Source organism: Gemmatimonadota bacterium, assembly GCA_009838645.1.
GTDB lineage: Bacteria > JAAXHH01 > JAAXHH01 > JAAXHH01 > JAAXHH01 > JAAXHH01.
This window is the reverse complement of sequence record VXRC01000038.1, coordinates 1-57671: the sequence shown is the minus strand read 5'-3', so window position 1 is coordinate 57671 and position 57671 is coordinate 1. Positions and strand designations below refer to the sequence as shown.

Below are 57671 nucleotides of genomic sequence, written 5' to 3'. Positions count from 1 at the left end.
TGCGCGTGGGCGAGCAGCAGAGACCGCGAAGAGCCGGCGAGCCCCGACACCCGCGCGGTGCGGGCGTCATCGGCGGCCAGCGTGAGATACCGCTGTACGACGGGGGATGCTTCCGTGATGTCCAGGAGGGTTGGCAGGCGCATACGAGAGCGGTTCGGCTACATGGGGTTCCGCAGCCGGTGGGTGATCCGCTGCAACACATCCTCGTTCCGGGCTTCGAAAGCCCTGGCGGTGATCATCTCGTAGGCTGTAATGTAACGGCGGGCGGCTTCGATCCTGATCTCGTCCGGTATATGCGGTATGGGACCGTCGCCGCGAAAACCGCGGTCAGCGAGCCAACCACGGACGTATTCCTTGTCCATCTTCTCCGGTTCCTCGCCGCGGCGGAAACGATCTTCATACGTATCCCTGATCCAGAATCTGGAAGAGTCGGGGGTGTGAATCTCGTCGATCAACACGACCCGGTCCTCGAAGAGGCCGAATTCGTACTTGGTGTCCACCAGGATCAGGTTGTTGGCGGCCGCCCGTTCGGTCCCGAAGGCGAAAAGCGCCAGGGCCGCCCTTTCCATCTCCCGGTACGCGCCTTCGTCCACGAGGCCCCGGCGTAGCACTTCTTCCGCCGAGATGGACTCGTCGTGCGCGCCTTTTTCCGGTTTCGTCGAAGGGGTAATGATGGGCCGGTCGAAGGCCTGGTTCTTTATCATGCCGTCCGGCAGCGCGTTGCCGCAGAAGTCGCGGCTTCCCCGGGAATAGTGGTACCAGGCCGACGTCGTGGTCACGCCGGTCAGATACCCCCGGACGACCATCTCGACCGGAATCAGTTGGCACTCCCTGGCTACGAGCACGTTCGGATCGGGCACGTCGATCAGGTGGTTCTCAATGATATGCCGGGTCCGTTCGAACCAGTAGACCGCGGTCTGGTTGATGACTTGGCCCTTGAAGGGAAGGGCGCACAAGACCCGGTCGAAGGCGGAGATCCGATCGGTGGTCACGATGATCCGTTTCCCGTTGAGCCGGTAGTTGTCCCTGACCTTGCCTTCGAATTTCTCGCCCAGGTCGAAGCTGGTATCGTGCAGGACGAATTCCAACTGCTTCCTGAGGAGGTCTTCAGAAACCATGCTTCGCGTTGTTCCTTTCGGCGTATGGACGGCTCTCGAAACGGTCCGTCCATCGAGACGAAACCGCTTCCGAATCGAACCCTTCACACTAAGGTCGGCAGGCCGGGAAGTCAAGGGCAATCACGGCCCCGTTCACCCCTTCGGCGCACCCGGCAACCACGGACCCCGCCCACCGGATTCATTCCCCTGGCAGGCCATGTTTTTTGTGCCTGACGCCTTTTTTGCTGGACAGGTTTTCTAACCGTTCTATTATATTTGAGTTATACTGCTGAAGTATTGCCTTACCCGGTCAATTCGATACCGATTCGAGCGATCCGACATACATCATTTACCGGTTCGAACAGGAGGTTCTATCATGTCCAAGCAGGCCTATCTGACCGCGCTGAGCGTCGTCGCATGCCTCTTCATGGCCGCTGCATGCGCGGGACCGCCCACCGAGGCGATGAACGGGGCGGAGGATGCCATGGCCGCCGCCATGGAAGCCGAGGTCGACAAGTACGCGCCGGCTGAATACGAAGCGGCCGCGGCCGAGTTCGAAAAGGCCCGGACGCATATGGCCGCGGAGGAGTACGGCGACGCGAAAACCGCCGCCGAAAACACCATGGCGCTCGTCGAATCGGCCAGCCAGGAATCCGTGGTGCAGAAGGAGTTTACCAAACGCGAGGTCGATGAAGCCCTGCCGGCTTTCCTGGAACGATGGGGGGAGATTTCGGGCAGCATCGAGCAGGGACGCGGCCAGGCCGCCCGTGCGCTTGCCCAGGAAGCCTCGGCATTCGCCGACTCGCTGACGGTGCAATTGAATGAACTTAACGCGGCCGAGAAATGGCATGATCTCAAAATGCTTCTCGAGTCAGCCAACATGACGGCCGACAGTTTCGCGGAACGGGCCGGCGGCTGAACCGGCGCCTCGCCGAAGATTGCCGAAGATTGCCGAAGATTGCCAGGGAACAAGAAGCCGTCTGACGACGTGGTCAGGCGGCTTTTCTAATGTCCGCTTCACCGCCGGACCCGGAGGCCGTCCAAATCGTTATTGACAATTGCGGGGCGGGTACATAGAATCACACAGGTTTTTGAAGCGATTCCGTTTTTCAGGAAGGTTCGGGATACAGGAGCACGGCATGAGCTTGACGGAACTGTTGGACGAAAACGCTATCCTGGTCAACCTTAAGGCCACGCAGAAACAGGAAGTGATCGAGGAACTGGCCGCGGCACTGACCGCGTCCGGCCGGATCAGCGACAACAGGGAAGTGCTCCAGGCCGTCCTGGAACGCGAGAAGATCATGAGCACCGGGATCGGGAAGGGGGTCGCCATTCCCCACGGCAAGTGCAAGGCCGTCGACAGGCTGGTCGGGGTGCTCGGGATCAAGAAGGAGGGCGTGGATTTCCAGTCCCTCGACGAACAGCCGGTCTACCTCTTCTTCCTGCTCGTGTCCCCCCTGAATGTCTCCGGTCCCCATATCCGGGCGCTCGCCCACATTTCCCGCCTGCTTCGGCACGACAACCTGCGAAAACAGCTGATCGCCGCGGAAGACCCCCGCGACGCCCTCGCGCTTATCGCGGAAGAGGAAGAGAACATGTAGCGCGGTCTCCGTGCTGCGGTATCGTCCGATCGTCCATACAAAAGCATTTACGCAAAAGTAAAGGATGAAGCCGTGACGCCTGTGTCCAGGATCGATGGCCGGGAGACCGACGAGTTGCGTCCCGTCGAGATCCGGCGCAACTACCTTCGGCACGCGGAAGGATCCGCGCTGATTTCCATGGGCGCCACGACCGTGCTCTGTTCGGCGAGCGTGGACGAGAGCGTCCCGCCTTTTCTGAAAGGGAGCGGCAAGGGCTGGGTCACGGCGGAATATGGCATGCTGCCGCGAAGCACGAACACGCGGGTGTCCCGCGACGGCCGGCGCGGCAGCGTCTCCGGTCGCACGCAGGAGATCCAGCGGCTCATCGGGCGGTCGCTCCGCGCCGTATTCGACCTGGACAGCCTGGGTGAACGGTCCATCCTCATTGATTGCGACGTCATCGAAGCCGACGGGGGAACACGGACCGCGTCGATCACGGGCAGTTACGTGGCGCTTCGCGACGCGGTGTCCTGGCTTTCGCGGCAAGGGCTGATCGATCGCGACCCCGTCCGTGACGCGGTCGCCGCCATCAGCGTGGGCATCATCGGCGGCGTGCCCATGCTCGATCTGTGCTACGAAGAGGACTCCACGGCAGACGTCGACATGAACCTCGTCATGACCGGCGACGGCGACCTGGTGGAAATCCAGGGCACCGCCGAGCACCACCCTTTCTCAACGGATCAGCTGGCCGCCATGCTCGACCTCGGCAAACAGGGCGTAAACCGGCTGATCGACCTTCAGAAACAGGCGCTGGCCCGGGACTAGACCACGAACATGACCCTCGTCCTGGCCACGCGCAACCCGGGTAAGATCTCCGAGATCAAGGCTTTGCTCCCCGGCGTGCGGGTCGCGCCGGCCGCGTCTTTTACCGGCTGTCCCGAACCGGAAGAGACGGGCCGCACCTTCGAGGAGAACGCCCTCATCAAGGCGCGGGCCGTATCGCTGTACACAGGAAAGACCACGCTAGCGGACGATTCGGGCCTGGAAGTGGACGCCCTGGACGGGGCGCCCGGCGTCCACTCGGCACGGTACGCGGGCAGGGACCCCACCGACCAGGACAACATCCGGCGCCTGCTCGGCGCCCTGGACGGGATATCCGACGCCGAACGCACGGCCCGGTTTCGATGCGTTATGGCGGTCGTGGTACCCGACGGCCGCACCTGGACCGCGGAAGGGGCCTGCGAGGGCCGGATTCTGCAGGCGCCGCGGGGCGACGCGGGATTCGGCTACGATCCGCTGTTCGTGCCCGAGGGCTACGAAAACACCTTCGCCGAACTGGACGCGGGGGTGAAAAACCGGATCAGCCACCGGGCCCTGGCGCTTCAACGGATCGCGGATGTGCTGAAGTCCCTGGCAGACCATCCGGACTGAAGGCGCTGCCTGAAGTTCTTAAATAAACCTGAAAGGCATGTCATGACCAGATGGTCAACAGAAAAAGCCCACGCCTGGTACCGTGACATTGGCGTGATCCGCGGCTGCAACTACCTGCCGCGCACGGCCGTCAATATGACCGAAATGTGGCAGGCGCCCACTTTCGATCCGGAAACCATCGACCAGGAACTGGGCTGGGCCGCCGCGGCGGGCTACAACAGCGTGCGGGTCTTCGTGCAGTACCTGGTCTGGGAAGACGACCCCGAGGGCCTGAAGGAGCGGATGGACCGGTTCCTGTCTATCGCGTCGCGGCACGGCGTAAGCGCCATGGTCATCCTATTCTGCGACTGCTTCTTCGGGGGACGCGATCCCTACCTGGGACCCCAGGACGGCCCGGTGCCCGGCGTGCACAACAGCCAGTGGGTGCCGAGTCCGGGGTTCGAACGCCTGGCCGACCGGGACGCCTGGCCGGGTCTCGAGCGCTACGTGAAGGACATCGTCGGCAGCTTCGGATCGGACCCGCGCGTGCTGGTTTGGGACCTGTACAACGAACCGGACGACGACCTGCGGAGCCAGCCGCTCGTTAAGGACGCCTTCGCCTGGGCCCGTTCCGTCGACCCCGTGCAGCCGCTTACCACGGGACCATGGACGTGGAACGCCTTCGAAGACGACCTCTCCGCATTGCTGTTCGAACTGTCCGATATCGTTACCTTCCACTACTACGGGGCGGCCGAAGACATCGGTCCCAGCCTCGCCCGGTGCAATGCGCACGGCCGGCCCGTTATCTGCACCGAGTGGCTGCGTCGGCACCACGGCAACACCTTCGCGGACATGCTCCCCGTGTTCGCGGAAAATCGGATCGGGTGGTACAACTGGGGCTCGTGGCGGGGAGGACACAGACCTACCTGGCCTGGGAGTCGAAGCAGGGCGATCCCACCCCGGCGGTCTGGCAGCACGACATGATGCATCCCGACGGCACCCCGCTCGACCCTCGGGAACCGGACCTCATCCGGCGGTTCGAATTCACCGGATGACCGAAGACACGGCCGGTCAGGCGGTTTCGTACCGCGGCCGGTTGACGTAACGGGCCATCTCCAGGTCCAGTCGGATCCGGGTGGCCGGCGGCAGCACCACGAGCAGGCGTGAATCGTCGATCTGCAGCGACCGGCGGCATACCGAGGTCTTCGGCGCTGCGTAGGCCCCCGTGGCGCCGGGGTACGGCGTGTCGGTCGCATCATGAGAGGCGATGCGAAAGGTGTGCTCGGACAGGGCGCCGGCCTGCAGGACGACCCGCCTGGTTTCCGCGGGGTGCAGGTTGACCAGGTGCACGCCCACGCGGGACGGTTCGATCCGGTCGACGAGGGCCGCCGTGTCGGCCGGCAAGCCCGGGCGTTTGCGGTCGGCGTCGTAGTAGCGCAGCCTCGCGTTGGGGATGCCGCCGTAGTAGATGGCCTGGGGACATCCCATGGTCAGCTGCACGAGGGCCTCGGTGGTCACGGGCTGCAACTGCTGCCACAGATGAATGCTCGGCCCGGCTTCCAGGTCCGAATCGTCGGCGCGGATCTGTGCCAGTCGATGGCAGACCAGGGCGTGGGCGGCCCCCAGCATCCGTTCAGGATAGTCCGGATTCTCTCCCCGCAGGTAGAGCAGCCAGGGCTCGTCGTGATGCATGTCGCCCTTGTCCCTGAAGGGCACGACGGCCGACCAGTCATAGCCGCTGCGTTCGCGCAGGAAGTCCATGCGCGCCCGGTCCTCGTCGGCCTCCGACACGTTCCACACGTTCAGCGGATACGTCACGGGCATGGGCTGGTAGTCCATCCAACCCTGGTCGCCGTAGCGGTACGGCGTGAGGAAGGTTCGCCGGTCGGGACCGAGGCTGCGGTCGACGCCGATGTAGTGATCCCGTATGCTGATCTGGGCCGCCATTTCATCGAAATCCGCGTCGATGCCCTCCTCCAGCACACGGTCGATCATGCCCCTCGGCATGTCGAACCAGCCGGCGTCCCCTGACAGCAGGTAGGCGTTGTTGGCCGCGGTGATGGCGGCGTAACCCAGGTTGTAGAACCCGTGGGGCCACGTCCAGCCGTAGAGGCCGCCGTACCACTTGCCGTTGTGCAGGGCCCCCACGCGCCCGTCCAGCCCCACGTTGTCCGGCATGAGCCCGCCGTTCTCCCGGGCCCGTTCCAGCCAGGCCCCGGTATACTCCAGCAGCCAGTCCCGGTACTTCTCGTCGCCGGTCATCAGATAGGCGTTCATGATGAGTCCGTTGACGCTCAGGTTGTTCCCCACGTCGCCCTCGCGGAACCGCTCGGCCATGGCCCTGCCCATGACCCGCGCCTTCGCGGGGTCCTGGAGATCGTCCACGTGCGTGATCCCCGGGACGTCGCTCAGCGGCAGGCCGTAGACACGCATGCCGGGGCCGGGATTGTACGTCAGCCGGCTGTCGTCCTCGCTCATCCCCCAGGCGGGTCCGCCGCTGCCGTTGTGGGGCGCCCGGATGATGCGATGCACCGGATCGTAGTTCAGTGCGTCGGGGAATTCGTTCAGGTAGAAGCCGGCGAACCGCCGGGCGCGGTCGCGCAACTTGGGATTGTCGGGGTCGGCAAGGCAGAGATGGTAGAAGTAGATGTAGCTCTCGCTCTGGTGAAACTGGTCGTATCCCCGCTCATACTCCCGATGGATCCGCCCGAAGCAGGTCAGTTGCCGGGTGATAGCGTCCCAGTGCCGGTCCGCCGCCTCCAGCAGATGGTATCCGCCGCCCAGGCTGTAGTACTGGGCGAAATTGGTGAAGGCTTCGTAGAAATCATCCATCCCGTCCCGGCTTCCGGACCAGGTGTCCGCCCAGATCAGCGAGCCGTCCGGGCGAGTGTACTTCTCGATAAAGGGATGGACCGCTTCGTCCATCGTGTCGATGAGCTTGCGTTCGAGGATCGCCCACGGCGGCGTGATTTCGTAGTGGACGCTTGCCGTTACGGTGTGCATCGGTGGCTCAGTTCTTTCAGAGGAGGACATGCCGGCCGGCCGGTCTGCCCGAGCGAGCATTCGGCGACCGGATGGAACCCGCGCGGTCGATCAGGGCGCGGCCGAATCCGCCGGCGCCGCCACGCCTACCTGCACGATGCGCGCCTGGTCCACCCCGGGCGCGCCTACGTACTTGAAGACCATGCCGTCTAGTTCCCGGGGCATGAAATCCTGGTCGACGACCGCCTGACCGCCGGTCAGCAGCGCCGCGAACGGTGCCGCCTGGGATTCGTCGTCCGGGTCGGTGGGGAAAGCGAACTCCACTTCTGGAATATTCGTATACACCACCCGGCCGGTCTCGTCGCTTACCCAGAATTCACTGATGGCGGACCCATCGGCGACCGCGGCCAGTGCGCCGTTTATCTCCTCCGTGCTCATGCCTGCCTTTACCGCGGCCGCCACGAAGTGCGCCGTCAGCATGGCTTCGGCGGCCATGTGTTCCGACAGCAGACCATCCACCGCCGAGACGGACGCCGCGCCCGCATCCGGGGCCGTCGCGTCCGCATCCGAGGTGATCGCGCCCGCATCCGGGGCCGCCGCGCCCGCATCCGGGGCCGCCGCGCCCGCATCCGGGGCGGTCGCCGCTTCTTCCACGGGAGGGGTGTCTTCCGTGCAACCGGATACGAAGAGGACAACGCAAAGGGCCAGTGTCCAGGTCAGGGGAGATCGTCTCATTTTAAATACGCTCCTTGCAAAAATGGTTTATGTACAGGCGTCAAGACCGATGACCAGGTCCGACAATTCCCTGAGATCGGAAACGACCAGGTCACACAGGGCGTCATCGGGATCTTCCGCCTCTCCCTTCTTGATGTAGACCGTCATCATCCCGGCCTTTCGAGCGCCGGCTATATCGTGTTCCATGCTGTCCCCCACGAAAACGGACCGACCGGGCGCGGCGTTCAGCCGGGACAGCGCCTGCCGAAATATGCGGGGATCCGGCTTGGCGATGCCTACTTCCCCGGAAATGAGCACCGCTTCGAAATACCTCGACGCTTCCAGGGCTTCGATTTTGTCTCGCTGGGATTTAGAACCATTGGTGACCACGGCCAAGGGGTGCTTTCTGGCCTGAAGGCATCTCAACAGCGGCTCGGCTCCTTCCGACCAGGAGGTATAGCTGGCGATTTTGCTGCGCATCAACTCGACAAAGGCCGTAGCGGGCATGACCGGGCGGACCAGGCGGACCGGACGCTCACCGAAAAGATAGTCGTGGATCGCGGCCTTGCTGCCCCGGCCTGCCCGATCGAGGCCGCGCAGCGTGTCCATGCGCTCGGACCATGGAGTTCCTCCCCGCTTCAGCTCCGGGAAGTACGTGTCCAGCAGAAACGAAAAGAACCGGTCTCTCGCCCGGTCGCGGTCGGCCAGGGTGTCGTCGAGATCGAACAGGACCGCGTTGCCTGCTTTAAAAACCGAACCCGCCGGGCGCGCCATCCCTACCGGCCTTCCCGTCGCAGGCATTCCTCGACGGCCTCCCGCGCCTGCTCGGCCAACCCGCGCCGGTCCTTCGTCGTATAGCCTTCGGTCGCGATGGGTCTCCCGATGCGCACGGCGACCTGCGCGTCGGGCCGGATTCTCATACTGCCGCGCACGAGGATATCGAAGCTGCCGGAAATCCCCACGGGCACAACGGGCACGCCGGATTCTATGGCCAGCAGGAAGGCGCCGGCCTTGAAGGGCTGCAGTTCTCCGGTCCGCGTTCTCGTGCCTTCCGGGAAGACCACCGCGGGAAACCCTTCCCTGATCTGCCGGGCCGCCTTCTTGAGACTCCGCATGGCTTTCTTCGGATTGGTACGGTTGATGCTGATGTAGCCGGCCAGCCGCATGCACCATCCCAGGACCGGTATGTGGAACAGGGAATCCTTGGCGATGATCCTGAACTGGATGGGCAGCGAACCGAACAGGATGGGTATGTCCGCCGCGCTGGCATGATTGGAGACCAGCACGCACGGCTGCCCTCCTGGGATATTGTCCAGCCCTTCAAGTCGTACCGGCACGCGGCCCACCCACAACAGGGTTCGCGCCCACCAGCGGGCGAACCAGTGGACCAGGCGCCCCGAAGGATTGAATGGGGACAGCAACATGGCCGACAGCCCGAACAACAGGGTGAAGACCAGCACACTGATGATCTGCAGGATGGAATAGGCTGCGGTCACGCGGTCACCGGACTCGTGAGATTCGGATGGACGGGGGCGCCTTCCGGCTTTAAACCGGATTATAACCCAATCACCAGAAAAAACCAGTGTCAATTGCCTGATGTCCCGGACAACCGAAGGGCCGCGCATCGCCTTCGGACTGCGGCATGCGAGACTGATGATGTTCTTCCGACTATTGGGTTAGAGACCAGGCATGAAAGAACATGCTGAAACAGGTAATATGAACCAAATCGCCGATTCGGAAATCGCAGAAGCGCTCATCTGGCATCTGTGGCAGAAGGGGCTGGCGCGGGCGGGGCGGACCGGGCGGACCGGGCGGACCGGAAGGCTCCGGCTCACCGACGGCCGGACACTCAGGGTCCATCATCCCGGCACCTTGAATCCCGACAGCGGCCCCGATTTTCTCCAGGCGGTTCTGTCCTTCGGACCCGGGAAGCGCCTCAGGGGAGACGTGGAAATCCATATCAGACCCGCCGACTGGCGTCGGCGCGGCCATACGAGCGACCCGCTTTACAACAATGTCGTGCTGCACGTCGTCCTGTGGCATGACGAGAAGCTTCCGGCCGTCAGGAAACAGAATGGGCAGTTCGTCCCAACGCTGGTGTTATCCGAGCACCTCAGGCACGGCCTGGACCGGATACAAAAACAATACAGGCTAAAAACGGAGGACCCGGCCCCTGCCAGCTACCCCTGCCAGGACCTGATGAAACTGCTGTCGGTCGAGCGCGTTCACGCGTTGCTGGACCGGAAGGGATCCGACCGGTTTCGGAATAAGGCGGCGGAAATGTCCGGGAGGATGGAACAGGTTTCTGCGGAACAGACGCTCTATGAGTTCGCCATGCGGGCCGCGGGTTACACGAAGAATACCGATGCCTGCCAGTCGCTTGCCCGGCGCCTGCCCCTGGCGACGATCCGCGCTCTGATCGGCACAGGGGGCGGCCATCGCATCATCGATCTGCAGGCCTTGATTTTCGGGGCAGCCGGGCTGCTGCCCTCACAGCGGCTCTCCTACGGCGGCGAAATCCCGGACGACCCGTACGTCAGGGAAATAGAAACGCGCTGGGAAGCCTTCCGTCCGTCCATTCCCGCCCGTCCCATGCGGGAACATGACTGGTTGTTTTTCCGGTTAAGACCCTTTAACTTCCCCACGGTCCGGCTTGCCGCTATGAGTTATTTTATCGCGTCGGGCCTGCAGGATGGCCTGGACACGCTGATCGCCGGCCCGATGAACGCCGGCGCCGGCCGGGGACCCGTCGCTTTGCTGCGGCAGACCGCGCGGAAGCTCGAGGAAATGATCCGGCCGTTGCCCGGCGACTACTGGTTGAGACACACGGTGTTCGGGGAGACCTCGCGAACGGCGCGCAATGCGCTGATGGGCCGCGACCGCCAGCGAGGCATAATGGTCGACGTGGTCCTTCCATTCATCTACGCCCTCGCCGACCGGGACAGCCAGTCGGACCGGATGAACCTCGTCCGGGAAATGTACGCCGGTTACGGCCGGCAGGCGAACAACAGCGTGGTCCAGGCGATGACGAATCTGCTTTTCATCGATACGCCTGAGAAAAAGGCCTCCATCGACCGGGCCGTCCTTCAACAGGGCCTGTTGCAGATTGATCTCGAGACCTGCCGTAGCAAGGACTGCGGCCAATGCGTGATGAGCGGTTCGACGCACTTCACACGGAGTTGAAGCAACATGGCGAACCCGGAAGGCGTCGAATGCAGGACGGAATTCAAAGGCCATGAGATCAGGGCATTCAGCACCTGGACCCAGGACGCCCGGCTGTACGTCGACGGAGTCTGCAGGGATCGCAGCATCCGCCGCGTGTCGCTGCGGAAAACGCGCATATTGAGCACGAATCTGCGGATCGGCACCGACGAACACCGCGTGGAAGTGTTTGCCAAAGCGCTGTTGAGCGTTAGATTGCAATTGCGAATTGACGGCAGGCAGGTAGCCGGAGAGGTTTTCTAAGTAACGACGGATGAGCCGAACTCGAAAACGGGCCGGAACAAGGGCTTGCGGGCAGTACATTTACAAGCACGGGAGGAGAAGATGCCGGAGACGCAGTGGATGACCTTGAGGGAAACTGCGGACATGATGATGAGATTGCCCGACCAGGTGACGCAGATGTGCGAAGACGGCAAGCTGGAATACTACATGGAAGACGGCAGGTACTTCGTGTCCAGGGAATCCATCGACTTGTTCATGCATCCGCCGATCGGCCAATCAGCGCCGGCGATTCCTGATTCGAATGGTACAACGCGCCGCCAGTACGGCCGGGCGCCCCTGGATGTCGAGCTATCACCGGAGTCTTCCTCCGAATCGCAAGCCGGCATCGGTCCGGACGAGGTAGACGCCGCTGGCGGATCAGCGCCTGAAGACGACATGGAAGAAACGCCCGGACGCGGTGACGAAGGCGTGGAAGCGGCGGAAGACGCTGTAACGGCGGAAGTCGCGCAGCCAGCAGAAGATCGCGCGGACACGGAAGGCGCGGTGGACGCGGAAGACGCCCGGCCCGGGGACGACCCCGCGGTCACGGATCACGAGGAAACGGCGGAAGACCTGGTGGAAGCTGCAGAAGACCTGGTGGAAGCCGCGGAAGATGTGCAGCCCGAGGTAGCCGCGGAGGATCCCGGCGAACCCGATGTGAGGGCGGTGGAGATACTCGCCGACCTGCGCGCCGCGCTCTCCAGACACGCCCGGGAACACCAGGCATTTTGCGATGAGATCGCCGCCCTGGCGGACGCTCTTGAAAGCACGCTAACGCGCGACGGCGACAAGACGAGCGAACTGACCCGCGAGATCTCGAGTCTCCTGGCGCGGTACACCCGGCGGTAGCGGCCGCTTTAGCCGCAGGGAATGTCCAGGTTTTCGAGGGCTACTCGCAGCGCTTCCCGGTGGGCCTCGTCCCGCCTGAGGGGGTTGTCGGGCAGCACGTAGTCCGTGGGGTACCAGCCGCGCATCTTCTTCACCATGGCCGCGCTGTGCTTGTAGGCCGGCACGGGCGGCTGGAACGCGACCCGCCCCAGGAATTCCATCCGGTTCCCCAGGTCGTGGTACCGCGCAAGGTCGCCGTCCCGCAAGGCATCCGCGAGTTCCCGGAACTTGTCGGGCATAAAGGTCGCGATACCCAGCAGCGCGTCGCTTCCGTTGAAGATCATGGAGGCGAAATCGTAGTCGTTCCCCGTGTAGAGCTTCTTTCCGATTTGATGGACCTTCCGCAGCAGCACCCATTCCATGGATGGATCCAGGGACGAGTGTTTCGCGCCCGCCCACTTGTCGCCGGCCAGGATCTCGATCAGCGCGTCATCGGGAAACATCCAGCCGTTCGGTGCGAAGACCGGGCTTAGTTCGAATGCCTTCAGTCCGCCGCGGGAGGCTTCGGCCAGCCCCTCGTAGACGCGGACCACGGTGGCGGCGTCCGCATCTTTCAAGCGCTCGGTCTGGAATACGATCGGACTCGCGCCGTACCGGTTCTCCAGCTGCTCTATCTTGGCCTGGTACGCATGGATGATGTCCTCGATCCCGTCTCCCCGGATCTCGTCCTCCACGTACACGCCCGCCGTAAACGCCCGCCCGTTCATGACTTCCCGCGTCGTTTCCAACCCCCTGACCTGATCCTCCAACGTGCAGTGGTTGATCTGGTAGGTATCCATGAGCACCGCGGGTTCTATCCCGTACCCCGCGGTTCTTTCCAGGTCCCGGGCGAAGACTTCGAAGTCGATTTCACCCGCTTCGCTCACGGGTACGGACAACGCCGCGATGATATGAGGCGCGCGGCCGAGCCCCCTGGGCGTATTCAGTGATGCTTCCATTGATGCCTCTCCTTCATGAAACCGGATATGCGGACTGCGCCGTCACCTGTGTTTCACCACGCCGACCCGCTCGCAGTACGGCGACAGGCGGCAGCGGCTGCAGAAAGGCGAAACGGGCTTGCACAGGTTCTGGCCATACATGACGAGCAGGTCATTATACCGGATCCAGTATTCGGAAGGCAACTTCTCTCTCAAGGCACACTCCGACTGGTCCGGATTCCGGGTGTCGATATACCCCCAGCGGTTGGAGATGCGGTGTACGTGGGTGTCGACGCAGATGCCCGGCTTGCCGTAACCGATCGTGACCACGAGGTTTGCCGTCTTCCTGCCCACGCCGGGCAAAGTGACCAGCGTGTCGATCTCGTCCGGCACGATACCCCGGTACTCCTCCACGAGGATCTCGCAGATCTGCAGGATATTGCGCGCCTTCGTGGCATGGAAGCCCACGGGATAGATGGCGCGGTCCACGGTTTCCTCCGGCAGGGCCTGCATGGACTCGGGCGTGTCGGCCAGTCCGAAGAGCCGCTCGCAGGCCGCTGCGGTCGTCTCGTCCTTCGTCCGGAGGCTGAGCACGGTGCCGATCAATATGCGGAACGGATCGCGCCGGGTCTGCTCGGCCACTAGCGTCAACGCCGTTTCGGTCCACCTGGAAGTCTCGTCTTCCAGGATGGAGATCACCCGGTGAATATCCCGGTCTTTCATTCCGCGGACTCCCCTTCGCCGGATGGCGTGTCCCAGGGGGTAAAGAGGTTCTGTTCGATGCCGAGCAGGTTCAGCACCCGTCCTGCTATGAAGTCGGCCAGGTCGTCGAAACTGGAAGGCTTCTGGTAGAACGCCGGCATGGCCGGCACAATGCGGGCGCCCGCTTCGGCGGCGGCGAGCAGGTTGCGCAGGTGGATGACGTTCAACGGCGTTTCCCGGGGTACCAGCACGAGGGGCCGGGCTTCCTTGAGCGTGACGTCCGCGGCCCGTTCGATCAGGGAGGAAGAGGTACCATGGGCGATGGCGGACAGCGTCTTCATCGAGCACGGTATGACGACCATCCCGTCGGTGCGTACCGACCCGCTCGCGATCGAAGCCGCCAGGTCCCCGATCTTGAATTCCGCGAGCGTGCCCTTCTTCACCTGGTCGCCGTAGAGGTCGGCCAGCCCGTCCTGCAGGTCGCCGCCCGTCCCCAGGCCGGTTTCTTCCCTGAGTACGTACCGGCCGAAGCCGGACAGCACGACGCTGACCCGGTGGCCGCCGGCCAACAAAGCGCGCAGGAGCCTGAGCGCGTACAGTCCGCCGCTGGCGCCGGTGACGGCGACGATGACATGTTTCATGACCGCTTGTCCCCCCAGTAGACCGTGGCTACCCCCAGCGTAAGGTCACGCCAGCCCGTGTCCACGAAACCCGCGTCCTCCATGAGCGATCGGAAACGCTCCCGCTCCGGGAACGCTTCCACCGAAACCTGCAGGTACCGGTAAGCGTCCGCGTCTCCCGAGATCACGCCGCCGATCCAGGGTATGGCGTGTACGGCGTAGAGCCGGTACAACTGGCGGATCACCGGATAACGGGGAACGGAAAGCTCCAGCACCACCAGCCTGCCGCCGGGCTTCAATACGCGCCGGATGCACCGCAGACCCGCGGCGCGGTCGGTGAAGTTGCGCACGCCGAACGCCACCATCGCGCCGTCGAAGACCCCGGACCGCAGGGGTAGGGCTTCGGCGCTTCCCCCGACGAACCGGATGGTCCGCCCCGCGGGATGTGCCGACTTCTTCCGGCCGATCCGCATCATCCCCATCGCCGCGTCCACCCCCACGATCAACCGCGGCTTCCGCCGGCCCTTCAGCGCTTCCAGCGCCAGGTCGCCCGTGCCGATGCCCACATCGAGCAGCAGGTCGTCCGCCGACGTGTTCAGCGCGCGGACCGCGGCCCTGCGCCACCGGACATCGCCATATCCGCTCAGCAGGCGGTTGAGCAGGTCGTACCGGTGCCCGATGCGATCGAACATGCGCCGGATGTGCCGGGACTTTTCGTCTGCGGTACTCATATCGGCCACAGGATATCGCCCAGCAGGAAAACGAAAAAGACCACACTGACCAGGCCGTTCGTGTTGAAGAAGGCGACATCGATCTTCGAAAGGTCGTCCGGCTTGACCAGCGTGTGTTCGTAGACCAGCATCCCGGTTGCCAGTACGGTGCCGCACAGATAAAGCGCGTGCAGATCGAAAACCTGATGGACGGCCAGCAGGAACACGACCGTGGCCGCGTGGAGCACGCGGGCCGCCACCAAAGCCGGCCGGATCCCGAAGCGGCGCGGTATCGAGTGGACGCCCTGCGCGACGTCGAATTCGTAGTCCTGGCAGGCGTATATTATATCAAAGCCCGCCACCCAGGTCAACACGGCCGCCGCCAGCCAGAGCATCGCGGGATCGAAGGCGCCGGTCACGGCGATCCACGCCCCCACCGGCGCTATGGCGAGGGCGAGGCCCAGGACCAGGTGGGTGGCCCAGGTGAACCGTTTGAAATAGGAGTACGACAGGATCACCAGCAGGGCGATCGGCGACAGCTGGAAGCAAAGTTCGTTGAGCTGGTAGGCGGAAAAGACGAACAGCGCGCAGCACGCGCCCACGATAAGGGTAACGGCGCGGGGCGCGATCCGTCCCTTCGGCAAAGCCCGGTCCCACGTACGGGGGTTCTTCCCGTCCATCACACGGTCCGCGAGCCGGTTGAAGCCCATGGCCGCGCTCCGGGCGGACACCATGGCGATGACGATCCACACCAGTTGCAGCCCTTCGACCCCATGACTCCGGGCGGCCAGGGCCACGCCGGCCATAGCGAAGGGCAGCGCAAATACGCTGTGGGAGAGCTTGATCATCCTGCCGAATACGACCACCGATCCGATCGCGGACAGGGGCGATGGCGACTTCTGATTCATAACGTGAAACCTGTGTATACCGTGCAACCTAAGTGATGAATGAACCGCGTTCGACCCGGCGCTTCTCTCGTGCGCGGAACCAGTAGGTCACCCCCTCCACCAGGCCGTCCGCGTCGGGGTAGATCTCCGATCCCGCCGGTAGGGATTCCAGGAACAGGCGTCCGTACGCCGTACCGACGACGCGCTGGTCCAGTACAGTGACGACGCCGTAGTCCCGGGTGGAACGGATGAGCCGGCCGAAGCCCTGCCTGAACTTGATGACCGCCTCCGGTACCTGGTATTCGAAGAAACTGTTGCGCCCCGCGTCTTCCAGGCGTTCCACCTGCGCCTGGACCAACGGTTCGGTCGGCACCGCGAAAGGAAGCTTGACCAGAATGACCATTTCCAGCGCCTTTCCCGGCACATCGACCCCCTCCCAGAAGCTGTCGGTGCCCAGCAATACGGCGGTATCGGACCTGCGGAAACGATCCAGCAGCGCCGAGCGCGGTCCGGACGTGCCCTGCGCCAGTACGGCCACGCCGTGTTCCGCCAGGTCCGGTTCGATGTCCTGGAAGGTCCGGTTCAACTGGGTGTACGAGGTGAACAGGACCAGGGTGCTCCGCAAGGTGGAAACGACCAGGTCCAGGATGAGCCGGCTGACCGCGTCTTGGAAAGCATCGGATCTGGGCGTCGGAAAGGCGGCAGGCACACAGACCAGCACCTGGTCCGCGTAATCGAAGGGCGAACCGATGCCCCGCACCTGGAGCCGCCGGGGATCGATCCGGTCGAGCCCCAGCCGTTCGAGCTGATAGTCGAAACGGTCTCCGACCGTCAGCGTGGCCGACGTGAGCACGGCCGTACGCAAAGGGCGGAAAAGGTCGTCGTGCAGCCGGTCCGCCACCCGGAGCGGCGCGGCGGTCAGGACGCACGACAGGGGTTGGGACCTGGTGGCTTCGACCCAATAGACGCGTTCTCCCTCATTCGCCTCTGTCAGCACGAAAAGGGCCTCTTCCATTGCCGTGCAGAAGTCCATGGCGGCCACGATGGCGTTCCCCCGTGATTCCCGGTCGTCCAACCACGAATCGTGGACCTGGTCCAGCGTCGCATGGAGCAGGCCGAGGGACTCGCGCAGGCCGGCGAGCCCCTCGATGAGCACCCGCGCCGATGACCTCAGGATACCGGCATACTCGTCTTCGGCCCGGTACCTCAGTTTGGTCCGACGGGCCGACCCATCGTCCGACTGGCCGAACGCTTCGTCGCTGGCGATGCGGAAGAAGTCCTCGATCCGGCGGTTCACCTCCGTGATCCGGTCGATGGCCATACGGGTGCCCGCCTCCAGCGGAGCCTTCCAATCCAGGTTGTCCGCCGCTTTTTTGGCCAGTCTGTCCAGCCCTGCCAGCACGCCGGTCCCGCCCCATTCGGGCGCATGCATCCTGCCCAGTACGCGGCGCATGCGCCAGCCTCCCACTTCCAGGGTCAGGTGCTGCACGGCGGCGCGCTCCAGGTTGTGGGCCTCGTCGATGATGAGATGGCTGTACCGGGACAGCACGGCATGGTCGGACTGGAGATCGGCGAAGAGCAAAGCGTGGTTGATGATTACCACGTGGGAAGCCATGGCCGCCCTTCGGACACGGTTGACGAAACATGCTTCCTTGAGCACGCACCGTGGGCAGGCGGTCCCCTCGCCGTTGATTTTATCCCACAGGCCGGCTCCGGCGCTCCGGTTGAATCCCGCGTGCTCCGAGATGTCCCCCGTCTTCGTTTCTCGCGCCCACACGGCCAGAGGGATCGCGGCCTCCCGTTCTTCCGCGGTCAGATGGTCCGCGGGCCGCCGGGTGACCTGCTGCCACCGGTCCAGGCACAGGTAGTTGGACCGGCCCTTGAGCAGCGTGGCGCGGAAGTCCAGCCCCAGATTCTCCAGCAGGAAGGGCAGGTCCTTGTAGAACAGTTGTTCCTGCAGGTTCCTCGTGTTGGTGGATACGACGACCCGCTGATCGTTCCGCACCGCCCAGATCAGGGCCGGCGTCAGGTAGGAGAGCGATTTCCCCGTGCCCGTACCCGCTTCCACCAGCAACACCTCGCCTTCGTTGAACGCGCCGGCGACGCTGCGGACCATGGATACCTGCTGAGGCCGTTGCTCGTAACCTTCCATGCTGCTTTCGAACAGCCCGCCGGTCTCAAACAGGCGAGCCAGCTCCTCCGTGTCCATCGGATCGAGATCACCGTCCGCTTCGGCCGTGTCGCACGAGCCGTCGCCGATCGTGGGCGGACCGAGCGCGGTATGGGCGATCGGCGGTCTTTCCCCCGAGCGGGCCGAATGGTCCCCGCGGGACCCTGTATCACCGCGGCTGGCGGTCCGGGCTGTCCGGGCCGTCATCCGGGCAAGGAGGCGCTCCAGCCCTGTTCCGGTGCCCTCCGCGAGTAGGATCAGCGTTTCCATGGTGTCGGGATCCTGGGAGGCCAGCAAATCCAGCAGTGACCGGCACAGCATGGCCGTCTTCAGGGCGTCCTCGGTCCCCGCCGCTGACTCCACCGGCCCAGTGTCATCAGCCTCGGCCGCGGTCTCTGCAGGTTCCGCGACGTTGTCCACCGTCTCTTCAGGTCCCGCGGCCACGTACTCAGTCTCCTCGGATCCCCAGTCGATGTATCGTTCGACCGTTGCGCGTTCGTAGTCCCTCAATCCGGGCAGCAGGATCCGGGCGAGCAGGCGCACGTCCAGCACAACGGCGTCGATGCCGGCTGCGATCCGCCAGAGACGCTCGGTCAGGTGGTCTTCAGGTCCATAGGCGGCGAGCAGGGATCCGGGGGCGTGCGCAGCGGCCAGGCCCCCGATCGCTTCCAGATCCAGACCGGAACGTACCTCCGGTTTTTCGCCGTGCCCGTAGTGCGCCAACGTATAGGACGCGTCCTGCAGCGAGGTAAGGTCATCCGGTTGGATCGCCAGAATGGTATACGGGAGGGGAAAACCGCTGGCAGGGATGTTGTTGGGCGTTCGTGCAGACATGAAACCGCGCAGTTCGCTGGAAGGCCATGTATAACGAAAGGGTTGAGCAATCAGAAGATAGGCGGAGGGGTGGCAATTGTCAAAGCAACGGGACGCCTGGAACCCGGGTCACGTCAACTTTCCGGAATGACGAAGAAGCCGAAGGAATCCAGGGAGGCCGAACCGAATACGCCGATCCCGCCGTCGAGATTGAAAACCGGTCTTTCGAAGGTATCGCCCGCCAGGCTGCCGAAGCCGAAGGCGTTCTGTCCGGAGGCCTCCACGCTTCTGAGGAAATCGAACAGGTTCCGGTCCAGCGCGTACACTTCGACTTTGTGTTCTCCGGACGAGCCGATGGCGAACCAGGGCAGCAGCAGCCGGCCGTCCCGTGCTTCCAGGGGAGGAGAACCTCCGTCTTCGAAACCGGGTTCCAGGACGATCACCTGGTAGGCTTCCACGTCGAGCGGATCGAAACGGACCTCGATCAGCCCCTCCCGATACGTGATCCTGTTCTCTTCGGCTGAATCGGGATCCAGACGGCGGATAACCTCCATGGACGGCTCTTCGAGGACGGCGATCTCATCGATGACCAGGGGATCCGGTGTGCTCGTGACCCCGCGGACTTCTCCGCCCAGCGCACGCACGCGAAGCCGGTACTCGGTATTGGGAAGTACCCTCGGCGCACCGGGCGGCGGGAGGTAGCGGCCCCGGTGACCGACACTCGCGTACCTGTACTCCGCAAGGCCTTGTATGACGGTGACTTCGGCATCATTCACCGAGGTGGCGTCCCCGGTCGCCACCGCATCGGCCGTGCGGGTCCGGGTGACGATGATTTCCGGCAACATGCGATCGACATACAGCACAGCGTCCACGACGATGGTTTCACGCTCGGCCGGACCGAAGAGCGTCGCCGGATCCCGCTCCGCCGAACAACCCGGATGGGCGGCGATACCGGCGAGCAGGACGGCCATCAGAACCGGCGTAATGCTGCGGGGCGGCCTGGTCGTTTTACTCATGGTCAGAAGTTGTAGTTCAGCCCGATGGTGGGCACGATGGGCAGCATCTTCACGACTTCAGCGGTAGTCACCTCTTCGTCTTCCGTATCATACTGGACAAACCACTCGTTGCGATGGTTGTACGCGTTGAACACCTGCAGATACCACTGAAAGTCCCGGTCGAACAGGCGGAAATCCTGCTTGACGCTCAGGTCCATTCTGTGGTACGGCAGCAGCCGCGAGGTGTTGCGGTCCGCGGGCAGGAAGTAGTCCTCCCGTATGCCGGTCCGGGCCGTTTCCCGCAATTCGTAACGGGCGGAGGCGGGTGTGAAGGCCTGGCCGGTAGCGAAGATCACATTACCGCCGAATGACCAGCGGCCGGTCCGGTAGTTGGCCGAGACCACAAGATCGTGGCGGCGGTCGTATTTCGGAGGATACCATTTGCCCTGGTTCACTTCCGGGAATTGCCTTCGCGTCCACCCGAGCGTGTAGCCGATCCATCCGGTCAACCTGCCCGACATGCGCTCCACGAACGCCTCCACGCCCGTGGCATAGCCTTTTCCACCGGTGATGAACACATCCTCCGACCGGGTTTCGTCGCCGCCCACCGCCCGCGTGTTGTCCACGACCACCAGGTTGCCCAGCCGCTGATAGTAGGACTCGAGCGAGAGCCGGTATCTCGGCGCAGGATCCCAGCTTGCCCCGATAACGTAGTGCCACGCCTGTCCGGGGGACACGCTCCCGTCGAGCGGCACCCAGAAATCACCGCCGCTGAAGCCCTCCGTCGTGATGAGCTGCAGATACTGGTGGTACCGCCCGCCGCCGGCCTTTAGGCGCAGTCCTTCGGAAAGCCGGTGGCTGATGGACAGGCGAGGTTCCAGGTCGATCGTTTCGCGTTCACTGTAATAGTTTGCGCGCAACCCGAGGCGTACCGAGGTGGAAGCCCGGGCCTGCCACTGATCCTGGGCATATACCGAGATCACATAGGGCTGCTGCCGGAGGTCGAGCTGGACATCCTGGTTGAAGCTTCTGATGAAACTGAACCGGTATGCCGAAGCGCGGAAGCCTCCCTTCAACGCGTGCGCCCCATCGGCGACATAGTCCAGGTCGCCCTTGACGCTGATGTCTCGAATGCTGTTCCTGAACAGGATCTCCGTGCCGTCGAAATTCGCCGAAAGCCGGCTCGTGTAGTCACTGCCGGATACCATGAAATTCCCGAAGAGCGTCGGCGAGAACAGGTGCGTCCATTTGCCGGTGACCGCCGAGTTGCCCCAGCGAACGTTGAAGAGATCGTTCTCGCTGGTTTCGAGGTTGAGATCGTCCCGGCCGAAGTATCCGCTCAGGACCAGATTGTCGGAGTAGGATAGATTCTGGTTGATTTTCGCGTTTACATCATAGAAATAGTATCCAGGGATATCCTCCACGCGCGACCGGATATAGGCCAGGACCGGTTCCAGGTACGTTCGCCGTCCCGAGACCATGAACGAGCCGCTCGCAAGGGGGCCTTCGATCATGGTGCGCATCGAGATGAGGCTGATCCCGCCCGAACCGCCGAGTTTGTTTCGGTTGCCGTCGCGGTTGGTCACGTCGAGGACCGCGCCGAGATTGCCGCCGTAATTGGCGGGATAGGCGCTCTTGTGCAGGCGCATGTCCTTGATGGCTTCCGGGTTGAAGATGGAAAAGAAACCGAATGCGTGCGAAGGGTTATAGAGGGGGATCTGGTCGAGCAGGATCTGGGTCTGGTCGGGGCCGCCTCCCCGTATGTACAGGCCGCTGCTGATGTCCGATGAGGCCTGGATGCCCGGGAGGAGCTGAAGGCTGCGCAACAGATCGGTTTCGCCGATGGCGGGCAACTCCTTCAGCACCGCGGCCTGCAGGGCGACGAACCCGGGCTGCGCCAGCCGTTCGTCCCGGTATCTTTCCGCCTCTACGACGGCTTCGTCGCCGATCAGAACGGTCGGTACGAGTTCCACGTCCCGCTGGAGAAAGGCTTCGGGACCGAGACTCAGCGTGTCCCGGTACGTTTCGTATCCGATGTAGGACACGACGAGTTCGTAGGAACCCCCGGGAATCCCGGTAATCGCGTAGAAGCCGTTATCGTTGGTCAGAGCGCCGAGGGATGTGCCGCTCAGGAACACGTTGGCGGCAAGCAGGTACTCGCCGCTGCTGCGGTCCGTGACGAAACCGCTGATCGTGGCGGCTTGCGCCGAGGCGGGGATCACCAGCAGGGAAAACAGTACAGCAAAGCACTTCATAGATGCCGATCGGACCTGCACCAGGTTCGTCGATTCGGATATTCCAGGTAACCGGATTAGCCATGCCCCGGGAAGCATTCAAAAGAAACCTAAGCCATCTTCGTCTCGAAGTCAACGAAGGGAAGGGCTTCGAGGTCTACGCGGGCCGGACCGGCCAGGCGGACCGCCAGTTGCTGTGCCGATACAACGCCGCGACCGGCCACCTGCCCCGGGACGAGTCGCCCAAGCCCTGTTTTCATCCGGTTTACACCCATTCCGGCGGCTTGATCAGTGAATACCGCCCCGAGGACCACACTTGGCATACGGGGTTGTATTTCGGCTGGGTACACGTAAACGATACCAATTTCTGGGGCGGTTCCTGGTACCTTCCGGAGCAAGGCAAGTACGTTCCCGTTCCCGGCAGCCACGGCGTGCAGCGCCACGATGGATTCACGGAGGTATCCGACCCCGTGTCCGGCGGCGTCGCCGTCGGCGAGCGCCTAACCTGGGTAGACCGCAACGGCCGCCCGGTGATCAGGGAGGCGCGGCGGTTCGATTTCCTGGAGACCGCGGCGGTCAGCGACGCTGGCCGGGCTGACCGGGCTGGCCGGGCTGCCCGCTGCCTCTGGCTCATCGACTCGGTGATCACCCCCGTCGAGGGAGAAGTCACCCTGGGCGCGTCGCGCGCCGCCCGTTACAGCGGTCTGATCCTGCGCATGGGGCTGCCCTTCGCCGATGCGCACCATACCTGCGGCAGCGGCCTCATCGGTCACGAAGCCATCATGAGAACGCGGGACAGATGGGTCGCCGCCGCGGGCGCACAGGGCGGCATGGTGGTCATGATGGACCATCCGCGGAACCTTCGCCACCCGGTGCAATGGTTTACCCGGCGCAATCTCCTTGGCACCGGGCCGCTCATGGAAGAAGACCTTACAATCCCCGCATCGGACCGTCTTCATCTCCGTTACGGATTCCTGGTGCTTGACGAGGTAGCTGGTGCCGAAGAAATCGAAGAACTCTACCGTTCCTACGTGTCCGCATCCGACGAGCGTTCCCCGACGTAACGACCGTGCGCGCCTGTAGACCGACGCCTGTCGTCCGTGCGCGCCTGTCATCCGTGCGCGCCTGTCGTCCGGCGTCCGACCGGCGGCCAAATGTGCGCGTACCGTTCATTCTTGCTTGACATGCGGCCGGTAACGGCCGATTTTCGGAGTCACGACAGATTCACCTCACAGTCAATCGATTCAGGCAAGCGCTCGCGTGCCCGGCCACCGGATAATCTCACCGGTAATTGCCGTGTAACCTTACCGGCGTATGCCGTCGTTGGGCGGCCGACGATCCGCGGGAACGGGCACTATGGAAGCGGGCACTTCGGAAGCGGGCACTTCGGAACCTCTCGCGGCTTCGCCCTGGCGTGATCGGAGTATCATGAACAGAGATTCGCTTGTAAAAGAAGTGGCATCCGATCTACAGGTATCCAGGCACAAGGTAAGAGTCGTGCTGAACGGATTCCTGTCGGAGGTTACCGAGGCAATGCACCGGGACGAACGGGTGAATCTGCACCGTTTCGGCGCCTTCAACGTGAAAGTCAGGAAAGCACGCACGGCCCGCGACCTGAATACCAACGTGGAATTGCGCCTGAACGACCGCCACATCCCTCACTTCATGCCCTTCGATACGTTAAAGGACATGGTCGCGCAGCAGTCTCCCGTTTCCGAGGAACAAACCGGGCCGGTGGCCGTCGACCCGGTGAAACAACAGGTCGAAGAGACGCCCAAAGATCGATCCGACGATTTATCGGCCATGATGAACAGGGCTGAAGTCCTTGCGAACAAAGGCAAAATCGAACAGGCGATCCAGCAGTACAAGCGTATACTCGAACGGCAACCTGGACATGCCACCGCGACGGGCAGCCTGGGCAGGATGTTCTTTCGCCTCGGCGCCCAGGAAACCGCTCTCGAACACTACAACCGCGCGCTGGGAAACGATCCCGGCCACCTGGACACGCTGGTAGACCGGGCGGAGCTGTTCGTGGAGATGGGACAATACGAAGATGCCAGGACCGACCTGCTTCGCGTCCTGGAATACGACCCGTATTTCTACCGGGCCTGCTATATGCTCGGTGTGCTCTACATCACCATAGGTACCTACGACGCTGCGATCAGGGTGCTTTCCCGCGCGCTGGACGTGGACCGGACGAAAGCGGAAGTGCACCTGCAACTAGGCAAGGCTTACTGTCACGTGGAGAAGCACACGGAAGCGATCGAGCACTTCGAAGCCCTGCTTCGCCATGACCCGAACAACGAGCAGGCGTATCGGTATCTCGGCACGATCTACGACAAAAGCAAACAGGCCGACAAGGCGCTCGAGATGTATCGGAAATCCAACGAAATCGGCCCGGTCTGATTTTCGATACCAATGAAGGGTACTGGTCAGGCTGAATTGTTGAAGATAACGAACCCAAATATGTATACGGGTTTAAATAATGGCCAGGAAAGGGTAAGGATCGGGAGGGTCTTTAACTGGATGAACACCGTCAAGAACGTGCATTCGGTCGAAGGACGGACAAAACCGGCTGCGCGCGGCGCAGGCGAAGACCGGCGCGAGGAAGAACGCAGGTTGATGGAACGGACCAAAGCGGGTGACGGCCCGGCCTTCGACGAAATGACGAGGCGCTACAGCGAGAAGGCCTATTCCGTGGCATACCAGATGCTTGCGAGTCACGATGACGCGCGCGACCTCGTCCAGGACGCGTTCCTCGAAGTATTCAGGACGCGGGAGCGGTTCAATACGCAGTACAGGTTTTCGACCTGGCTGTACCGCATATTGATCAACAAGTGCATCAACTTCCGCAAGCGGGAAGCCCGACGCCGCATGTTCTCCTTTACGGATTACGGCTCGCGGAACGGCGGCGCCGGCCAACAGTTTCTGGTTTCCAATCTGCCCTCTTCCGAGAAGAACCCGCACGAGGTGCTGGAAAGCGATGAATTGAAGCGGTCTATCATGGCCGCGCTGGATACCCTGTCGGAACGGCACAGGACCGTTGTCGTGCTGTTCGACCTGGAAGGCCTCTCGCACAGGCAGATCGCGGAAATTCTCCAGTGTCCCGAGGGTACGGTGATGTCCCGGCTGCATCACGGACGGCTCAAGTTGAAGCGCGTGCTGTCCAAGCGACTGGCCGGATACCTTGATCTATAGGAACGCGCCATGAACTGCAACGAGATAAAGAAGCGGCTTACCCGATACCTGGAGCGCATGTGCGGCAACGAGGAAGTCGCCGAGATTGCGCGCCATATCGAATCCTGCCCCGATTGCGCACGGGAACTGCGCGGATTGCAGTCCGTCCGCGGCATGTTGCGCTGCTGCCGACCGAAGAAACCCGAGGCGGTCGCGGTGGCGGAAGTCCAGACCGCGGTGCTCGAGCGCACGACGCATGCCCATATGGTGCCGGGCATGAAGGGAAGGGACGCGCCGGCTCGCGAGCAGCCCGGCCGGTTCATCGCGGCGGCGGCCGTGCTGTTGCTGGTGGCGGGAGGGCTTATCTGGCAGTCGATCCAGCCGGTCGAGCCCCCGTCCGTCCAGCGCACGCTTTCGGAAGACGATATGTTCTTCATCCTGCAGGAACACGCCCTTATCGAGGACCAGAGCGTGTTTACCAGCGGTACCCTGGGTTCCGTCATGGTCAACTACAAGGAATAGGTGGTACGAGATGCGGTTACGGCCTGTATTCCTTTGTTTCGTCACGACGGCGTGTATCGCGATGACCGCTCCGGCCCGCGGCGTCGATCCGGACATCACCTATCAGAAGATCATGGAAGCCCCGGCCCTGGTGAGCTACCGCGCCACCCTCACGAAACAGCGGTTCAGCGCGGAAGGGGATACCGCCCGTTACGTCCAGATCATCACCCATCAGCGTCCTGACCGGGACCGCATAGACATCCCCGATGCCGAAGGCCGGATCCGCGAGATCATTATCCGCGTCGACCATGACATATACCGGCGTACCACTTCGGGGGATTCGCTGTCCTACTCGCATCGCCGCCAGTCGAACTCGAACGTGCTCGACATGAACCTGGAGTTCAGCAGTCTCGACCTGCTCCAGACCAACTACGACCTCGAGATCGCCGGCGCCGATCGGATTCTCGACCGTCCGGTGGCCGTCCTGGCCTTCAAGCCCCGCCATCCCGGAAGGATGACCATGACGGCGTGGATCGACGAGGAGACGGGCCTCGTGATGCGCACGGAAGAACGGAACGAGGCGGGCGTGCTGGTCGAGGAAGTCTTCCTGACGGAATTCGAACAGGACCCGCGGATTTCACCGGACCTCTTTGATACGGAAGAATGGAAGGGCAAGTCCGTCGAACTCAACCAGGTCATTGCCTGCGGTTCCATCAGCGAAGTACAGAAGGAAGCGGATTTCAAGTTGAACGCCCCGGTCTACGTTCCACCGGGGTTCATCCTGCAGCAACGCCGCGTCATGCAGCACCACGGCCAGCCGCTCGTGCATTTCATGTACAGCGACGGCCTCTCACGCATCTCGCTCTTCCAGCGGATCGCTTCCTCTGAAGCGTCGCACCGGTCTCCCAGGGGTACGCCCGAATTGCATGGCGACGTTCGTGTCTGGGAACGAGGCCCCTATTCCATTCTGCGGCGCCATTTCGACGGAAAGCTCTTCACCCTGATCGGTGACGTGGCCGTAAGCGAATCCATCGAACTGCTCACTTCGCTCTGCACGATCAAGCCGACGGTCACCGCATCCCCCGCTCCCACGGGCTACTCCTCGTGGATCGGTGCGGGCGCGGGCCTCCTCGCGGTCGGCCTGTGGATACTCTGGCGTCGCCGCATGTGACGGGTGTTGGCCCTTCCTCCTCTTCTTCTCCGTTACCCGGAAACCTTCCGCTTCGACTGTGGTCTAACAGATAAACCGATCTGTTGCGCGGGATTTCGCATAAAATCCCGTCTAATCGAATATAGGGCAATTCAATAAGGAACTACTTCATCCACCGTAACAAGGAGCTATTCAATGAAGACGCGACATGCCATCGGCTGCGCCGTCCTGATCGCGGCCGGCCTGTTCACCCGGGGAGAAGCGGCGTTCGGGCAGTCCTCCGGGGCCGCCGCGACCGCGGGCGGTCCGTACACGCTGGAGCAGTGTATTCAGATAGCAATGCGGAACAATCCCCGGATCGAGATCGCCCGGAAACAGGTGGAAGTCCGACAAGCGGCCGTTCTGGGTTCTTATACGGGTGTCATGCCACAGTTGACCGCCAACCTGATGAACGCGAATCGGACGACTTCAGGCGATTCCCAACTCTTCCTCGAGGGCGAGTTGATCCGGGAGTCGCCGGGCAGCACCCGGACGAATTACGGCAACAACGTCTTCCTGCGCATGAATCTGTACAATGGCGGCCAGAACTGGAACGCGATCCGGCGTGACCGGCAGCTAGTAGACAACGAGAAACTGGGGCAGGTCAGTACCGAAAACCAGATCACCGTTGACGTGAAGACCGGTTACTACGGCTTGCTGCGAGCCCAGCGGCTCAAGGAAGTGCAAGAAGAAAACGTCCGCCTTAACGAGGAACAACTTCGGCGGACCCAGAGTATGTACGAGATCGGTTCCGTGGCCCGCGTGGAGGTGCTTCAGACCACGGCTCAACTTGGCGCGGCGCGGATCACTTTGCATAACCGCGAGAAGGACGTACTGCAGGCCCGGGCCGCGCTGGCCAACGTCATGGGTATCGGTTCCGGCGATGTATTCGAGATCATAGATCCTTTGGAAGGCGGTGCGCTCGATACGACGGTGTCCATGGCCTTAACGGATGCGCTTCGGATGGCCGATCTGACCAATCCCGCCATCCAGCGGGACGAGGGCGGCATCCGTTCCGCGATGATCGGAACCAAGTTGGCTCGGGGCGGACTCTGGCCGACGATATCGGGCTCAGTAGGTTACAGCCGGTCGGGCGTGCGTTTCCAGGACGTCTACGGCACCTATGACAAAAACTGGCGCCTGTCCTTTAATCTGAATCTCAGCATGCCGATCCTGAACGGCACGCAGACCTATGCCGAGATCTCGCAGGCGCAGGCGCAGCAGTTGATCGCGGAGGAAACGCTGCGCCAGACGCGGAGGACGACCTCGCTGACCATCCGAAACGCCTTGCTCGACCTGGAAACGGCCCGGGAAGTCATCACGCTCAGTAACGACAACATCGTGGCCTCGGAGGAGAGTCTCCGGCTGGCGGAAGAACGGTACCGGGTAGGTTCCGGCACGCTGCTGGAAGTGTTTACGGCACAGGAAGCCCTGGTCCGGGCGAAATCCGATCTGGCCGGCGCGCAGTATGATTACCTGATCGCCCAGGCGACGCTGGACGGCGCCCTGGGTAAGTAAACGTACCCGATCGTTAACACCGGAACGCCCGTATGCCCGTGGACATCCAAACGGATTCCCTGATCTGGATCCTCATCGCCTTCATCCTCTCCGGCATCCTGATCTACGGGCTTTCCCGGCGGCTGTTCAGCCAGTTGTCGCCGGCCGCCGCCTGGGGTCTCATCGGCCTGCGGATCGCGGCGGCCGCCGTAGCGCTGGCGGTCCTGAGCGATCCCGTCTCGAGAATGGTGCTGGAAAGGACCGTGTCGCCTCGCCTGGCCGTGCTCGTCGACACCTCGGCGAGCATGGGTCTGACGGACCGGCTGGGCAGGCGGAACGAAGTCCTGGCCTCGGTCCTGTCCGGCGACGCGTTGCAGGCCCTTGAGACCCGTCACCGCGTCCATCGCTACCGGTTCGCGGAAGACCTTTCGCCCCTGCCCGAAGACGTGATCGATACCCTTTCCACAGAAGGCGCGGGTACCGACATCGGCGGTGCCATGTCCTTTCTCGAAGGCGGTTCAGGCGCCGGCCGTTTCACCGCCGCCGTCCTGGTCACCGACGGAAATTTCACCGCCGGGCGCGATCCGCTCAGGGTCGCCGAGGATCTCGATATGCCCGTGTACACGGTGGGCATCGGCGACACCCTGGCCGTCCGGGACATTGGCGTTTCCCATTTGACGGTGAACGAAGTAGTTTACACCGGGAGCAACGTTCCGGTCGAAGTCGGCGTGCGCGGCCGCGGGTATGACAGCGTGCGTGTGCCCGTCACCCTGCGGGAAGAAGGCCGCATCCTCCGAAGCGAGGAAGTCACGCTGGATGGCCGGGAAGAGGAACGGACCGTCGTTTTCCACGTCGTCCCCGAGACCGAAGGCGTTCACCGGTACCAGGTGGAAGTGCCCGAACTGGATGGCGAGATCACCGCGGGGAACAACCACCGTGAATTCGCGATCAAGGTACTGAAATCCGGACTGCGGGTGCTGTATATCGAAGGCGCCCCCCGTGCCGACATGGGATTCCTGAGGCGCTCGATGGAGAAGGACGCCAATCTGGAAGTGACCGGCATCCTGCTCCGGCCCGACGGTCGCACCTTTCCCGAACCCATGCCCGCTTCGCGGACGGACTGGTTCTCCTATGACCTCGTCATCCTGGGCAGCGTGGACTATGAACGCATCCGGCCATGGGCGCCATTACTGGTAGCCTTCGTCGAGGAAAGAGGCGGCGGATTGATCGCCTTCGGCGGTCCGCACAGCTTTGAAATGGGTGGTTACGCCGGAACGCCCGTCGGTGATCTGATGCCCTTCGCCATCGCCGCGTCGGCCAGAGGCCTGTCCGAAGAGGCCTTCGTACCGGACTTGACGGCAGACGGCCGCACGCATCCGATCACTCGACTGGATGATGACCCGGCCGAATCGGAACGGCGCTGGCTGGAGCTGCCGCCGCTGCCCGGCATGAACCAGGCCGGGCGCGCGAAGCCCGGTGCGACGGTACTCGCCAGGCACCCGACCTGGCGGGCCGAAGACGAGCGCACGCCGGTCATCGCCGAGCATCGTTACGGGCAGGGCCGGGTACTCGGCATCGCCGCCCAGGGCCTGTGGCGCTGGGATCTGATGATGTGGGGCAGCGGCGGGACCAACGCGGCGTACGAAAGGTTCTGGAACAACGCCGTAAGGTGGATTACCGTGCGCGAGGGCAGCCGCAGGATTCGCGTCGTTTCGGACAAGCTTCAGTACCACGGCGGTGAAACGATCCGCTTCGACGGCCAGGTCTACGATGAAAACTACCGGCCGGTCGAAGGGGCCGAACTGAACGTGGCCGTTCGCCCGGCGCAGGACGAAACGGGTGCGCTTCAAATAAACCTTACTTCGTCGGGGCAGGGGTTCGGCCGATACGCGGGACGCCTTCAGTTCCTGCCCGCGGGCGCGTACTCCTTCGAAGCGGCTGCCGCGCTGAGCGGCGTACCGATCGGGAACGACCGGGGGGGATTCGTCGTGGGTGAAGCCGGCGCCGAATTCGAGCGAACCCGCATGAACCGGGAACTGCTGGTCCGGCTGGCCGATATGACGGGCGGCGGCTTCTACCTGCCGTCGGACATCGATCGCATAGCCGACGATATCGAGCTGGACGAGATCACCGTGCAGGAGTCCCGCACCGTCTCGCTGTGGAACCATCCCGGCGTGCTGGCGTTGCTGGTCTGCCTGCTCGCGGCGGAGTGGTTCTACCGGAGGTACCTCGGGATGGTCTGACCGATCGGACTGGGCGGCGCCGGAACGGAACCGCGCCAGCGCAAGTATCCGTTGACACGGCCGTCCGCTTTCCATACACTTCCTGTTACCGTTAGGGGCGGCTCCTCGCGAGCCTGAGAATCACGACCCTTCGAACCTGACCTGGGTTATGCCAGCGTAGGGAAACGGCTGAACGAAGCCGTTTCGCAGAGAAGCGGCTTTTTCTTTTCCGGTGAGGAAGTGGCGGAGTTCCGTGGCGCAGCGATCGGACATCGTGGTCATCGGCGGCGGGATCGTCGGTCTGGCCGTGGCGAGGCGGCTGTGTCTCTCCGGCTGTGCGGTCACGGTTTTGGAACGGCACCGGACCGGCCGCGGAGCGTCCTGGGCTGCCGCGGGCATGCTGGCGCCCCACTGCGAATTCGATGCACCCGATCCCTATTTCGCCCTGTGCAGGACCGGATTGGAACACTACGCCGGTTTCATCGAAACGCTCAGGGAGGAAACCGGATGCACGATCGATTACAACTCGACCGGGGCGGTTTTTCCGGCATTGAGCGACCGGGGACAGGCGCGGCTGGAGGCGCGGTATGAACGGCATCTCCGGGACGACGTACCCGTAGAGCGGCTCACCGTACGAGAGGCGCGGCGCCTCGAGCCGAATCTGACGAACGGAATCCGCATGGCGCTGCGCTACCCGGACGACCACCAGGTCGAAAACCGGGACGTCGTTACGGCCCTCGCGCAATCCGTCCTGAAGGGCGGCGGCGTGATCCGCGAAGGCGTTACCGCCCGGAAGATCCTGCTGGACGGCCACCGTGTCGCCGGTGTAGATACGACGGAAGGCACCTGGAAAGCACAGACGGTGGTGAACGCCATGGGTTGCCGGGCGCGCTACCTGGACGGCATCGCGCCCGCCTGGCGTATCCCCGTCCGGCCGGTGCGCGGGCAGATCCTCGCCTTGCGGGCAGGCGCCGCGCCGCCTTTCCATCATACGATCTATACCAGCGGCGTATACCTGGTACCCCGTTCGGATGGGCGGTTGATCATCGGCGCTACCGTGGAGGAAGCCGGATTTCGGGACGAGGTCACGCTGGGCGGCGTCATGCAGCTGTTCCGGGACGCCCTGGAACTCGCGCCCGGCCTGAAGTCCTGGACGATGGACTCCACCTGGTCGGGGCTGCGGCCGGTGGCGCGGGACGGATGGCCCGTGCTCGGCGCCACGGGGACGCCCGGCCTGTTCGCGGCCTCGGGGCATGGCCGGAACGGCATACTGCTGGCACCGCTGACCGGAGACCTGCTCGCCGAGGCCATCCTGCACGACCGCGTACCTTCCATCATGCGGCCCTTTCTGCCCGACCGGTTTTACCCCGCTCAAACCGGAGAGACCCACGATGAACGTGACCGTTAACGGGACGACAAGACAACTTCCCGGAGCAACAAGCATCGCCGACCTGCTGAAGGAACTCGGCGTGTCTTCCGAAGGAACCGCCGTAGCCCTCAACGGCGCGGTCGTCCCCAGGAAAGAACACGGGACGACCATGCTCGCAGCCGAGGACGTGGTCGAGGTGATCCGGGCAGTAGCGGGCGGGTGACGGCCGGAAGCAGGCAGTTGACCACCGTTTCCGCACGGCGTGGAGTCCCAACGTGTATCTACAAATGGTGATTGTAAACGAACCCTGAATCTGACAAGTACGGAGTCCCTGGACTGTACAGGCAAAGGAGCAGACCGACATGGGCGCCCTGAAAATAGGCGGTTTGACGTTGGATTCCCGGCTGATACTCGGCACGGGCAAATACGCGAGTTTCGAACTGATGCGGGAATCCTTCGAGGCGAGCGGTACGGGCATGGTTACGTTGGCCATCCGCCGGATCGACCTCGATGATACCTCCGGGCAGTCGCTGCTCGATTATATCGACCGTGACCGTTACGAACTGCTGCCCAACACGGCTGGATGCTACACGGCGAGCGACGCCGTGCTGACCTGCGAACTGGCGCGGGAGGCGCTGGGGACCGATACGGTAAAGCTTGAAGTCATCGGGGACGAGAAGACCCTGTTTCCCGATAACGAGGCCACGTTGGAAGCCGCGCGCACCCTGGTCGACCGGGGATTCAACGTCATGCCCTATACCATCGACGATCCCATCGTCTGCAAGAAACTCGAAGAGGCGGGATGCGTCGCGGTCATGCCCCTCGCCGCGCCCATCGGCTCCGGCCTGGGCATCCGCAACCCGCACAACATCGCCATCATCGTGGAGAACAGCCAGGTGCCGGTCATCGTCGACGCGGGGGTCGGGACCGCCTCCGACGCGTCCGTCGCCATGGAACTGGGCTGCGACGGCATACTGATGAATACCGGCGTGGCCGGCGCGCAGGACCCGGTAAAGATGGCCGTCGCCATGCGCAAAGCGGTCGAGGCCGGCCGACTTGCCTACGAAGCGGGACGGATTCCCATGAAGGCCTACGCGTCCGCTTCCAGTCCGCTGAGCGGTGTGATCCATTCGTCCTCGAAATAGCCTCCATGGTTGACTTCAGGTTCTATCTGATCGGCGACCGGACCCGCTGCGCCGGACGTTCTCTCGCCTCGGCGTTGGTCCAGGCCTGTCGCGCGGGCGTCCGCGCGGTCCAGATCAGGGAGAAGGACCTGAAGACCCCGGACCTGCTGGCGTTGACCAGTGAGGTGCAGGCGGAACTCGGATCGCTGCGGCCCGTGCTGATGGTCAACGGCAACCTGGAGGTCGCCGCGGCCTGCGTGGCGCAGGGCGTTCACCTGCCGGAGTCCGGCGTGCCGGTCCGCGAGGCCCGCGAAGCACTCTCCCCCGGCACCCTGATCGGCCGGTCGACCCACGGCACGGAAAACGCGCGCGCCGCGGAAGCGGAAGGGGCCGACTTCGTCACGTTCGGACCGGTATACGATACGCCGTCCAAGGCCGGATACGGTCCGCCCATGGGGCTTCGGGCGCTCGCGGAAGCGGCAGGCTCGGTGACGATCCCGGTTTTTGCCCTGGGCGGCGTGACGCCCGGCCGCACGAGGGCGTGCCTGGAAGCGGGTGCCTATGGCGTCGCCGCGATCTCGGCGGTGCTGTCGCAACCCGACATTCCCGTGGCCGTCAAAAAGTTCGAAAAGGCCCTCGGCGGCCTGTGACGGTGCGCGGCGATCAAAATAGTTGTTGACAATTCCGGTAAACTTACCGAAGTTACTCGGGAACCATCGACATTTCGGATATCTGAACAGCCTTCCGCTTACTTTATCCCAACAGTGAGGCGACGTATGCGGCGCTTATGGAAAGAAATGAATCGAACGCTCCTGATTTCCGGCCTGCTTGCAGGAATGATCGGTATCGCATGCAGCGGGACGCCTGTCGAGGAGGAAGCCACGGTCGTCAGCACCGAGACGGTCGGCACCGAGATCGGCCATACGGCGCCGAACTTCGAAGTGTATGCCATGGATGGCACGAAGGTCACCCTGGAGGACTTCCGGGGCCGGCCCCTGTTCGTGAACTTCTGGGCCTGGTGGTGCCCGCCCTGCATCAGGGATGCGGAACCCCTGATGGAAATCGCGCAACAGTATGAAGGACGCATCGACTTCCTGTTCGTCGGCGTGAACAAATTCTACAAGGACGAGAAACCGCTCGATCCCGCGGAATTCGAGGAAGGATTCGGCCCCGGGCTGGAGGAATTCAAGCAAGGCCTTCAGGCGTCCAGACTGGTTCGTCCTTCCGACGAATCGGAGAAGAACAATCCGGATAAAATGGCCGGGATCGCGGCGCGGAACGAAGAAGTCATCGCCTACTATATGGACAGCGCGACCTCCCTTTACGACTTCCGCGGATACTGGGAACGCCAGTTCCGGGCCAAGACCAACCAGCGCTACGGGATTCCCGTCACCTACCTGATCGACAGCGAGGGGCGCATCAAGCTGGACGTCCATCCCAACGATCAGCACTGGGACAAGAACCTCGATATCCTGGAAGACCTGCTCGCGGGCAAGGACCTGTCCCATTACGCGGAGCGCTTCCCCATTCCACCTAAACACCAGCGCGAGGGGACTGCGGGAAGCTGATCACCCGGACGATAGCTTTCTTCAAGCGTCTTGTCCTGGCCTGTATCGCCGGTGCGGCCACCCACGCCGGCGTATACGCCCAGGAACCCCCCAGGCAACTCTGCGGTACGCTGCACCTCCATCCATACACCCAGCCCCCGGAGGGCGGGCTCGCCGCCAGGGCCCACCGGCCCGACCAGGTCGGTCCGGGCCGGCCCACCGTACCCGGCGAAGGGGACCGCACGAACAACCTGGGCCATACCTATACGGCCGCGCCCGAATACCACATCAGTCCCGGCGGCCACTTCAAGATCTGGTACGTCACCACGACCGAAGACCGGCCTGGTGCGGGCTGGCCGGAACTGGAAGACGAAGCCGACGGCGCCGTTCCCGAATACGTCCGCCGCTGCGCGGTATTCCTGGATGAATCCCGCCGCGTCATCGTGGAAGAACTGGGTTACCGTCCACCGCCCGTGGACTACGATCATCACGATCGATACGTGGCGATGGATGCGGACGATGGCGGGGACGGGCTATACGACGTCTATATTACCGATCTCCCGAGTCAGTTCAGTGGTTATACCCGCCCGGAAGCGGTCACGACCGGCGCGTCCCTTCCTTCGTACATCGTCGTGGACAACGATTACGCCGAGTCCCGGCGAACGGTGGAGAAGGCGTTGGACCTGCTGCGGATCACCGTCGCCCACGAGTACTTCCACGCCGTGCAGTTTGGCTATGACGCAGGGGAAGAGGCGTTTTGGCTGGAACAGAGCGCCGTGTGGATGGAGGAGCAGGTCTATGACGAGGTCGACGATTACCTGACCTACCTGCCCACGTTCAGCGGTTTCCTGACCGAGCCATGGATATCTCTCGATGCCTCGAACGGAGAGCATGAATACGCCGGCGTGCTCTGGCCGCTGTACCTGGAGAAGCGGCACGACAGGGACCTGATCCGCGGCATCTGGGAACGGGCCAGGACGAACCGGGCGCTGGATGCCATCGACGGGGAACTGCGCAGCGTCGGCAGCGATCTGAAATCCGCTTTCCAGGAATTCACCACGTGGAACGTCTTTACAGGGGACCGGGCCACCGCGGACCGGTTCTACGAAGAAGGCGCCACCTGGCCCCAGGTCGAACTGAGCGGATTGCATGAACCCGATCTCCAAGGCGCATCGGGCACGTACCTTTTCGATGGTCCCCTGATCCCCGCCCACCAGTATCCGGACCACCTCGCCGCGAACTACATACGCTTCGTCCCGGATCCGTCGCTTCCCGGCGGGCTGCGCATCGATTTCACGGGCATAACCGGGGAGTGGGGCGTTTCCGTGGCGGCCGGCGGTGATGCGGACACGGTGATGACGGTCCCCGCGACCCGGGGAGGCGTAACCATCGAGATACCCGATTGGACGCGGTACGAGACCGTCATGCTCGTGGTGGCGTCTCTCGATCGCACCGGTGACGATTTCGAATACGCTTACTCGGCGGCCTACGATCCCGGTCTTACGGGCGACGACCAGACTGGCCGGCCGATCGCCGCGTCCCTCACGACTTATCCGAATCCCTTCTACCTGAGCAGCGGGCCCGCCACCGTCAGGTACGAAGTCGGCCGACCGGGGGAGGTTCAGCTCACCCTGTACAACGTTATGGGCCGAAAGGTCCGTACGCTGGTGGACGGCAACCATGCAGAAGGCACGTTTACCACGACGTGGGACGGGAAAGACGATGCGGGAAGAAGGGTGGCCAGCGGGGTCTATCTGTGCCGGATGACGACCGGAGGAACGGCGGATCGCTCCGAAGTAACGCGCAAGCTGCTGTTCCTAAAATAGAAGATCCGGGAAGGACCGGATGATTTTCTCGCAGGTTTTGGCCGGATCTTCCCCTTCGTCCACGGTGATCCATTCGATGCCCCTGGTTTGCCTGAACCAGGTCAACTGGCGCTTTGCGTACTGCCTGGACCGCTGCTGAATGGCCGAAACCGCATCTTCCAAATCCAGTTCGCCCTCGGCGTACCGCAGCATTTCCGCGTAACCGAACGTCGACATGGCGTGGGTCCCGGGACCATATCCCCGGTCCGACAAGCCGTGGACCTCCGCTTCAAGACCCGACTCGATCATTTTCTCGACCCTGCAGTCGATACGCGCATAGAGTGCGGCGCGGTCACGGCGCAACCCGACCAGACGCATACCGCGCGATCGGGATTGTACGGGTCTTTCGAACCAGGAAGACAGGGTCGCGCCCGTCGCATCGTGGACCTCCAGCGCCCTTTCGATACGTTGCCGGTCGTTCGGATGTATGCGCCTGGCCGACACCGGATCGATTTCCCCGAGCCGATCGTGCAACGCGTCCGTGGAACGAGCCAGGTATCCTTCCGCCAGGCGTTTCCTGAGCGCCCGCGGGATCTCCGGCGCGTCGAACAGCCCGCCGTCAAGCGCCCTTATGTACAACCCCGCGCCGCCGACAACGAGGGCCTGGACCTCCCTGGCCGCAAGCTCCCGGATCGATTCCCGGGCCAGGCGGCCGTATTCGCCGGCGCTGAACCGGACGTCCGGATCGATCACGTCGATGAGGTGATGGGGGGCCGCGGCCTGCTCTTCCGCGGAGGGTTTGGCCGTGCCGATATCCATGTACCGGTAGATCTGGCGGGAATCCGCCGAGATGATTTCCGCATCAAAGCGCCGGGCTAGCTCAATAGCCACGGCGGTCTTTCCGACGCCTGTGGGACCCACGAGAACCGGTATGAGGCGGCTATCGGCGGCACCGGATGCCATCGGCCGGGAGGTCACGAGTCGTTCCCGGCGCCTGCCGCGGGTTCCCCGGCGCCTGCCGCTGCGGACTGTTTGCACGCGGCGGACCGCCAGTCGCGAACCGCCCGGGCGACGGCGACGACGGGGGCGGTCCAGATGCGGTCACGGTGTGCCCGGAGATAGCCGCACAACCCGCTGAAATCGGCCTCCGTCACGGAAAGATGCCCTTCCGAGATTCCGTGAAAGGTCAAAACGGCCCACTGTCCCTGATTCATCGCCTCCTCGACCAGACCGATCATCCCGGAACGGGCCTGGCGCTCCACGGGGAAGGAGTAGAGGTGGTGCAGATCGGCGGTCAGGGGGTGATTGGCGAAGTCCCCCTTGCCCCGGCCTGCGATATGGTGGCGGGCTACGACCGGAACGTAACTCCGGCGGCCCGGTCCCTCGCCGACGTGGGCATGGTAGCAGGGATAGCAGAAAGTGAAATCCACCTGTCCCGGGATGGCTTCGGAGATGCGCCGCCTGCCTTCGCCGATCTCCCACTCCATGTCGTCGAGGGTCATAGTTTCCAGGCAGTCGTCGCGGGTCTCCTTGAACGCGCAGGAACAGGGGTGGCTGACCGTATGGTTGCCCACCTCGTGACCGGTCGCGGCCACGGTCTTCCACGGAGCGAGCGGGCCGCGCCAGTCCGGTCCCCGGGGGTTGACGTAAAACGTGCCGAGTAGACCGTTTTCGGCCAGCAACGGCACGGCGCGGTCCAGCTGGGACCGCATCCCGTCGTCAAAGGTCAGGGAAACGGCGCCTTCGCATCCTTCCCGCCAGGGATGGAGGTGCCCACCGGTCATGAAATCCGCCTTTCATTCAACTTGATTGTATGCCATGCGCTCCGTATAATATACCATAACCGGTGCCCGGCAACCTGTCAATTTCCCATTCACCGACTCCCGTTACGCATACGAAAGAAAGTACCACGCGATGACCTACGGCGACCGTGACCAACTGCTGAGGGACGACACATACCTGATCCATCCCCTGCAGCACCGCGACGACCATGACGAGCCCCTGATCTGCATACGCGCCGAGGGCTCCACGCTCTTCGACATCGAGGGCAACCGCTATATCGACGGGCTTTCGAGCCTCTGGAACGTAAACGTCGGCCACGGCCGGCGCGAGCTGGCAGCCGCCGCCGCGGACCAGATCGAGGAACTGGGGTTCTTTTCCTGCTACGCGGGGGCGACGAATATTCCGGCCATACGCCTGGCCAGCCGCCTTAAGGAACGGGCGCCAGGCGCGCTGAACCATACCTTTTTCACGTCCGGCGGCGCCGTATCCAACGACAGCGCGATCAAGACGGCTCGGTACTTCTGGCAACGGGCCGGCAGGCAGGACAAGACCACGATCATATCCAGGAGACACGCCTATCACGGCGTGACCATAGGCGCCATGAACGCCACCGGGCTGGAGGCCTACTGGGAAGACTTCGGATCCAGCCTGCCCGGATACATCCATATCGACGCGCCCTATCCCTATCACTACAGGCCGGAGAACCCCGGGGTGGGGTGCGGCGAGGCGAGCGCCCTGGCCCTCGAGGAAGCGATCCTGCGGGAAGGCCCCGAAACGGTGGCCGCCTTCATCGGAGAACCCGTGCAGGGCGCGGCGGGCGTCATCGTGCCGCCGGAGGACTACTGGCCGAGGGTACGGGAAATCTGCACGAAGTACGAAGTGCTTCTGATCGCCGACGAAGTGATCACCGGGTTCGGCCGCATCGGCCACTGGTTCGGCGTGTCTTACTGGGACGTCGAACCGGACATCATCACCTTCGCCAAGGGCGTCACCAGCGGGTACGTACCGCTCGGGGGCATCATCGTCTCGGACGAAATACACGACTGCATCCAGAACGCCCCCGGGGACCGGAAGTGGAACCACTCCTTCACCTACTCCGGGCACCCGACCTGCTGCGCCGTCGGGCTTGCGAATCTCGATATCCTGGAGCGCGAAGGCCTCATCGAGCGTAGCAGGATCATGGGCGAAAAGCTGATGGAGGGATTGCGGACGCTGCGGACGCTGCCGCACGTGGGCGACATCCGCGGCATCGGGCTGATGGCCGCCGTGGAGGTGGTGGAAGACCCCGCATCCCGAAAACCCTACGATCCCGCGTCGAAGATCGGCGGACGCATCGTGAAAAACATGCTCGAGAACGGTATCTACACCCGTTGCCGGGGAGACAGCGTCAACTTTGCTCCCCCCTTCGTCGTCACCGCCGAAGAGCTGGACCGGATGATTAACGTAGCCGGAGAGGCCATTGAATCGGTTACGGCCTGAAGAGGACACAGGGACCAGGAGGCGCGCCATGAAACTCCTCATCGCGATCGTCAACAAAAGGGACATCCGGCATCTTACCGATGCACTGATCGACAACGATTTCCGGTTCACCGAAATCGGCAGCACGGGCGGATTCCTGCGCGCCGGCAACGTCACCCTGTTGATCGGGGTGGACGACGAACGCGTACCTCCCGTGCTCGAACTCATCCAGAACCACTGCCACGCGCGGGAGGAAGCCATCGACGTCGCGCAGATCGGCACCCATCTCGACGCGCTCGGGCTGGGCGAGGCGGTAACGACCATGGTAGGCGGCGCACAGGTGTTTATCATCCAGACCGAACGCATGGTCGTCGTCTGATCGGGGACCCTTCCTATAACCAGACTATCCGGGCGATTCGGGCGATCCGGGCGATCCGGGCGATCCGGGCGATCCCGGGCTGACGGAACAGGAGCACGGCGTTGAAAATCGGCATCATCGGGCACACCGGCTGCGGAGACTACGGACATTCCCTGGACCAGGCCTTCGTGGGCGTGGAGGGCGCCGAGATAGCCGCACTGGCCGATCCGGACGAGGCGGGCAGGCAGGAGGCGTTGCAACGCACGGGCGCGGCGAAAGGATACGCCCGGTACACGGATATGCTGGAGCGGGAGAAGCTGGACATCGTCGTCCTGGCCACCCACGAGATGAGCAACCATCTCGCCATGGTGCTGACCGCCGCCGAGCAGGGAACTCACGTATACGCGGAGAAGCCCCTGGCGCGCACCCCGGCCGAAGTGGACGCCATGGTGGAGGCCTGCGACCGCGCCGGCGTCCTGTTGATCATGGCCCACCCCTGGCGGGGACGGCCGGAAATTCAGCGCCAGGCCATTCCCATGATCCGGGACGGCGGGATCGGGGAGCCGCGATGGGCCCGCATGTACGGTTTCGGCGGAGAACACGGGGGAGACCAGTGGCTTATCGATCTCTATCCCCACTTCTTCGATTTCCTGTGGCAACTCTTCGGCGAACCGTCGTGGTGCCAGGCGATCATCACCCAGGACGGCCGTCCGGCCCGCCCGTCGGACCGCAAGGAAGGGCTGTTCGGCATGGGCACCTCCGCGGGAAACGGCCTTTGGGCCCATTACCAGTTCGACGGTTTCAACGCGGAGTTCGAGTCCTTCGCGGGCGACGGCATCGAGAACCCCTATCGCATCGACATCCACGGAACCGCCGGCACGCTCGTCCTGCCCGGCCCCACGCAGGACGGGCCGGACATCTACTTTCATCCCCATTCCAATCCGAAGCCCTTCGACGACGACCGCTGGGAAGTACTCGCCCACGAGCGGGTACCGGGCGGGGAGAAATGGATCAACGCCCACCATCGCATGGCCCGTTCCATGATGGACCTCATCGAAGGCGGAAAGCCCGAATACGCGCTCTGTCACGCACGCACGGCCCGCCGCCATATCGAAATGGCCATGGCGGCCCACCGTTCCCACATCACGGGCGCACGGGTCGTTTTCCCCTTTGCCGAAACGGGCAACCCCTTCGACACCTGGACGGAAGAAGGGCGGTCGTAGATGGACATGGACCGCTTCCGGCACCACCTGGCCGGACCCGTCGCCTCGATCAACACCCCTTTTCTCGAAAATGACGACATCGATATCGACGGATTGCGCCGGTTCGTGGATTTCTGCATCGAAGCCGGGGCGGGAACCGTCCTGTTCACGCCCGGTGACAGTCTCTATTCGGTGCTTACCGAGGCGGAGGTCGCCGAGCTGACGGCCTTTACCGCCGGTGTCGTGAACAAGCGGGCGCTGTTCATCGCGAGCGCGGGGTTCTGGTCCACGCCGCAGACCGCCGCCTTCGCGGAATACGCCCGGGACCGCGGCGCGGACGCGGTGATCGTCGCTCCGCCCGACCGCGGGATGACGGTGGACGGGCTCGTGGCGTACTACGGCGCGGTTTCGCGGGCCGTGCCGGCCTTCATCCTGAGCGCCGGCCTGGTGAGCGTGGGGGTCCGGGGCGCGCTTGAAACGGTCGAACGGCTCCTGGACGAAGTGCCGGGCGTCGTGGGATTCAAGGAAGACTTCGGTCCCGATTTCGCCCGGGGCGCCTGCGTCAGGGCCCACGACAAGTGGGTGATCTTCGCCGGCGGCCAGAAGCAGACCCACATGGACATGCTGCCCTACGGCTGCGACGGATATATGTCGACCTTCATCAAGTTCAAGCCGGACGTGGCCCAAACCTACTGGACCGCCATCGAACGCGGAGACCTCGATGGGGCCGCGGACGTCATCGCACGCTACGACATGCCCTTTTTCGACTATCTGTACAACACCTTTCCGGCGGGCGGCGACGCGGCGCAGCACGCCGTCCTGGAACTGGCCGGCATCTGCGGACGCTGGCGGAGAAATCCCCTGCCCGATCTCTCGGACGCGGAGATGGAGCAGCTCAAGGGGTTCCTGACGGACGGCGGCATGCTTAAATGAACATACGCACATGCAAATAGGCTATACGACCTGGGGCATGCCCAAAGTCCCCGTGGACCAGGCCCTTTCGTTCCTGCACGACCTGGGATTCGACGCGGTGGAATTGACGGTCCTGCCGAACTACACGACGGCCGTGGACGGGCTCGACGCCGGTGAACGACGGCGCATCAAGGCGCTCTGTTCCGGATACGGCCTGGCCATGCCCGCGGTCGCCGCCCACCGCTCGCTTCTCGAAGAGGACCCCGATGCCCATCGCGAAAACATGCGCCTGCTGAAACGGGCTGTCGATCTGTCCGCGGAATGGAGCGACGGACGCGGCGCACCGGTCCTGGACACGGTACTGGGCGGCGCGCCGGAAGACTGGGAAACCAGTCGGGACTTCATCTTCGATCGGGTCGGGGAACTGGTGGATTACGCCGCGGACAGCGGCGTGGTGATCGGGATGGAAGCCCACGTGGGATGCGCCCTGGACACCGCGGAGAAATCCGTCCAGCTCGTAGAGACCATGGACTCGCCCCACCTGGGGCTCAATTTCGACATCAGCCACTTCGACGTTCTGGGCATGCCCATCGAGGAAGCGGTCCGGCTCATGGCGCCCCACGCGGTTCATACCCACGTCAAGGACCAGCGGGGCCGCGTGCCCGATTTCGAGTTTCTCGTGCCCGGAGAGGGCGATTTCGACTTCCCGGCCTATCTGCGCGCCATGCACGCCGCCGGATACGAGGGTTCCATCACAGCGGAGGTCAGCAACATGGTGCAGAGGAAACCGGGATACGACCCTTTCGAAGCGGCCGCCCTGTGTTACCGGACCCTGGAAAAAGCCTTTTCCGAAGCCGGCGTGCCCCGGCCGTGAATACGATTTGCCATCACGCAGCGCGCTATTTGAGAACCCGATTATGAGAGGAAGATCATGGAATACCGCTATCTGGGCACGACCGGCCTGCAGGTGTCGCCGATCTGTCTCGGCACGGCCTTCCGGGGCGAGATCGACGAACACGCCGGCATCCGGGTGATCGAGACGGCCCTCGACCTGGGATGCAACTTCATCGACTCGGCGTTCTACGGGGAGGGGAGGTCCGAGAAGATCATCGGGAAAGCGCTCAAGGGCCGGCGCGAGCAGGTCGTGCTTTGCACCAAGATCTTCGGTACCGCGGGCAAGGGACCCAACTTCACGGGGCTTTCACGGTTCAACCTGATGCAGGGCGTGGAAAAAAGCCTGAAACGGCTGCAGACCGACTACATCGACCTCTACCTGGCCCACAGCTTCGACCCGGTCACGCCGCTCGAGGAAACCCTTTCGACCTTCGACGACATCGTTCGCCAGGGCAAGGTCCGATACATCGGCTGCAGCAACTGGCCGGTGTACAAGGTGGTGGATGCCCTCTGGACCAGCGATCGGCGCAACCTGGAACCCTTCGTCTGCCTGCAGTACAACTACAGCCTGCTGGCCCGGTGGGAGACCGAGCTCGAGCTCATGCCCATGGCCAGGGACCACGGGCTCGGGCTCATGTGCTACAGCCCGCTCGCCATCGGCCTGCTGACCGGCCAGTTCCGACGCGGAGCCGTACCGCCCGAGAACAGTCCCTGGGGGAAGAACCCCCGTCCGGGACTGAGCCGCTCGAAGTATCCCTTCGACGAGGCCATGACCGACAAGCTGGACGGCATCGTGCAGACGCTGATCGACGTGGGGGAAAAGTACGGGAAGACGCCGGCCCAGGTGGCGCTGGCCTGGATCCTGGACCACGAAGAGGTGACGGCCCCCATCATCGGCCCGGATTTTCCCGAGCAGGTCGAGGAATCCTTCGGGGCCGTGGGATGGCCGCTCGATCCGGAGGACCGCACCCGCCTGGACGAGGTCTCGAAGCCGGATCTTCCCGGGAAATACGCCTGAGTTCGACGAAAGGATGACGCCGGCCTGCCCTGCGTCGGGAGCCCGCCCGTAATAGACACCTTGCCTGTGATGGGCGCCGACCCGCCGGCCTGCCCTGCGTCGGGAACCCGCCCTGACCAGATGGCTCGCCCGCTACGGCGCCGACCCGCCCGTTATGGACGGCTCGCTCGCTACGGCGCCGACCCGTCAGCCGAAGGGTTCGTCCCGGTTCCCGGAAGGCGGCTTGCGCTTCTTCGCTTCCACCCTGGTGGCATTGTAGATGGCTCGAATGCGGCGGAACTTCTGCGCGACGAGCGCGATGAATACCACCAGGATCACGCCCAGGACGACCTGGTAGGCCGGATTCTCCCAGCCCAGGATAACCGGCCAGAGCGCGAGGATGGCGAGGATGGTGAAGCCCGCTTCGAGTTTTTCTTTCTTCGTCATATCCGGCTTCTCTCTTCCAGCATCCGGTTTCTCTCTTCCGGGTCCGACGTCTCTCTTCCGAAATCCGACGTCTCTTTCGGGTCCGCTGCCAATCAGAAATCGAATTCCACTTCCACCAGCCGGTTCTCTCTCGAGGCCGTTTCACACCCCTCAATGAGTTGTATCGGACCCTTCGCCCATTCCCCCGTGATCTCCAAAGGCAGGCCGGCGAGCAGGTGATCGGCCACGTTCTTGTAATAACCTTGCCAGTTATGTCCACGGTCATAGGGTTTCACCTCGACGACGCGGTGGCGGCCGTCGGCCGAGGCCATGGTCACCGTGCCCGCGCCGTCCCCGCCTTCCATGACGATCGATCCGGCGGTTCCCTGGACGGTCCACATGGGCCTGCGGGACGCATGGATGGATGAGGTCATGAACTGCGCCTCGACGCCCGCGTCGAAACGGGCGTAGGCCCGGCAGTAGTCCTCGTTGGTGCTGCTGTGCCAGACCCGCTTCATGTAGTTCCCGTAGAGCTTCGCCCGCTTGTTGATCCGGTTGCCCTGTCCGTCGTACCGCGGCACCAACTGCAGGATCTTCTCGAAATTATGAGCGCCCCAATCGTACATCGCCCCGCCGGAAACCGGCTTGTGGGACCGCCACGCCTGGCCCGGCAGGCCGTACCCCACCAGGGCGCTTTCGATCGAGTATACCTCGCCGATATCGCCCCGGTCGACGATCTCCCTCATCGAAAGGATGTCCGGATCCCAGTGCCGGTTATGGTACACCGAGATCATGACGCCCCGGTCCCGGGCCAGGCCGATCAGCTCGTCCGCCTCGGAAACCTTGACCGTGAAGGGTTTCTCCGTGATCACGTGCAGGCCCGCTTCAAGCAGCGGTTTCGCGACCGGCGCGTGGTAGGCGTGGGGCACGATGACGATGGCCAGGTCGATGAGCCCGCTTCCCGCCATCTCCCCGGCATCCACGAACATGGGCACGTCCTCGCCCTGCTCCTCCCGCGCCGCTTCCAGCCGGGTGGGGTCCCGGTCGCAGACCGCCCCCAGTTCGAACCCCTGCGTCGCGGCGATCTGCTCGCTGTGGTGCCTCCCCATGCCGAACAGCGGTCCGTAGCCCACCAGCCCGATCCGGACGGGCGATCCGTCGGTCATCCCGCACACGTAACGAAGCCCCTTGATCAACTGGTCCTGGAAGTCGGCATGGACGAAGGTGCGGTTGTCGTGGCCGAGGGCGGTGTAGAACACCCGTCCTTTTCCGTAATCCCGCAGGTAGCCCAACGGCTGGCGTTCGAGTTTCCAAATGCCGTGCTGGAACCACCTGAGCGGTGCTTCGGTCTTGATGTCCATGTTGTAGCATTCGTCCTGGACGCGGAAACTCCGGCTCATGCGCGGCAGGATGTCGTCGAAGGCCGGATCGACTTCCACGTCGAAGTCGCCCAGTGGATCGTGGCCGATGAACTCGGTGCCGATCATCTCGATGTAGTCGGCGTACTGCGCCAGTCCCGCGTTCGCGGTGTGCACGGCCAGCAATCCGCCGCCGTTCCGTACGTATCCGGTGATCCCCTTTTCCTGGTCCCGGGTCAGTTCTCCGGACGCGATGTAGAGCGCCACGGCATCGTAATCCGACGGGTCGCAGAGCGCGTTCCGGTCGTCGGTGACGTCCAGGGTGAACTGCGAAGCACCGTTCACGAGCCGCTCGAACATGGCGGCGAACTGGCTGAACGGCGGGCTGTGCGCGTTGATCAAGAGCAGTATTCGTTTCACGGCGGTCCCTTCTTAAGGCGGGTGGAAGAATATCAGGCTTCAGGCTGCCGCCTGCCGTTCGGCGTCCAGCGTGACCCGGATGCCGAACCGCAGATAGCCCAGCGAAAGCAGTACGCATGCCGGCCACCAGAACCAGTCCGGCAGCGGAGATTCCATGAGCATGTGCACGGTGTCCAGCACGACCGCCGGTGTGATGGCGATGATGGCCAGGTTCAGGAGCGTACGGTAAGGCAGCGCTCCTCCGGTGGACGCCGTGAAAAAGGATGCCACGTAGGCGTACAGCAGCGTCTGCACGGCCCGGTACGCGTAGGACAGCACGAGCAGTGTGGGAAAGAGCAGCGTATTGACCAGGGACCGGGTCCAGTCGGCGATCACGTACAGGTCCTCCCGGGTCAGCGTCTCCGGTGGTCCGTCCGGCAGGGACGTTACGTCGACCTGGTCGCCCTCTCCCCGGATAAATACTTGGGTGCGCGTAACCAGCACCGGCGCCTCGGTGTCGTCCAGGCTGGTGTACTGTCCGGTGGGGTCGATGACGGCCAGCACCATCCCGTCCCGGTCACGCAGGAGCGTCGGCCGGGATGAGGACGAGGACAGTTCGCCGCCGGACAGGCTGAGATCAGGGACCTGGTCGATATAAAAAGGGGCTTCCCGGCTGACCCAGTCATCCACCTGGTTCTGCATCTGGAGAGTGAAGGGAATCCAGGTCAGCGCCAGCAGCAACAGGAGGTACAGGAAGGTTCGATTTCGCCAGTGCCGGGCCGCATCCTCGTAAATCGCCCCGTCGTAGAAGGCCATCCAGAGCGGATGCAGCAAACTGAATCGACGCATGGCAAAATCCTAGACCGAATTGGCTACCGAGCCGTCCGACCTGAGCAACGTGTTCGCGGTATTCATCGGGGTGAAAACCGCTTCCTCCAGCCGCTCGTCGTCCAGTTCCACACCCAGGCCCGGGTCCCTGGGAATCGGGATGTAGCCGCCTTCCCGGCGTATGTTGGTCCGGTACAATTTGCTGGCTTCCGATTCATCGCCCTTGCTGTACTCCTGGGTCACGAAGTTGGGGATGCTGGTATCCAGGTGTACGGAAGCGGCGGTGATGAGGGGCGTCAGGAAATTGTGCGTCACGACGGCGCAGTGGTGGGCCTCGGCGATGGCCGCGATCTTCTTGCAGTGGGTCAGGCCGCCGGCGAGGGCCACGTCCGGCCGCACGTATTGCGGTCCCCCGTGGGCGAGGAGTTCCTGGAACTCCCAGATGGTGTTCAGGCGTTCTCCGTTCCCGACGGGGATCCCGATCCGCCGGGCGATTTCGCCCTGGGCCATGATGCTGTCGATCTGGATGGGGTCCTCGATGAAATAGAGGTTGAATTCGGTCAGCGCGTTGGCCAGGGGCATGGCGGTCAGCGGCGTCAGCTTGCGGTGGACCTCCACGATGAGATCCATGTCGGGACCGCCGCCTTCGCGCGCGGCCGCGACGAGATCCCGTGCGGTGCGGATCATCCGGTCGAGGGCCATGTCCTGGTAGCCGCCCGGCAGGGGATCGAACTTGAGCGCCGTGAAGCCCTCCGACGCCGCGTTCCGGGCGGATTCGAGCATGGCTTCCGGGGTGCCGCCGCCGCCCAGCAGGTGCAGCCTGACCCGGTCCCGGCAGTTCCCACCGAGCAGTTCCCAGACCGGAACCCCGAAGTGCTTGCCCTTGATGTCCCACAGGGCGATGTCGACGGCGCTGACCGCCCCGGACAGGGCGCTTCCCCGGAAGGGCGACATGCGGTAGAGATACTGCCAGTGATGCTCGATGCGGAACGGATTCTGACCCACCAGGTAGTCTTTGAACCGCTCCACGATCTGGTGCACGGCATCGGGATATCCCCAGCAGGCCGTCTGTCCGACCCCGGTGAGCCCGCTGTCGGTCCGGACGCGGATGACGTATCCGCCGCCGATGAAGTACGAGGCGATGTCTTCGATTTTCACTGCGGATACCTTTCTTCAATCCATGGTGGGGACCGGTTCTGCGCCTAGTAGTCTCCCCAGAACTGAATGCGGTTGCCTTCTGGGTCGGAGATGTCGAAACACGCTTTCCCGTCTTCGTTTTGCAGTCGGCGCAGGCGCAGTCCCCGGGATTTCAACGCTTCGTGAACAGCGCGCACACTGTCTACGTGAAAGCCGATCTTCTGCCGGCCCCCGTTGGGACTCGCGGCGCTGTGGAGACACAGTTGGCAGGAACCGGTATCGAATCTGAGAAAGCGTTGCTCCGCGAAAGGTTGCTCTTCCGCCGGCTGCAGCCCTACGACGTCCCTGTAGAACGCGGACACCGTTTTCATGTCCTTGACGAACAGAATGATGCTGCCGAGATTCATGGCCTGGGGGCGATCGCGCGTGAAACGGATATTGCCGGCTGTTCCGAATGCCAGCCATTCCAGAACTGTCGCACCTGGAGATGCCGGCAAACTCCTATCAAGTAAGCGCTGTTTCACCTACCCCGCAACCAGAAATCAGCCCCGCTGTCCGTAAAATCCCAAAATGCAGTTTTTACTTGAATACCCCCTTTGAAGCCCTGTATACTCTCTTTACAGATCATCGACACAATTCGCTGTTTCTGCATAGACCTTGGTACGGTCCGTCACGGTGCCCTGCTCCGACTGATCTACCGGAGTGTGGCGGTTCATCCACCGGAATGCGGCGGAAGTACGGAGGTTTCCCTTAGGAGATACACCATGATTACGGAAGAGTCCGGATTTAACTTCGATCCGAAATTTGAAGATCCCGAAAAGCTGAAAGCGTTGTCCCGCAGAGGGTTTATGGGCCGGATCGCGGGCGGTCTCGCCGCCGGAACGGCTCTCCTGTCCATGACCGGAAAGGCCGCGGCGAAGCCGCCAATGCCCGAAGACCACCTTCCGGAACCCGACGACGTGGCGTACTGGAACTGGGTGGCCGACCAGTACATCATCCGCGACGGCGTTTCCTACATGAACACCGGAACGCGCGGACCGTCCCCGGGTCCGGTGCACCGGGCGCAGATCGCCGCGCTCGAAGGCGCGAACACGGATTACAAGAGTTACACCAGTTACGTCTACAACAGCGACTTCCGGGCACAGATGCGGGAGAAGATGGCGAAGTACCTCGGCTGCAAGTCGAACGAGGTCGCCTTCACCAACAACACGACCGAAGGCATGGTCTTCGGCACCTTCGGCATCGATATGGAGCCGGGCGACGAGATCGTGACGACCAATCACGATCACTCCAGCGGCGTGCAGCCCATCAACCTCCGGGCCGTCCGCCAGGGGACGAAGACCGTCATGATCGACCTCTCCGCCCCCGAGTACCACCCGCCCGACAGTCCCGACGCGCTGCTCAAGGCCTTCGAAGCCGCCATCACGCCGCGCACGAAGATGCTCAGCTTCTGCCATATCAACTATGGCGATGGGCTCGTCCTCCCTGTGAAGGAAATCTGCGAGATGGCCCGATCGAAGGGCATCATCACGCTGGTCGACGGGGCGCAGCCTCCGGGCATGCTCGACCTGAACATGCACGACCTGGGTTGCGACATGTACGCGGGGCCGTGCCACAAGTGGATGATGGCGTCCATGTACACGGGCTTCTTCTACGTGAAAGAGGATATCCTGGACCAGGTGTGGCCGACCCTGTACGCCGGTCCGGTGAACGGACTGACCATGTACGGACAGGAACCCACGGGCTTCGCCAAGGTGTTTTACGAAGAGTACCTGGCAGGCGCCTCCAAGTTCGAACTGCGGGGTTCTTCCAACGCCCCGGCACGGGTCGCCATCGACGCGGCGCTGGACTTCCACAACATGATCGGACCGGCCGCCGTCGAGAGCCGGAACCGCTACCAGGCCACGCGCGTGGCCAATGCCCTGCGCAACATGGACGGCGTGGAAGTATACAGTTCGCCCGATCCCCGCATGAGCGCGGCGCTCGTTTCGTTCAAGGTCACCGGCGTGGGTACGCGCGATGTCAACGACATGCTGTGGGATCGCCACCGTATCTATATCCGGAACGTCACGCACGACGAGATCAACTGGGACGCCAACCGGACGTCGATGCATATCATGGTGACCGACGCGCAGACCGACCAATTTATCGGCGCCATCGAGGAAATCGCGAAAGAGAAGCGCCTGTAATTCTGGACGATCAGCTCCGGAGGGAGGCGTAATGGCCTATCTGCGTCACCTCGCATTGCGGTGCCGGGACGTGTCGGTCTCGCAGCGTTTCTACGAGGATGTGATCGGCTTTACCTTTATCGGCCGGCGGGGCAACGGCGAGGCCGTCGATCTCAGCGACGGCACCGCCAACATCACGCTGCTGCCCCATGACGATCCGTCGCGGCCCTCGCTAGAGGAAGGCGAGGAGTATATCCATTTCGGCGTGCTGGTGGACGACCTTCACGCCGCCTGGCACAGGGTCCGGAACTGGGGTGCCAAAGCGCCGAAGACCGTGAAGGGCCGGGACGCCATCTCCTCCGATACCCCGCCGGAGATCGCTTTCAAGGCCATCGATCCCGACGGCAACATCGTCGACATTTCCGGTGACCGGGACGAGTGGCGGGGCGTGAAGATATGACCAAGGGTTGATTCCCCGGTTTCGATCAACCTCCTATGCGTATGCTCAAATCGGCCGCCCTTTCCATTGACAAGTCCGCCGCGAGGGCGGCCGAGTTGTTTGATTTCTCCCGTGGACGCGTCTCGCCCGGCACCCTTACCGCCGCCCTCTGGCCGGGCCTGGTCCGGTCCCTGGTGCGCCAGTTCAGTCAGGGCGTGGCCGGGGTTACCGGAACGAACGGCAAGCATACGACCTGCCGGATCCTGGCCGCGATTCTGCAGCAGGCCGATGCCCGGACGCTCTACCCCGAAGACATCGCCCCATCCCTCGACGAAGTGGTCTCCACCCTGGTACGGGCGACCGACCGCCGCGGAAGGATCCAAGCGGACTACGGCGTGTTCGGATTCGAGACCGGCATGCTCGACCGGGCGATCAAGATATGCAATCCCGGTACGCTCGTACTGAACAACCTGTACGACGACGAAGCGGTGCAGGGGGTCGACCGCGCTGCCCTGATCGGGAAGTGGTGCGACTGGTTCGGCACCATGTCCGCCGGACAGCACATCCTCGTCAATGCAGACGATCCGGTCCTCTGCGGCGGACTCACGCGCGGCGTGCCGCCCAGGTTGACCTATTACGGCGTAGAGGATGAACGCCTGCACCTGGCGGATGCGGCCACCCCGGAGGTGCCCTGCCCCCGGTGCGGCGTTCCACTGACCTATCGCATCACCAGCCTGGCCCACCTGGGCGACTACGTCTGCAAAGGCTGCGGTTGGGAAAGGCCGCTGCCCACCGTCTACGCGATCGATGTGGATCTGGAACCGGATGAATCGAACTTTCGGATCATCACGCCGCGGGGTCCGCTGGACGTGCGCCTCCGTCTCTCCGGGTTGCACAACGTGTACAACGCCGCGGCGGCCGCGGCGGCCGCGTTATCCCTCGGCCTGAGTCCCGTGACGATACGAAAGGGCCTGGAATCCGTGAGGTCCACCGGAGGACGGGACGAACGGGTGGTGATTCATGACCGGGAAGCCCGCCTGATGACAATCAAGAACAGGACCTCGCTCCTCGAAGCACTCAGGACCTGCCGGCTGGACCGGCAGCGGGGCCATTTCCTGTTCCTTCTGGACGAGGCCGTACAGGGAGGACGCGACGGGCCGTGGATCGTGGATGAAGACCTGGTAGGCATGGTAAACCATTCGAGGTCCGTGCACGTGGCCGGCGCGGGCGGCGCGCACCTGGCCCTGATGGACGAGCAGATGGACGCGGAAGACATGGCTTCAGCCGCGGACGTTAGCGACGTGTTTCACGACATCATGCGGCGGCTCACCCCGGGCGACCGCCTGTGGGTCCTTGCGACCGAAAGCGCCATGTACGCAGTCAGGCGGGAACTGCGGGACATGGGAGTTATCTGAGCGCGGCTGAAAGTGACAGCACGACGTCAGTGCCAGCGCGGCCGTCAGTTCCAGGGCGGCCGGTCGCTCCCCTTGAACGGGTAGTGATCGCCGGGTCTGAACCGGGGGAGCGGAGGGTAGTTATTGATTCCGTCCACGGCCTCGCCCCGGCACAGGTATGCGGGGAAGTTCTCGCGCTTGATGCGTGTGGTCGTGGGTATATAACGGAGGGTCAGCCCGCACCGGCGACGGTCTGAAAGATTGGCCTTCGAACCGTGTATCAGGTAGGGATCGTGCAGGGACACGCCGCCCGCCGGCACGACGACATCGACCGCCTCGGATTCATCCACCTTCACATCCAGTTCCGAACTCAAAACGTTATCCCCTTCGGTTCTACGGTGCCGGTACAGATGCTGGCCCCTGTGGCTGCCGGGTATGACCCGCATGCACCCGTTCTCCGGGGTCGAGTCGTCCACGGCCAGCCAGATGGTAATGACTTCCATGGGCTCCAGCGGCCAGTAATTCCCGTCCTGGTGCCAAAGCACCGGCTGCCCGTCCCCGGGGGGCTTGCTGATGTAATGGGCTGCGAAGAGCGCGATGTCGGGCCCCAGAAAGGGTTCGATGACGTCGATGAGCCGGGGGTCGGTACAGAGGCGGATCCAGAACGGATCGTCCACGATGAGGTGGTGATGGTACTGCTCCGGCCGGACGTCGGGGTACTTCTCTCCCATCCACTCGACATGGCCCTGGGCTTCGGCGGTCAGATCGCCGTCGATGACCCCGGGCAGGACGACATAGCCATCTTCCTCGTACCGGCTTACGATATCGGCGCCGTTCAAACCGGACCTCCCCGCTGTTCGTGTTCAAGGTGTTTTCGCAAGGCGCGGCCCACGATGCCGATCTGGTGCTTGAAGTCCTGAAACGTGTAGCTCTGGTGGAAGTCCCAGTAGCTGTTCCACACCGCGTCCCGTTTGTTCCTGACCTCGGCGTACCGTATCAATCCGCGACCCGCCTCCGACCTGATCAGGTTGTCGTAGGTTTCCCGCGTGACGTAGTAGCCGTACCGGTCATCCGCGATTTCATAGCCGTACTTGATCATGGACCTCGGCCGTTTGGAGAAATGGGCGGCCCTGGCATGGAGGATGGATGGATAGGTTATGGCCAGCGATCCCGCCTTTACCGTGAGCTTCTCCTGGCCCCGGATCCACCCGAGCTTGCCGGTCTGGCTCGGTGTATACAACCTCCGGTGACTGCCGGGCAGCAGCATGGTCGGTCCCATGTTCTCGGCGACGTCCTGCGGATAGTACATGCAGAGGAGCTCCGTCAGCGGGCGGTCCGCCATCCACGTGTCGTCCACGTGCCAACCCCCGCCGTCGCTCGTTCCGCCCGGTGTCAGGTGGTTCCAGAACCGGAAGGGACTGATGGCGATATCGGGCGATTCGAGCAGGTAGGCCACGAAATCCACGACTCGTGGATGGGCGAGAAGGTCGCCGACACTCTCCCGCTCGAACACCGAGATGCCCTTGTAGGCCAGGCTGTCCCCGCTGATCCGCGCCACCAGTTCCGCTTCGAACCAGTCTTCGAGCAGGACGTAATCCGTGTCCACGAACTGCTTCTTCAGCGCCCTGAAGTCATCGGCCATCTTCGGCTCCTTCCCGCGGGTGGTGCTTAGGCGCCGTTTCCTGTTTCCTTGCGCCGTGGGGCGTATGGGGCAGGCCGCCGCCCGGTGGGAAGAAACGCTCCAGGATAAACTCGTGGCCCAGTTGGTTATGGGTGTTTTCCAGGGGATACTCGACTTTCGGGAAGGAGATGATACGCCAGCCGTCCGCCAGGGCCTCCTTGATGTTACAGTAGGGACATTCGTGGCGGGGATCGAACTGGTACTCGGCGTCAAAGGGTCCGAAATAGTTCCAGGAGATCACGTCGGCCGTGATCTGGTCCGCGTTCGCCCAGATTTACAGCAGGTGCTGCCGGGGTTCACCCGTCATCGCCTTCAGCGCTTCGAGATCCTCGAGTGATACTCCCCCGCCGCCAGCGATTTTCGTTTCGGCGCGGTTTACCCATTCCTCTATTGTACCGGCCATTCTTCCTCCCACAAGACGCCATTCCGATGCGCCGTCAGCGTCTACCTTTGCTGTCGGCGTCTACCGGTCAATTTGATATCTGTCTTACTTAATATCTGTCTTACTATAATTATCCAGTAATTACGACAGCGTCAACCGGTCTTCCCCCGGGCACCGGTTTTTCGGGTTCCGTTGCCGATATGAAGGGATCAAAACACAAGCCCCCGGCCGAAACCGGGGGCTCGTATATAAAATAAAAAGGCGGAGAACGGGAAACCGGCCAACAAATGCTGACTCGAAGCACGATGTCAACCGCGAGTCGTCTCCCGGTCCCTCACTGAATATATATATCTTCGCCGGCGCGGCGTCAAGCTCAAATTCCAGGCCGGAAAGCCGTACCCTAGTCTCCCGCGAAAACCGAACGGGCGGTCTCCGTCCACAAAAGAATAGAATGGTTGACACCCCACCGGGGACTGTGTATTTTGTTGGTTCCCACTATGCTGTGTACTACCTTGACAGAAACGCGTACGCACGTCGGCAGATCAGCTTGTCCGTGATGTACAGACAGGAGAATCCGATGAGTTCTGACCAATTCGACTTTGCCATTGCCATAGGCGGCGCCGCGGGCCAGGGTATCGCCACACCGGGCAACGTGCTCGCCCGGATATTCATTCGCCGCGGACTGCATCTCAACGCCTACAATGCCTACCAGTCGATCATCCGGGGCGGTCATATCTTCCTCACGATGAGGATCAGCGATCATCCGGTCCACAACCACGGCGACAAGCTCGACCTGCTGGTCTGCCTGAACCAGGACACGATGGACCGGCACCTGGGCCTCATGGGACCCGGCACGCGGGTCCTCTACAACAGCGACACGATCACGCCCGGCACCTCGGAGGACGGCGTGCACCTCTGCCCGCTGCCCATCAACGAACTGACCGACAACAACCGCAACAAGCTCGTGCAGAACACCGTGGCGCTCGGGACGATCCTCTACCTGCTCGACGTGGACTTCCAGATTCTGGAAGACATCATCACCATGCAGTTTCAGCGCAAGGGACAGGAAGTGGTCGACGAGAACGTGGGCGTGGCCCGCGCGGGTTACGACTACGCCGCGGCGCACTTCGAACCCTTCGCGCAGTCCCTGCCCTCCGGCGGCAAGCCGCTTGCCGTATGGACGGGCAACGACGCGCTGGCCATGGGCGGCGCCTCCGCCGGGGTCAAGTTCTATTGCGCCTATCCCATGAGCCCGTCCACGGGCGTCCTCCACTGGATGGCGCAGAACGCGCGGGAACTGGGCATCATGGTGCGCCAGGTCGAAGACGAGATTGGCGTGGCCAACATGGCCATCGGCGCCGCCCACGTGGGTTGCCGGTCCATGTGCGCCACGTCGGGCGGCGGCTTCGCGCTGATGACCGAGGCCGTGGGCAGCGCGGCCATGATGGAAATCCCGGTCGTCTTCATCGACGTGCAGCGCGCCGGTCCATCCACGGGCGTACCGACCAAGACGGAGCAGGGCGATCTCTGGCAGGTTCTCGGCGCGAGCCAGGGCGATTTCGAGCGGTTCATCGTGGCGCCGACCGATGCGCTGGACGCCTTCAATACCGTACCCGAACTGTTCAACCTGGTGGATCAATTCCAGTGCCCGGGCATCGTGATATCCGATCTGCTGATCTCCGAAGGCACGTTCAGCGTCGACCCGGACGCCATCGACATGCAACCCGGAATAGACCGGGGGGAGCTGATCACCGAGTCCAGTAACGGCGCGAGCGACATCCCGACGGGTTCGCAACTTTCCAACGGACACGGGCTAATCGGCGCGCCGAGCAACGGTTACCTGCGGTACGAGAACACGGAGACTGGGATTTCTGCCCGCGCGCTGCCGGGCGTGGAGGGATACGCACACGTGGTGGCCACCGACGAACACGATGAAGACGGCGTCCTGGTCAGCGACGAGTTCACCAATCCCCACAAGCGGCGCAAGATGGTTGAAAAGCGGGCCCGCAAGTTCAAGAACGTTGCGGAGCGCATCGATGCGCCGGTACTCTCGGGTTCGAGCGCAGAAGATGCCGTGATCACGCTCATTGGCTGGGGATCGACCCTCGGCGTGATCAGGGAGGCGGTGGAAATCCTGCACCGCGATGGCGTCGCCGTAAACCACCTGCCGATCAAGTGGATCGTCCCCCTGCACGTGGACGCCATCCAGGAAGTTTTCGACAAGGCGAAAAAGACCGTGATCGTGGAGAACAATCATTCCGGCCAGTTCCACCGGTACCTGCGTAGCGAGACCGGGCTTTCGGCCGACGGCCACATCCGGAAGTACGACGGCGAGCCGTTCATGCCCCATCATATCGTGGACGGCGTCCGGGAGCTGCTGGCCGGAACGACGGACATCTTCGTGCCCTATCAAGAAGTCATCGTCTAAGGAGTCTTCAACATGTCAGTGGAAACTTTACCACGCGAGGAAGTGGAAGCGAAACCGGTAGCGCCATTGAAAGCGAAGGACTTCAAGGGCAAGGTGGATCCGGACTGGTGTCCCGGATGCGGCGATTTCGGCGTGCTGAGCAGCCTGCAGCGGGCCTGCGTGAACCTGGGACTCCGGCCCCATGAGATCCTCACGATCAGCGGGATCGGCTGCTCCTCGAATTTCCCGGGGTTCTTCAACTCCTACGGCATGCATACGCTGCACGGACGTGCCCTGGCCGTGGCCACGGGCGCGCAGATGGCTAACCACGAACTCACCGTGTTCGTCACGGGGGGAGACGGCGACGGCTACGGGATCGGCGGGAACCATTTCACCCACACGGCGAGGCGGAACGTCGATCTGACCTATATCGTCATGGACAACCAGATCTATGGTTTGACCACGGGACAGGTATCCCCTACCAGCAGTATCGACATGCGGACCAAGAGCACGCCCTTCGGCAGCGTGGAAGCGCCGATAAACCCCATCACGGCGGCGATCATGAACGGCGCGACCTTTGTAGCCCGGGCCTTCAGCGGCGACGCCCGCCATCTGACCGGGCTCATCGAACAGGCCGTCCAGCACCGCGGCTTTGCGCTGATCGACGTATTCAGCCCCTGCGTCACGTTCAACAAGGACAACGACTACCCCTTCTTCAAGCAGCGCGTCAAGAAGCTGGAGGACGAAGGACACGATCCCGGAGACTGGAAGACGGCCTGCGAGAAGGCGATGATCTGGGGAGACGAGATCTACACC

General features: G+C 63.2%; 57 protein-coding genes and 1 riboswitch (1 of these 58 running past the window's edge). Of the genes, 32 read left to right on the top strand and 25 right to left on the bottom strand.

Annotated elements, in window-relative coordinates:
- Window positions 1-143 carry the beginning of a transcription-repair coupling factor gene (gene mfd, locus F4Y38_10670; protein ID MXY49738.1) on the bottom strand. The gene continues 3259 nt to the left of window position 1, outside the view, so the window shows 143 of its 3402 coding nt (coding positions 1-143); it begins with the start codon at window positions 141-143; its stop codon lies beyond the left edge, outside the window.
- A gap of 15 nt (window positions 144-158) precedes the next feature.
- A complete protein-coding gene (locus tag F4Y38_10665) occupies window positions 159-1118 on the bottom strand; it encodes a phosphoribosylaminoimidazolesuccinocarboxamide synthase (protein MXY49737.1) in 960 nt (319 codons plus the stop codon).
- A 355-nt stretch (window positions 1119-1473) separates the two neighbouring features.
- On the opposite strand from F4Y38_10665, the gene F4Y38_10660 reads away from it, so the two are divergent.
- From F4Y38_10660 to F4Y38_10640, 5 genes are all read left to right on the top strand, one after another.
- A complete protein-coding gene (locus F4Y38_10660; protein MXY49736.1) occupies window positions 1474-2016 on the top strand; it encodes a DUF4398 domain-containing protein in 543 nt (180 codons plus the stop codon).
- 220 nt (window positions 2017-2236) lie between these two features.
- Entirely contained in the window at window positions 2237-2698 is a 462-nt protein-coding gene (locus F4Y38_10655; GenBank protein MXY49735.1) for a PTS sugar transporter subunit IIA, read from the top strand.
- An 81-nt stretch (window positions 2699-2779) separates the two neighbouring features.
- Entirely contained in the window at window positions 2780-3502 is a 723-nt protein-coding gene (locus F4Y38_10650) for a ribonuclease PH (GenBank protein MXY49734.1), read from the top strand.
- Window positions 3503-3511: 9 nt separating this feature from the next.
- Window positions 3512-4108, top strand: coding sequence for an XTP/dITP diphosphatase (locus F4Y38_10645; GenBank protein ID MXY49733.1), 597 nt, complete (start codon window positions 3512-3514; stop codon window positions 4106-4108).
- 42 nt (window positions 4109-4150) lie between these two features.
- The gene (locus tag F4Y38_10640) at window positions 4151-5071 is read left to right on the top strand and encodes a glycoside hydrolase family 5 protein (protein ID MXY49732.1); all 921 of its coding nucleotides are present in this window, start codon (window positions 4151-4153) and stop codon (window positions 5069-5071) included.
- An 87-nt stretch (window positions 5072-5158) separates the two neighbouring features.
- On the opposite strand, the gene F4Y38_10635 is transcribed toward F4Y38_10640, so the two are convergent.
- The 5 genes from F4Y38_10635 to F4Y38_10615 form a co-directional block, all read right to left on the bottom strand.
- Window positions 5159-7090 carry a hypothetical protein gene (locus tag F4Y38_10635; protein ID MXY49731.1) on the bottom strand — a complete coding sequence of 644 codons (1932 nt, stop codon included), beginning with the start codon at window positions 7088-7090 and terminating at the stop codon, window positions 5159-5161.
- A gap of 90 nt (window positions 7091-7180) precedes the next feature.
- Entirely contained in the window at window positions 7181-7507 is a 327-nt protein-coding gene (locus F4Y38_10630) for a hypothetical protein (protein ID MXY49730.1), read from the bottom strand.
- Window positions 7446-7769 (bottom strand): hypothetical protein, encoded by a 324-nt coding sequence (locus tag F4Y38_10625; protein ID MXY49729.1) that lies wholly within the window; start codon window positions 7767-7769, stop codon window positions 7446-7448. The genes F4Y38_10630 and F4Y38_10625 overlap by 62 nt, the downstream gene beginning before the upstream one ends.
- A 62-nt stretch (window positions 7770-7831) precedes the next feature.
- Window positions 7832-8584 (bottom strand): HAD family hydrolase, encoded by a 753-nt coding sequence (locus F4Y38_10620; protein MXY49728.1) that lies wholly within the window; start codon window positions 8582-8584, stop codon window positions 7832-7834.
- Window positions 8560-9408: a 1-acyl-sn-glycerol-3-phosphate acyltransferase gene (locus tag F4Y38_10615; protein MXY49727.1), complete on the bottom strand. Its 849-nt coding sequence runs from the start codon at window positions 9406-9408 to the stop codon at window positions 8560-8562. Before F4Y38_10615 ends, F4Y38_10620 begins: the two co-directional genes overlap by 25 nt.
- Window positions 9409-9472: 64 nt before the next feature.
- Between F4Y38_10615 and F4Y38_10610 the strand changes: the two genes are divergently transcribed.
- The 3 genes from F4Y38_10610 to F4Y38_10600 all read left to right on the top strand — a co-directional run bounded on the left by F4Y38_10610 (window position 9473) and on the right by F4Y38_10600 (window position 12115).
- Entirely contained in the window at window positions 9473-10966 is a 1494-nt protein-coding gene (locus tag F4Y38_10610; GenBank protein MXY49726.1) for a DUF2851 family protein, read from the top strand.
- Window positions 10967-10972: 6 nt separating this feature from the next.
- The gene (locus F4Y38_10605; GenBank protein MXY49725.1) at window positions 10973-11248 is read left to right on the top strand and encodes a hypothetical protein; all 276 of its coding nucleotides are present in this window, start codon (window positions 10973-10975) and stop codon (window positions 11246-11248) included.
- Window positions 11249-11329: 81 nt separating this feature from the next.
- On the top strand, window positions 11330-12115 hold the full coding sequence (locus F4Y38_10600) for a hypothetical protein (protein MXY49724.1): 786 nt from the start codon (window positions 11330-11332) through the stop codon (window positions 12113-12115).
- A gap of 8 nt (window positions 12116-12123) precedes the next feature.
- Here F4Y38_10600 and F4Y38_10595 read toward each other — a convergent pair whose 3' ends face one another.
- From F4Y38_10595 to F4Y38_10560, 8 genes are all read right to left on the bottom strand, one after another.
- Window positions 12124-13092 (bottom strand): DUF993 family protein, encoded by a 969-nt coding sequence (locus tag F4Y38_10595; protein MXY49723.1) that lies wholly within the window; start codon window positions 13090-13092, stop codon window positions 12124-12126.
- A gap of 42 nt (window positions 13093-13134) precedes the next feature.
- Complete coding sequence (locus F4Y38_10590) at window positions 13135-13794, bottom strand: endonuclease III (protein MXY49722.1); 660 nt, start codon at window positions 13792-13794, stop codon at window positions 13135-13137.
- Entirely contained in the window at window positions 13791-14414 is a 624-nt protein-coding gene (locus F4Y38_10585; GenBank protein MXY49721.1) for a UbiX family flavin prenyltransferase, read from the bottom strand. Before F4Y38_10585 ends, F4Y38_10590 begins: the two co-directional genes overlap by 4 nt.
- Window positions 14411-15124: a ubiquinone/menaquinone biosynthesis methyltransferase gene (locus F4Y38_10580; GenBank protein MXY49720.1), complete on the bottom strand. Its 714-nt coding sequence runs from the start codon at window positions 15122-15124 to the stop codon at window positions 14411-14413. Before F4Y38_10580 ends, F4Y38_10585 begins: the two co-directional genes overlap by 4 nt.
- A complete protein-coding gene (locus F4Y38_10575) occupies window positions 15121-16011 on the bottom strand; it encodes a 4-hydroxybenzoate octaprenyltransferase (protein MXY49719.1) in 891 nt (296 codons plus the stop codon). The genes F4Y38_10580 and F4Y38_10575 overlap by 4 nt, the downstream gene beginning before the upstream one ends.
- 28 nt (window positions 16012-16039) lie before the next feature.
- The gene (locus tag F4Y38_10570) at window positions 16040-18994 is read right to left on the bottom strand and encodes a hypothetical protein (GenBank protein ID MXY49718.1); all 2955 of its coding nucleotides are present in this window, start codon (window positions 18992-18994) and stop codon (window positions 16040-16042) included.
- A 113-nt stretch (window positions 18995-19107) separates the two neighbouring features.
- The gene (locus tag F4Y38_10565) at window positions 19108-19989 is read right to left on the bottom strand and encodes a DUF4249 family protein (GenBank protein MXY49717.1); all 882 of its coding nucleotides are present in this window, start codon (window positions 19987-19989) and stop codon (window positions 19108-19110) included.
- A 2-nt stretch (window positions 19990-19991) separates the two neighbouring features.
- Window positions 19992-22301, bottom strand: a complete 2310-nt coding sequence (locus F4Y38_10560) for a TonB-dependent receptor (protein ID MXY49716.1) — start codon at window positions 22299-22301, stop codon at window positions 19992-19994.
- On the opposite strand from F4Y38_10560, the gene F4Y38_10555 reads away from it, so the two are divergent.
- The 13 genes from F4Y38_10555 to F4Y38_10495 all read left to right on the top strand — a co-directional run bounded on the left by F4Y38_10555 (window position 22226) and on the right by F4Y38_10495 (window position 36654).
- Entirely contained in the window at window positions 22226-23266 is a 1041-nt protein-coding gene (locus tag F4Y38_10555) for a hypothetical protein (protein MXY49715.1), read from the top strand. The genes F4Y38_10560 and F4Y38_10555 overlap by 76 nt on opposite strands.
- Before the next feature lie 250 nt (window positions 23267-23516).
- Complete coding sequence (locus tag F4Y38_10550; protein MXY49714.1) at window positions 23517-24608, top strand: tetratricopeptide repeat protein; 1092 nt, start codon at window positions 23517-23519, stop codon at window positions 24606-24608.
- A 12-nt stretch (window positions 24609-24620) separates the two neighbouring features.
- Entirely contained in the window at window positions 24621-25400 is a 780-nt protein-coding gene (locus F4Y38_10545; protein ID MXY49713.1) for a sigma-70 family RNA polymerase sigma factor, read from the top strand.
- A gap of 9 nt (window positions 25401-25409) precedes the next feature.
- Window positions 25410-25901 (top strand): zf-HC2 domain-containing protein, encoded by a 492-nt coding sequence (locus F4Y38_10540; GenBank protein ID MXY49712.1) that lies wholly within the window; start codon window positions 25410-25412, stop codon window positions 25899-25901.
- 10 nt (window positions 25902-25911) lie between these two features.
- Window positions 25912-27051 carry a hypothetical protein gene (locus F4Y38_10535; GenBank protein ID MXY49711.1) on the top strand — a complete coding sequence of 380 codons (1140 nt, stop codon included), beginning with the start codon at window positions 25912-25914 and terminating at the stop codon, window positions 27049-27051.
- 174 nt (window positions 27052-27225) lie between these two features.
- Window positions 27226-28587 (top strand): TolC family protein, encoded by a 1362-nt coding sequence (locus F4Y38_10530; protein MXY49710.1) that lies wholly within the window; start codon window positions 27226-27228, stop codon window positions 28585-28587.
- 32 nt (window positions 28588-28619) lie between these two features.
- Window positions 28620-30809 (top strand): hypothetical protein, encoded by a 2190-nt coding sequence (locus F4Y38_10525; GenBank protein ID MXY49709.1) that lies wholly within the window; start codon window positions 28620-28622, stop codon window positions 30807-30809.
- Between the two features lie 83 nt (window positions 30810-30892).
- Window positions 30893-30989: riboswitch (TPP riboswitch) on the top strand.
- Between the two features lie 31 nt (window positions 30990-31020).
- Window positions 31021-32196: a glycine oxidase ThiO gene (thiO, locus tag F4Y38_10520; GenBank protein MXY49708.1), complete on the top strand. Its 1176-nt coding sequence runs from the start codon at window positions 31021-31023 to the stop codon at window positions 32194-32196.
- Entirely contained in the window at window positions 32180-32380 is a 201-nt protein-coding gene (gene thiS / locus F4Y38_10515; protein MXY49707.1) for a sulfur carrier protein ThiS, read from the top strand. The genes thiO and thiS overlap by 17 nt, the downstream gene beginning before the upstream one ends.
- Window positions 32381-32519: 139 nt before the next feature.
- Complete coding sequence (locus F4Y38_10510; GenBank protein MXY49706.1) at window positions 32520-33302, top strand: thiazole synthase; 783 nt, start codon at window positions 32520-32522, stop codon at window positions 33300-33302.
- A gap of 5 nt (window positions 33303-33307) precedes the next feature.
- Window positions 33308-33931: a thiamine phosphate synthase gene (locus F4Y38_10505; GenBank protein ID MXY49705.1), complete on the top strand. Its 624-nt coding sequence runs from the start codon at window positions 33308-33310 to the stop codon at window positions 33929-33931.
- 126 nt (window positions 33932-34057) lie between these two features.
- Window positions 34058-34849 (top strand): TlpA family protein disulfide reductase, encoded by a 792-nt coding sequence (locus tag F4Y38_10500; GenBank protein ID MXY49704.1) that lies wholly within the window; start codon window positions 34058-34060, stop codon window positions 34847-34849.
- Between the two features lie 422 nt (window positions 34850-35271).
- Complete coding sequence (locus F4Y38_10495; GenBank protein MXY49703.1) at window positions 35272-36654, top strand: T9SS type A sorting domain-containing protein; 1383 nt, start codon at window positions 35272-35274, stop codon at window positions 36652-36654.
- Here F4Y38_10495 and miaA read toward each other — a convergent pair.
- Both miaA and F4Y38_10485 read right to left on the bottom strand, forming a co-directional pair.
- A complete protein-coding gene (miaA, locus tag F4Y38_10490; protein MXY49702.1) occupies window positions 36646-37611 on the bottom strand; it encodes a tRNA (adenosine(37)-N6)-dimethylallyltransferase MiaA in 966 nt (321 codons plus the stop codon). The genes F4Y38_10495 and miaA overlap by 9 nt on opposite strands.
- Entirely contained in the window at window positions 37608-38417 is an 810-nt protein-coding gene (locus tag F4Y38_10485) for a polysaccharide deacetylase family protein (GenBank protein MXY49701.1), read from the bottom strand. Before F4Y38_10485 ends, miaA begins: the two co-directional genes overlap by 4 nt.
- 130 nt (window positions 38418-38547) lie before the next feature.
- Between F4Y38_10485 and F4Y38_10480 the strand changes: the two genes are divergently transcribed.
- The 6 genes from F4Y38_10480 to F4Y38_10455 all read left to right on the top strand — a co-directional run bounded on the left by F4Y38_10480 (window position 38548) and on the right by F4Y38_10455 (window position 44257).
- Entirely contained in the window at window positions 38548-39894 is a 1347-nt protein-coding gene (locus F4Y38_10480) for an aspartate aminotransferase family protein (protein ID MXY49700.1), read from the top strand.
- A 28-nt stretch (window positions 39895-39922) separates the two neighbouring features.
- Window positions 39923-40252 carry a hypothetical protein gene (locus tag F4Y38_10475; GenBank protein ID MXY49699.1) on the top strand — a complete coding sequence of 110 codons (330 nt, stop codon included), beginning with the start codon at window positions 39923-39925 and terminating at the stop codon, window positions 40250-40252.
- Between the two features lie 101 nt (window positions 40253-40353).
- Entirely contained in the window at window positions 40354-41454 is a 1101-nt protein-coding gene (locus F4Y38_10470; GenBank protein ID MXY49698.1) for a Gfo/Idh/MocA family oxidoreductase, read from the top strand.
- Window positions 41455-42366, top strand: a complete 912-nt coding sequence (locus F4Y38_10465; protein ID MXY49697.1) for a dihydrodipicolinate synthase family protein — start codon at window positions 41455-41457, stop codon at window positions 42364-42366.
- A gap of 10 nt (window positions 42367-42376) precedes the next feature.
- On the top strand, window positions 42377-43219 hold the full coding sequence (locus F4Y38_10460) for a sugar phosphate isomerase/epimerase (protein ID MXY49696.1): 843 nt from the start codon (window positions 42377-42379) through the stop codon (window positions 43217-43219).
- A gap of 57 nt (window positions 43220-43276) precedes the next feature.
- Window positions 43277-44257 (top strand): aldo/keto reductase, encoded by a 981-nt coding sequence (locus F4Y38_10455; protein ID MXY49695.1) that lies wholly within the window; start codon window positions 43277-43279, stop codon window positions 44255-44257.
- 186 nt (window positions 44258-44443) lie between these two features.
- Here the strand turns inward: F4Y38_10455 and F4Y38_10450 are convergent, their stop codons facing one another.
- The 5 genes from F4Y38_10450 to F4Y38_10430 form a co-directional block, all read right to left on the bottom strand.
- Entirely contained in the window at window positions 44444-44683 is a 240-nt protein-coding gene (locus tag F4Y38_10450; protein MXY49694.1) for a hypothetical protein, read from the bottom strand.
- 92 nt (window positions 44684-44775) lie between these two features.
- Complete coding sequence (locus F4Y38_10445; protein MXY49693.1) at window positions 44776-46440, bottom strand: hypothetical protein; 1665 nt, start codon at window positions 46438-46440, stop codon at window positions 44776-44778.
- A 39-nt stretch (window positions 46441-46479) separates the two neighbouring features.
- The gene (locus F4Y38_10440) at window positions 46480-47268 is read right to left on the bottom strand and encodes a DUF1189 domain-containing protein (GenBank protein MXY49692.1); all 789 of its coding nucleotides are present in this window, start codon (window positions 47266-47268) and stop codon (window positions 46480-46482) included.
- Between the two features lie 9 nt (window positions 47269-47277).
- Window positions 47278-48405: a mandelate racemase/muconate lactonizing enzyme family protein gene (locus F4Y38_10435; GenBank protein MXY49691.1), complete on the bottom strand. Its 1128-nt coding sequence runs from the start codon at window positions 48403-48405 to the stop codon at window positions 47278-47280.
- A gap of 44 nt (window positions 48406-48449) precedes the next feature.
- Window positions 48450-48791, bottom strand: coding sequence for a hypothetical protein (locus tag F4Y38_10430; GenBank protein MXY49690.1), 342 nt, complete (start codon window positions 48789-48791; stop codon window positions 48450-48452).
- A 357-nt stretch (window positions 48792-49148) separates the two neighbouring features.
- Here F4Y38_10430 and F4Y38_10425 point away from each other — a divergent pair, with 357 nt between their 5' ends.
- Genes F4Y38_10425 through F4Y38_10415 form a run of 3 tightly spaced genes read left to right on the top strand, consistent with a single transcriptional unit; the run spans window position 49149 to window position 52406 of the window.
- On the top strand, window positions 49149-50573 hold the full coding sequence (locus F4Y38_10425) for an aminotransferase class V-fold PLP-dependent enzyme (GenBank protein ID MXY49689.1): 1425 nt from the start codon (window positions 49149-49151) through the stop codon (window positions 50571-50573).
- Between the two features lie 31 nt (window positions 50574-50604).
- Window positions 50605-51012, top strand: a complete 408-nt coding sequence (locus F4Y38_10420) for a VOC family protein (protein MXY49688.1) — start codon at window positions 50605-50607, stop codon at window positions 51010-51012.
- 35 nt (window positions 51013-51047) lie between these two features.
- Window positions 51048-52406, top strand: coding sequence for a DUF1727 domain-containing protein (locus F4Y38_10415; GenBank protein MXY49687.1), 1359 nt, complete (start codon window positions 51048-51050; stop codon window positions 52404-52406).
- 44 nt (window positions 52407-52450) lie between these two features.
- Here the strand turns inward: F4Y38_10415 and F4Y38_10410 are convergent, their stop codons facing one another.
- The 3 genes from F4Y38_10410 to F4Y38_10400 are packed head-to-tail and all read right to left on the bottom strand — an operon-like array spanning window position 52451 to window position 54307.
- The gene (locus F4Y38_10410; protein MXY49686.1) at window positions 52451-53224 is read right to left on the bottom strand and encodes a phytanoyl-CoA dioxygenase family protein; all 774 of its coding nucleotides are present in this window, start codon (window positions 53222-53224) and stop codon (window positions 52451-52453) included.
- Entirely contained in the window at window positions 53221-54027 is an 807-nt protein-coding gene (locus F4Y38_10405) for a phytanoyl-CoA dioxygenase family protein (GenBank protein ID MXY49685.1), read from the bottom strand. The genes F4Y38_10410 and F4Y38_10405 overlap by 4 nt, the downstream gene beginning before the upstream one ends.
- Entirely contained in the window at window positions 54017-54307 is a 291-nt protein-coding gene (locus F4Y38_10400; GenBank protein MXY49684.1) for a hypothetical protein, read from the bottom strand. Before F4Y38_10400 ends, F4Y38_10405 begins: the two co-directional genes overlap by 11 nt.
- A 718-nt stretch (window positions 54308-55025) precedes the next feature.
- On the opposite strand from F4Y38_10400, the gene F4Y38_10395 reads away from it, so the two are divergent.
- Both F4Y38_10395 and F4Y38_10390 read left to right on the top strand, forming a co-directional pair.
- Window positions 55026-56876, top strand: a complete 1851-nt coding sequence (locus tag F4Y38_10395) for a 2-oxoacid:acceptor oxidoreductase subunit alpha (GenBank protein MXY49683.1) — start codon at window positions 55026-55028, stop codon at window positions 56874-56876.
- A 12-nt stretch (window positions 56877-56888) separates the two neighbouring features.
- Window positions 56889-57671: 2-oxoacid:ferredoxin oxidoreductase subunit beta (locus F4Y38_10390; GenBank protein ID MXY49682.1), on the top strand; the 783-nt coding region annotated here is incomplete at its 3' end.

Excerpts from the sequence above, each read along its gene's own strand:
- F4Y38_10450 (MXY49694.1), bottom strand. The coding sequence starts at position 44,683 with ATGACGAAGAAAGAAAAACTCGAAGCGGGCTTCACCATCCTCGCCATC.
- F4Y38_10555 (MXY49715.1), top strand. The coding sequence starts at position 22,226 with ATGCCGATCGGACCTGCACCAGGTTCGTCGATTCGGATATTCCAGGTA.
- F4Y38_10510 (MXY49706.1), top strand. The coding sequence starts at position 32,520 with ATGGGCGCCCTGAAAATAGGCGGTTTGACGTTGGATTCCCGGCTGATA.
- F4Y38_10525 (MXY49709.1), top strand. The coding sequence starts at position 28,620 with ATGCCCGTGGACATCCAAACGGATTCCCTGATCTGGATCCTCATCGCC.
- F4Y38_10440 (MXY49692.1), bottom strand. The coding sequence starts at position 47,268 with ATGCGTCGATTCAGTTTGCTGCATCCGCTCTGGATGGCCTTCTACGAC.
- F4Y38_10535 (MXY49711.1), top strand. The coding sequence starts at position 25,912 with ATGCGGTTACGGCCTGTATTCCTTTGTTTCGTCACGACGGCGTGTATC.
- F4Y38_10560 (MXY49716.1), bottom strand. The coding sequence starts at position 22,301 with ATGCTTCCCGGGGCATGGCTAATCCGGTTACCTGGAATATCCGAATCG.
- F4Y38_10595 (MXY49723.1), bottom strand. The coding sequence starts at position 13,092 with ATGGAAGCATCACTGAATACGCCCAGGGGGCTCGGCCGCGCGCCTCAT.
- F4Y38_10610 (MXY49726.1), top strand. The coding sequence starts at position 9,473 with ATGAAAGAACATGCTGAAACAGGTAATATGAACCAAATCGCCGATTCG.
- F4Y38_10630 (MXY49730.1), bottom strand. The coding sequence starts at position 7,507 with ATGAGCACGGAGGAGATAAACGGCGCACTGGCCGCGGTCGCCGATGGG.
- F4Y38_10480 (MXY49700.1), top strand. The coding sequence starts at position 38,548 with ATGACCTACGGCGACCGTGACCAACTGCTGAGGGACGACACATACCTG.
- F4Y38_10540 (MXY49712.1), top strand. The coding sequence starts at position 25,410 with ATGAACTGCAACGAGATAAAGAAGCGGCTTACCCGATACCTGGAGCGC.
- F4Y38_10465 (MXY49697.1), top strand. The coding sequence starts at position 41,455 with ATGGACATGGACCGCTTCCGGCACCACCTGGCCGGACCCGTCGCCTCG.
- F4Y38_10475 (MXY49699.1), top strand. The coding sequence starts at position 39,923 with ATGAAACTCCTCATCGCGATCGTCAACAAAAGGGACATCCGGCATCTT.
- F4Y38_10395 (MXY49683.1), top strand. The coding sequence starts at position 55,026 with ATGAGTTCTGACCAATTCGACTTTGCCATTGCCATAGGCGGCGCCGCG.
- F4Y38_10530 (MXY49710.1), top strand. The coding sequence starts at position 27,226 with ATGAAGACGCGACATGCCATCGGCTGCGCCGTCCTGATCGCGGCCGGC.
- F4Y38_10420 (MXY49688.1), top strand. The coding sequence starts at position 50,605 with ATGGCCTATCTGCGTCACCTCGCATTGCGGTGCCGGGACGTGTCGGTC.
- F4Y38_10570 (MXY49718.1), bottom strand. The coding sequence starts at position 18,994 with ATGTCTGCACGAACGCCCAACAACATCCCTGCCAGCGGTTTTCCCCTC.
- F4Y38_10425 (MXY49689.1), top strand. The coding sequence starts at position 49,149 with ATGATTACGGAAGAGTCCGGATTTAACTTCGATCCGAAATTTGAAGAT.
- F4Y38_10605 (MXY49725.1), top strand. The coding sequence starts at position 10,973 with ATGGCGAACCCGGAAGGCGTCGAATGCAGGACGGAATTCAAAGGCCAT.
- F4Y38_10460 (MXY49696.1), top strand. The coding sequence starts at position 42,377 with ATGCAAATAGGCTATACGACCTGGGGCATGCCCAAAGTCCCCGTGGAC.
- F4Y38_10600 (MXY49724.1), top strand. The coding sequence starts at position 11,330 with ATGCCGGAGACGCAGTGGATGACCTTGAGGGAAACTGCGGACATGATG.
- F4Y38_10615 (MXY49727.1), bottom strand. The coding sequence starts at position 9,408 with ATGCGCGGCCCTTCGGTTGTCCGGGACATCAGGCAATTGACACTGGTT.
- thiS (MXY49707.1), top strand. The coding sequence starts at position 32,180 with ATGAACGTGACCGTTAACGGGACGACAAGACAACTTCCCGGAGCAACA.
- F4Y38_10565 (MXY49717.1), bottom strand. The coding sequence starts at position 19,989 with ATGAGTAAAACGACCAGGCCGCCCCGCAGCATTACGCCGGTTCTGATG.
- F4Y38_10545 (MXY49713.1), top strand. The coding sequence starts at position 24,621 with ATGAAGGGTACTGGTCAGGCTGAATTGTTGAAGATAACGAACCCAAAT.
- F4Y38_10620 (MXY49728.1), bottom strand. The coding sequence starts at position 8,584 with ATGCCTGCGACGGGAAGGCCGGTAGGGATGGCGCGCCCGGCGGGTTCG.
- F4Y38_10645 (MXY49733.1), top strand. The coding sequence starts at position 3,512 with ATGACCCTCGTCCTGGCCACGCGCAACCCGGGTAAGATCTCCGAGATC.
- F4Y38_10635 (MXY49731.1), bottom strand. The coding sequence starts at position 7,090 with ATGCACACCGTAACGGCAAGCGTCCACTACGAAATCACGCCGCCGTGG.
- F4Y38_10640 (MXY49732.1), top strand. The coding sequence starts at position 4,151 with ATGACCAGATGGTCAACAGAAAAAGCCCACGCCTGGTACCGTGACATT.
- F4Y38_10485 (MXY49701.1), bottom strand. The coding sequence starts at position 38,417 with ATGACCGGTGGGCACCTCCATCCCTGGCGGGAAGGATGCGAAGGCGCC.
- F4Y38_10660 (MXY49736.1), top strand. The coding sequence starts at position 1,474 with ATGTCCAAGCAGGCCTATCTGACCGCGCTGAGCGTCGTCGCATGCCTC.
- F4Y38_10575 (MXY49719.1), bottom strand. The coding sequence starts at position 16,011 with ATGAATCAGAAGTCGCCATCGCCCCTGTCCGCGATCGGATCGGTGGTC.
- F4Y38_10430 (MXY49690.1), bottom strand. The coding sequence starts at position 48,791 with ATGAATCTCGGCAGCATCATTCTGTTCGTCAAGGACATGAAAACGGTG.
- F4Y38_10585 (MXY49721.1), bottom strand. The coding sequence starts at position 14,414 with ATGAAACATGTCATCGTCGCCGTCACCGGCGCCAGCGGCGGACTGTAC.
- F4Y38_10505 (MXY49705.1), top strand. The coding sequence starts at position 33,308 with ATGGTTGACTTCAGGTTCTATCTGATCGGCGACCGGACCCGCTGCGCC.
- F4Y38_10590 (MXY49722.1), bottom strand. The coding sequence starts at position 13,794 with ATGAAAGACCGGGATATTCACCGGGTGATCTCCATCCTGGAAGACGAG.
- F4Y38_10415 (MXY49687.1), top strand. The coding sequence starts at position 51,048 with ATGCGTATGCTCAAATCGGCCGCCCTTTCCATTGACAAGTCCGCCGCG.
- F4Y38_10665 (MXY49737.1), bottom strand. The coding sequence starts at position 1,118 with ATGGTTTCTGAAGACCTCCTCAGGAAGCAGTTGGAATTCGTCCTGCAC.
- F4Y38_10580 (MXY49720.1), bottom strand. The coding sequence starts at position 15,124 with ATGAGTACCGCAGACGAAAAGTCCCGGCACATCCGGCGCATGTTCGAT.
- F4Y38_10655 (MXY49735.1), top strand. The coding sequence starts at position 2,237 with ATGAGCTTGACGGAACTGTTGGACGAAAACGCTATCCTGGTCAACCTT.
- F4Y38_10455 (MXY49695.1), top strand. The coding sequence starts at position 43,277 with ATGGAATACCGCTATCTGGGCACGACCGGCCTGCAGGTGTCGCCGATC.
- F4Y38_10550 (MXY49714.1), top strand. The coding sequence starts at position 23,517 with ATGCCGTCGTTGGGCGGCCGACGATCCGCGGGAACGGGCACTATGGAA.
- F4Y38_10405 (MXY49685.1), bottom strand. The coding sequence starts at position 54,027 with ATGGCCGATGACTTCAGGGCGCTGAAGAAGCAGTTCGTGGACACGGAT.
- F4Y38_10500 (MXY49704.1), top strand. The coding sequence starts at position 34,058 with ATGCGGCGCTTATGGAAAGAAATGAATCGAACGCTCCTGATTTCCGGC.